Below are 57,671 nucleotides of genomic sequence, written 5' to 3' on the forward strand. Positions count from 1 at the left end.
CCTGCGACCGTGATCGGTCCCGCAGCGACAAGTTACTCGAAATTCATACGTGATAGTACTGGAACAGGTTACTGCGCACAGTGCTCGCGATCCTCCGCGGCGCTCACCCGAGCGCCGCGGGGACCGGCAGCCGACTACGGGTTCATCTCGAACGCGCCCGCATGACTCATCACTTCCTCGTGCAGGCGTGCGGTTCGCTCGCCGTCGATGATCGGCTTACGCAGCACACTGAGCGCCCAATCCTGCTGCGCCGTGGTCGAGGAGGCCTTCGAGAACACTCCGAGCGCGTAGGCGGAGAAGTCGCGCACGAATATCTCGAAGATCGAATCCACGATGTCCTCGGACGCTCCGGTGATCTCGGCTTGCTCCAGGATGAGCTGCCCGTAGGGCAGCAGCGTGAACAACTCCCCCACCGCGAGCTGGTAGTCCAGATCCTTGAGCTGGTCGGGGGTGGGCGGCGCCTCCACGGGGAACTGAGTGAACCGCTCGGCCTGCTCGAGGAACAACGCCACATTCGGCACATGCCGATAGCGCGCGTACGCGGGCCGCCAATCCGCGAATCGCACCGCGCCGAGACCCGCAGCGCCCGGTTGCCGGAACAGCGATTCGTCGTCGCCGGCATCCCGTCGCACCGGCACCGGCGGCAGTTCCGCCGGGTTGAACAGGAAGTTCGGCATGAACTTCAAGGTCAAGGCCATATTGACGTGCGCGGTGCCCTCGAGCCGCGGCATCGAATCGATCGTGCCGCGGGCCGTCGAGAAGTAGGAGTCCTTCTCGAACCCCTTGGCGGAGATGACATCCGAGAGTTCGCGGAACACGCGCTCGGCCTCGCGGGTGACCTTCATCTTGCCGATGGAGTTGAACATGACGAAGCGGCGATCCTCCGGCGTCGAGCAGCGCATGTAGTCGATCGCTCGTTCGTGGTAGAGCCGCATGGCGTTCATGCGCACGTAGCTGTCGCTCAGGATCTGCCGCACCTGCGGGAAGTCGGTGACGGGGTGTCCGAACAGGATCTTGGCGCTCGCCTGGTTGATCGTCTCGTAGAAGCAGTGCTGGACGATTCCCAGCGCGACCATTCCGATGTTGAACTTGCCGCAGTTGACCGCGGCGAGCGCGGAGTCGAATGCCTTGCGGCCCACGTGCAGTATGTCGTCGGCCGAGACGGGGTAGTCCACCAGATCGTAGGCGGAGACGAAGTTCTGGCCGTGGATGACGTTCTTGACCAGCCGGTAGTTCGGGTGCTGACTGTCGGCGATGAACCAGACGTACGCGTCGGCGCCTTCCAGGTCGGTGCGCCTGCCGATGGTGGGCACGATCCTCGCGACGTTGCCGTTGCCGATGTAGTACTTGCTGCCCGTAGCGGTGAACCCACCCGCTCCGTCGGGGGTCAGCAGCATGTCGGTGGCGTAGATGTCGGCGCCGTGGTCCTTCTCCGACAGTCCGAACGCGATGATCCCGCCGCGGTCGAGTTCCTCGGCGGCACGCAGATGCGCCTTGGCGTTGGCGCTCTGCCAGATGGTGGCGAGACCGAGCGTGGAAACACCCCACGCGTACCAGTACTGCGATCCGTAGAAGCCGGTGATCTCGTTGAACCGGGAAATGAAAGCGGTGTCCCAGCGCTTCTCCGGGTCCGCGCCCGAGATCGACCGGGGGGTGGCCATGTAGGCGATGATCCGGCTCTCGGCGAGGAACCGCATCCAGTCCTCGTACCACTCCCCCCGGTGCGCGTCACTGGTCAGCGCCTGCTTGCCCTTCCGCTCGAAGAAGTCGACCACCGACCGCAACCGAGCCCCGGTGAGGGGATCGAACTCTTCGAACGTCGCGGTTTTCGGGTTGAACAGGGCCATGACGACACCTTTCATACTGATGGCGGGTGCCATCACTTTAGAACTGACGGCACCTGCCGTCAATCCACCGACAGGGTTCGGCGACCGACGGTGAGCGTCTCGGCGATGTGGTCGGCGACCTGCTCGCGCGTCGCGCGCAACGTGCCGTTCGACCAGGCCGAGAACAGGCCCGCGCAGGCACCGGCCACGGTGACCGCGACCAGATCGCGCCGCACGGGATCCCGGATATCGGCGCAGAAACGATCGCGGATCAGGCGGGTGAACGAGGGCACGGCAGTGCGAGGACCCGCCCCGCAACGGTCCCGGAGTACGGCTCCATCAAGAACAATTTGGCCTTACGCGGATCCTCCAGCACCTTGTCGACCAGCAGCATCGTCAACCACTGCTCGGGTTGCGGCGATGCCGTCCCGGCGCGCGCCGCGTCCAGGAATTCGGCGCAGACCTGCCGATACAAGAGATCGAGTAGTTCCTCCCTGGTACCGAAGTTCTCGTAGAAGTACCGCGTGGTGAGCCCGGCCCGCCGGCAGACACCGCGCATGGTGACACCTGCCGCCCCGGACTCGCCGATCAAGTCGAGTGCCGCTTCCAGCAGGGCGGACCGACGCGCCCGCCGCCGCTGAGCCAACGTGGTTCCGGCCCAGATGCGTTGTCCCGCATGAAAATTACCGCCGTCGATCGGGGCCACACTGCCATTACCTGGCGAGCGCCACGACGCAGGCGCGGCTCGCGGCGCGAAACGCGGCCACCGTGGCGAGAAGCTCGTCGTGCATCTCGGCGAGGTCGTCCTCGGTTGCGCGCCCGGCCGCAGAGCCGGTGGAACGCGACCTGCTCACATACTCTGAATGCTCTGCCAGAACTTTTATTTCGCGTACATAGGAGTGCAATGCCGCGTCTTCGGGCGTCGACAAGGCCTCCGCGGTGAGCAAGGCGCAGCGGGCCACGATGTCCAGCAGTTCGGCCGTGCGCTCCGGGATCCGCCGCGCGGAGTGGATCGCCGCGAGTTGGGCTGCGGATTCCATATGGTCGGCGACATAGTCGAGCAAGCACGCGGCGCGGCACGCATCGGCGAGGCGATCGCCGCCGATGACCCCGCATTCACCGGCGGCCATCAGGTCGAGCACGACGCGGTCGGTGGCATCTTCGATGCGACCGATATCCGCCCGGATACGCGATCGCCGCGCACCCGGTTCGGCGAGTTCGCCGAGTCTCGCCGCCGCGTGCACGAGCGCGGTGGCGATGACTCGGAGGTAGATGAGGACCGCGCCATCGGCCACCCTCGCGACAGGCGGGTCGTCCACGGTCGTCGCCCGATCGAACCGGCCGCCTGTTCGCGCGAACAACGATCCTCCTCTCCGGCGGTCACCCCACCGCTGCGCTCGCCACTCTGATAAGAATTGATAGTAACATAATGCTTGAATGCGCAGCTAGATAGGTTTAATGTCCACAAACAGGGACAAACATAGATGCTCTGTGGCCGGACTCGACCAATCGGCATGCGAGGCACTACGCGCGGCCGCAACAGGTCGGCGCGGGAGCGGATCACCCTCAGCGGAGCCTCTTCGGAGCGGGCGGGCACCGGCCCGAATCCGCGGGTCGCGCGGGGGCCGGTGCCGAACGGACACTCAGGATGTCGTCGCCTCGATGAGGCGCTGCCGCAGCCAGATCAACGGCGTCACCGCATCGGGACCGATGGCGTACGAGGGATAACTCTGGTGAACGCCGGACTTCAGGAATTCATCGATCTGCCGCCTCCGCTGTTCGTACGCGGCGGTGTTGAGCTGATCGGACAGCAGGCCGAGGCCGCCCGCGGCCAGTGCGTCACCGATGATTTCGGCTGCCTGTCGCTGGTAGTCGTCCATGTTCGCGGGATCCGGATTCGACAGCTGCACGAAGAATCCCGCGATGCGCCCGGCGAAGTCGCCGTCCGGCATCGCGCAATACAGATCACCCGTGACACAGAAGGTGTATGTCCGCGCGGAGAGCCAGCCGAAACCACCCGGGCGAGGCCCGATCGCGCCCGCGCCGGGAACGGGCGGGCCGATCAGGATGTCGCCGGGTGAACGACGAGGATCGGAAATCAACCCGACCAGCACGACCCGGTGCGGCGGCACCACACCCAGGCCGGTGCCGATCTCCGCCGCGAGATCACCCGCGGCGTCGGCGCCTTGGCTGTAGCCCAGCAACGCGATCCGGGTGGCTCCGCACGCCTGCGCCACCGCCGACACCAGGTCACGCGCTTTGTCGATCGCCTCCTGTTTGGAGCGGCCGTACACCTCACCTTCCCAGGGGAAAGCCGTCGCCGCGTAGTGGACATAGTCGACCTCGACATCGCCGGGCAGATCATTCAAGCTCAGCGCGAGCATCCCTTTGCCAGGATCGGCGTTGGACGTCTCCCAGGTGCCGGGGATCGCGACGACGTACATCTCCGGGCAATGCGCCGGTACGCCATTGGCGACGGGTACGACACCGAACGGAATGGTCGTCACCGCCACCGCAATACACGCAGCGGCAAGGGTTTTCCATCGAGTGAACATCGGATACTCCAGGTACTCGGCACCGAGGCTGCGCGATCCGCGCGGTTTCGGCGACGGACGGGAACGAGGGCCGGGTCAGCGGAGCCGGTTCGGTACCGGCGGATCGGTCATGTCGTTCGGGCCGTACCGAGTTCGACTCCTCGGAGATCCGGTCACTTCCGTTCGTGACCGCGCAACGGGTTCCGATGCCGCGCGTCGCCTCAGTACATCCATGCCTGCACCACTCCTCATCGAGCCGAGCACCGATCGTGCGCGCGCAAGCGTCCGCACGATGCACAGACAGAATATCCATTAACTTAATGGTCGTCCAGCGTGCCTGGCGCGCCCTTCTGCATCCTGTCGCAGTCACCTACCTGCAAGAAGGGCACGATGTCATCCGCCGCCGGATCGAGTGCCGCGTGACACTCGGCTTCAGCACCGGGCCCGCCGCACCAGTGACGGTTCCGAACTGGATGGGCACCGACGGCATCATGCCGCGTCGGACATCGGATTCCCTCCCCCACGGTGCAACCTTGCGAAGCAAGAGCACCTGAATCATCGGTCACATATCGACACGATCGAAGGCATGATGGCGCAGGTTCGGCCGCGGTGGTCACCGGCGCCGCCGTACCCGAGCACCCATCGGAAACCTCCGCGAACCGCTGAACCCATGCGGCGATGGGGGGAACAGCGGGCGATCACCGATAGACGATGCTCTTGGCCCCCACCATGCGCACGAGACTGAAGATCGGCACCCCGATCACCAGATGTTCGACTCCGGTGGAGATGCCCACCCAGAGGTCACTGGACAGGGCCAGTGGAATGATCACCGCCGCGGCGGTGAGGATGCCGACGATCCAGCCGAAGAACAATTCCGGCGACGGAGTACCCAGGCGCAGCAGATACCACAGCACCCCGCCCAGCAGCGCGCAGATGAACGCCACCACGGCGAACCAGTAGGCGTCCTGGGCCATCGGGTTCCACACCCCGAGCTTGCCGCTCTCGCTCACGCGAGTGGAGATGATCTCGATGATCCACGCGCACAGCCAAGCGGCCAGCGCCGTCACCACCGCCGCCGCGATCACACCGCCGACGAACATGCCGATATTGACGTCCGGCTCCTGCCGCGAGCGCGGCTGCCTACCCGGACGTTCGGGGTGCTGATACGCGCCGTGCCCGGCATCCTGACCGTACTCGGAGGCCTGGTCGTATCCGTGTTCCTGGCCGTACGCCGGGGATTGGCCGTATCCGGGCTCCTGGCCGTACGCGGAGGGCTGGCCGTACGCGCGATCGGGACCGCGCCCCGAAGGCTGACCGTATCCACGATCCCGGTCGTATCCGCGATCCTGGCCGTACCCGGGATCACGGTAATCGCCCGGCTGATAACCGGGTTCGTAGCGTGCGGTGTGCTGGTCGCGCGGATCCATGGGATTCAACCGCCGATCACCTCCGTGGAAAGCATGCGTGTGCGTCGAGTGTAGGGCGGGACCGAAACGGCCGCTGGGTCCCTACCCAACTCGCGTCACCTGGTGACCGCGCATGACATCGCGACGCCGCACCCGCACATCCGCGCGTGGGTGGCGCGACGGCGAGAGCGTCGCCCTCCGCGCTGCGCGAAACTTCAAGCGACGACCGCTCGTTGCGGGACGCCGACGTAGGCGCTCAGCGGCCGGATCAACGCGTTCGACTCGCCTTGCTCGATGATGTGGGCGGTCCAGCCGGTGATGCGGCTCATCACGAAGATCGGGGTGAACGCCTCGATGTCGAACCCGAGCAGGTAATACGCGGGGCCGGTGGGAAAATCGAGATTCGGCGCGATGCCGGTGGCCTCGCGCATGGCGCGTTCGACGGCCTCGTACATCCGCACCCATTTCCGGCCGCCGGTCGCCGCGGCGATGTCCAGGAAGGCCTTCTTCATAGTGGGGACACGGGAGTCGCCGTTCTTGTAGACCCGGTGGCCGAAGCCCATCACCTTTTCTCCGCGGGCCAGCTTGGCACGCACCCAGTCCTCGGCCAGCGCGGGATCGTCGATCTCCAGCATGTCGCGCATGACGGCTTCGTTCGCTCCGCCGTGCAGAGGCCCTTTCAGCGCGCCGATGGCGGCGGTGACGGCGCTGTAGATGTCCGACAGCGTGGAGGTCACGACACGGGCGGCGAAGGTGGAGGCGTTGAAGCTGTGCTCGGCGTACAGGATCAACGATACTTCGAACGCCTCGACCAGCTCGCGTGCCGGGACGGCGCCGAAGCACATGTTCAGGAAGTTCTCCGCGTATCCCAGGTGGGAGTGCGGTGGGATCGGGTCGAGGCCATGGCGACGGCGGTGGTCGGCAGCGACGATGGTCGGCAGCACCGCGAACAGGCGCAGTGCCTTGGCACGGTTGGCTTTCGCGGAATTGTCGTCCTCGGCCGGGTCTTCGGCGCCCAGATAGCTGATGGCGGTGCGGACCACATCCATCGGGTGGCAGGTGTCGGGCAACTTGGCCACCAGCGACAGCAGTGACCGGTCGACTCGGCGGGACGCGCGTTCCCGCTGCTGGAACAGCGCCAGTTCCGCGTCCGATGGCAACTCGCCGTACCAGAGCAGATACGCCACTTGCTCGAACCCGCAGTGCGCGGCCAGGTCTTGCACGGCGTAGCCGCGGTAGGTCAGGGAGTTTGTTTCCGGCACCACTTTCGAGATGGCGGTGGTGTCGACGACGACCCCTGCCAGGCCTTTGCAGATGGTCGGCCTCGCGGTCTCCGGCATCACTGGTTCCTTCCCGGAGTGAAATCGAAAATCTCCGAATCGAATTCGCTGTATCGCTCGTACTGGAGCAATTCGTAGAGACGAGAACGGTGCTGCATGCGATCCAGCAAGCCCGCTTGCGTGCCCTGCTCGAAGATCTCCCGTAATCCGGCTTCGGCCGCGAACATCGCCAACCGCAGTGTGGACACCGGGTAGATCACCGCGTTGTAGCCGATCTTCTCCAGTGTCGAAGCGGAAATGAGTTCGGACTTCCCGAATTCGGTCATATTCGCCAGCAGCGGGATCGCCACCGCGGACCGGAATCTCTCGAAGTCCGCGACCGTGTGCAGCGCTTCGGTGAAGACCAGATCCGCGCCGGCCGCGACGTAGGCTTTCGCCCGATCGATCGCGGCGTCGACGCCTTCGATCCCGGCGGCATCGGTGCGCGCGCAGATCACGAAGTTCGGATCCCGCCGGGCGGACACCGCGGCCCGGAGTCTGCGCACCATCTCCCCGGTCGGCACCACGGCCTTGCCGTCGAGGTGACCGCACCGTTTCGGGTTCACCTGATCCTCGAGGTGGCAACCGGCGATGCCTGCGTCTTCCAGGATGGAGACGGTGCGCGCGGCGCTCATCGGCTCTCCGAAGCCGGTGTCGGCGTCGATGAGCACCGGCAGATCGGTTACTCGCGCGACCTGCAGGCCGCGCTCCGCCACCTCGGTCGAGGTGGTGAGACCGATGTCCGGCAACGCGAGATCGGCCGAGACCACCGCGCCGGAAACGTAGACGCCTTCGAAGCCGATCTCCTGGATCAGTCTGGCCACCAGCGGATTGAACGCACCCGGCAGACGCTGAAGACGGTCCGAGGCGAGCCCCGCGCGGAACGCGGCGCGTTTGTCGGCGGCCGAGGTGGCCGCGGCCAGCAGTCCCGTCATCAGAACAGTCCCTTCGGCAGCTTCGGTGCACGCGCCAGAACGTCCTCGGACACGGTGAGATTCAGCTGCGGCAGTTCGTCGGCGGACAACACACCCGTGCGCTGTGCGACGTCGAGGAAGCGGTCCTGTTCGGCCGGGTCGATTACGCCCTCGGCGAGGGTGCGGAACTTCGCGATGTACTGGTCCCGGGCGAAGGGCCGCGCGCCGAGCGGATGCGCGTCGGCCACCGCCAGTTCGTCGACGATGACTTCACCGCTGTCCAGCGTGACCTCCGCGCGAGCGCCGAAGGCTTTCTCGTTCGGGTCGGTCGAGTGATAACGCCGGGTCCACTCCGGGTCCTCCGCGGTGGAGATCTTGCGCCACAACTCGACGGTGTCGGGCCGCTGCGCGCGCTCGGGGGCGTAGGAGCGTTCGTGATGCCAGGCGCCGTCCTGCAAGGCGACGGCGAAGATGTACATGACGGAGTGATCGAGGGTTTCGCGCGACGCCTTCGGGTCGAACTTCTGCGGGTCGTTCGATCCGGTGCCGATCACCACGTGCGTGTGGTGGCTGGTGTGCAGCACGATCGACGCGATCCGATCCAGGTCGCCGATTCGCTCGCGCATCCGGCGGGCCAGGTCGATCGGCGCCTGGCTCTGATATTCGGCGGAATGCTCCTTGGTGTAGGTGTCCAGAATGCCGCGTTTGGGTTCACCCGGGCCGGGCAGCGGCACCGAATACTCCTTCTCGGGGCCGCCGAGCAGCCGGGCGATGACGCCGTCCTCGCCTTCCCAGATCGGCGCGGGCGCGCCTTCTCCGCGCAAGGCGCGATCGACCGCCTCCACCGCCATCTTTCCGGCGAAAGCCGGCGCGTATGCCTTCCAGCTGGAGATCTCACCCTTGCGCGACTGCCTGGTCGCGGTGGTGGTGTGCAGCGCTTGGCCGATGGCCTGGTAGATGGTCTCGGCGCCGAGCCCGAGCAGGGTGCCGATACCGGCGGCGGCGGAGGGGCCGAGGTGGGCGACGTGGTCGATCTTGTGCTCGTGCAGGCAGATCGCCCGCGCCAGATCCACCTGGATCTCGTATCCGGTCGCCAACCCTCGGATCAGATCGCGGCCGGTGCGTCCGGCGTGCTGGGCCACCGCCAGGATCGGCGGGATGTTGTCGCCGGGGTGGGAGTACTCCTCGGCCAGGAAGGTGTCGTGGAAGTCCAGCTCGCGCACGGCCACGCCGTTCGCCCACGCCGCCCACTCCGGTGCGTAGCGGCCGTCTGCGCCGAAGACGGTCGCGCCGGGCTGATACGGGTGCGCCAGTGCCTGGGCGCGGGCGTTGGCCACCGGACGGCGCGTCACCGACGCCGCCGCGACCGCCGCGTTGTCGATGATCCGGTTGACGATCATCTCCTCGGTCTCCGGCGCGACCGCCACCGGGTCCGCGGCGACCTCGGCGATCCGCCAGGCGAGATGCTCCTCGCGCGGGAAACGCTCAGCGGAGCGGTGGGTGCGGACGAGGTGATTTTTCACGAGGTGGGCCTCCAGACAACAATTTCCGTGTTCCTGAATTCGGACATTACCCACGCCGATACAGGCGGGAAATCCGTCGCAAATGCGGAGATTTGCGTTTTCGAATCAGCGAAGTTGTGGAGTTTGCGAAAATCCGTGGCGATACATGTCGCCCTGCGCCGAGCCAGGTATGTCCGGTACGGCGGCACTGGCCCGCCGGCCCGACGGTCCGGATAATCGGTATGGAGGGCAGCGCCTCTGCTGGGCCCGGCACGCGCCCCCGAGCGGTTACCGGCCGGATCGCCGCGATTAGCACAGAAGCTGGGGGATCCGGCGCTCCACGACTGTGCCGTGCAGCCGCAGCGGCCGCTGTGGCGGCCGTCGGTGTTCAACGAGATCGCCCAATTTCTTCGGGAGTGGCCATGGATCCGGTCGCGCAGTATCCGGGGTTCGTGATCGTCACCCACGCCCTGAACATTTTGTTCGTCACGTTGCTGATCCGTTCCGGCGTCGAGGTGCTGTCCTCGCTGCCCAAGTTGTATTGGAGCGACGGCTGTCCACCCGGTCGGGAGTGGCTGCGCTTGTCGCGCAAGAACTACGGCGCCGATTCCCGCAGGCCGTGGGTGTCGCTCGACGAGGAGGAGGCCTGGCACCCGGTGATCGCGCTACCCGGCCGTCGCAACCTCGGGCTGGGCCGGCACTGGCACTTTCTCACGGTGCAGTTCTGGATCCTGACCGGACTGGTGTACGTCGCGATGGTGTTCGCGACTGGGTACTGGCGCTACTTGATACCGACCCACTGGAGCATCGTTCCCGAGGCCGTCCGCGACATCGGCACCTATCTGCATTTCCAGCTCGCCCCCCAGTTGCCCGGTGAACCGTTCGACGCCGCGCAGAAGCTCACCTACTTCGCCGTCGTCTTCCTGCTCGCACCGCTGCAGATCGCGTCGGGAGCGGCCATGTCACCGGCGGTGCTGGCCCGCTTCCCCCGCTACGGACGCCTCTTCGGCGGCAAACAGGGCGCGCGCAGCATCCATTTCCTCGGACTGTGCGCGTTCTGCGCGTTCATCGTGGTGCACGTGTTCATGGTCGTCGTGCACGGCGTCCCCAGCGAATTCGGCAAGATCTTCCTCGGCTCCCTCGACGCAAGCCCGGTCCTGGCCACCGTCACCGGCAGCCTGGTGCTCATCGCCATCGTGGCGGTGCACATCGCCGCGACGATCTTCTCCCGCACCCACCCACGCCGCGCCCAGCGGCTGCTCGGCGTCCTGGTGCATCGCTTCGAATACGCCCTGTCGCTACTGGGGCAGTCGCGACAGCGGTACCGCCGCAGCGACATCTCCGAATACCACCGGGTCAACGGTTACCCGCCCGCCGACGACGATTACCGGCGGCTCGCGTCCGACGGATTCCGCGACTATCGCCTGCCCGTCGGCGGCCTGGTCGCGCACCCGGTGACCCTGTCGCTGCGCGAACTCGCCGACCTCGGATTCACCCGGCAGATCACCAACCACAACTGCATCCAAGGATGGAACGGCATCGCCGAATGGGGTGGCGTCCCGCTGTCGGCACTCATCGACCACGTCCGGCCATCCGCCGCCGTGACCCACATCGTCTTCTACGCCATGGACGACAAAGCACTCACCGAAGGCCACGGCCGCCACGGCTACTTCTACGAAGCCGTCCCCATGCCCATCGCTCGCGCGCCCCAGGCCCTGCTCGCGATGGAGATGAACGGCGCGCCACTGCCGATCGAGCACGGGGCGCCGCTGCGCCTGCGGCTGGAGAACCAGCTCGGATACAAGATGGTGAAATGGATCGAGGCCGTGGAATTCGTCGACGACATCGAGCACATCGGCATGGGCCACGGCGGATACCGCGAAGACCAGTTGTATTACGCGAACGCCCCCGGCATCTGATCGGCGAGGAACCACCATGAGCGGCCCCATCGAACGAGCTACCGATCCGACCCAACTCGCCGTCGCCCGAGTGCGCGCCCGGGTGCTCAGCGGGCGCGGCCCGCATCCCGACCCCGAGGAGCAGCGGCGCGCCCAGTACTTCCGCGACTCACTCGGCGCTCTGCCCGCCCCGATCGAACGTGAACTCGTCGCGCTGGCCGCCGAACTCATCCGCACGAGCCCCAGCGGACCCATCCTCGACCGGCTCCGCGCACGCTTCGAACAGCTCTACACGCACTGGGCGCCAGAAGGCGTCCGCGTGCCCAGTGCCCGGCTCACGCCCGCATGGACAGCACCCGACTCCGCCGCCGACTCTCGACGTTCGGCCACACCACCGGAAGAGCGCTGTTGACCGCCGAACCCGACCGGAGCCGCATGCCAGGCAGCTCCTGACCCGGCGTCCACCAGCGAGGCGGCGGTGGCACCCATCGCACTGCCGATGCGAACGCTCGTTATGAGCCCCGGCCGACGTGCAGTTCGTCGCGCATCCGTTCGCGCATGTGTGGGTAGTGGAGTTCGAAGGCCGGGCGTTCGGACCGGATACGGGGCAGTTCGTAGAAGTTGTGGCGGGGAGGCGGGCAGGTCGTGGCCCATTCGAGGGAGTTTCCCGCGCCCCAGGCGTCGTCCACGGTGACCACCTCGCCGTAGCGGTAGCTGCGGAACGCGTTCCACACGAACGTGATCATCGAGACGCCCAGGATGAACGACCCGACGGTCGAGACGGCGTTCAGCGCGGTGAACCCGTCGGTCGGTAGGTAGTCGGCGTACCGGCGGGGCATGCCCTCGGCGCCCAGCCAGTGCTGGACGAGAAAAGTCGTATGGAAGCCGACGAAGGTCGTCCAGAAATGCAGCCTGCCCAGGCGTTCGTCCATGTAGCGCCCGGTCATCTTCGGGAACCAGAAGTAGATCCCGGCGAAGGTGGCGAAAACGATCGTGCCGAACAGCACGTAATGGAAGTGTGCCACGACGAAATAGCTGTCGTGGATCTGCCAGTCCAGCGGCGGGCTCGCGAGGATGACACCGGACAGTCCACCGAACAAGAAGGTCACGATGAAGCCGACGGCGAACAGCATCGGTGTCTCGAAGGTCAGGTTCCCTTTCCACATGGTGCCGATCCAGTTGAAAAATTTCACCCCGGTCGGCACCGCGATCAGGAAGGTCATCATCGAGAAGAAGGGCATCAGCACCGCGCCCGTGGCGAACATGTGATGCGCCCATACCGCTGCCGACAGCAAGCCGATCGAGATGGTGGCGTACACCAGAGGTCCGTAGCCGAACAGGGGTTTGCGGCTGAAGACGGGAAGGATCTCGCTGATGATCCCGAAGAACGGCAGCGCCACGATGTAGACCTCGGGGTGTCCGAAGAACCAGAACAGATGCTGCCAGAGCACCACCCCACCGGTGGCGGGGTCGTAGATGTGCCCGCCGAGGTGCCGGTCGTAGGCCAGCGCCATCAGGGCGGCGGTGAGGATGGGGAACGCGAGCAGTACCAGGATGCTGGTCACCAGGATGTTCCACCCGAACATCGACATCCGGAACATCGTCATACCCGGCGCACGCAGGCACACGATGGTGGTGATCATGTTCACCGCGCCGAGAATGGTGCCGAGACCGGACACGGCCAAACCCATGATCCATAGATCGGCGCCTGCTCCCGGCGCATGGACGATATCGCTCAGCGGCGTATACGCCGTCCACCCGAAGTCAGCGGCTCCCCCCGGAGTGACGAATCCGGACACCACCATCGTCCCCCCGAACAGGAACAGCCAGAAGCTCAGCGCGTTCAACCGCGGAAACGGCACGTCGGGTGCGCCGAGTTGCAGGGGCAGGACCGCGTTGGCGAATCCGAAGACCGTCGGAGTCGCATACAGCAGGAGCATGACGGTGCCGTGGATGGTGAACAACTGGTTGTACTGCTCGGGCGACAGGAACTGCAGGCCCGGCCGCGCCAGTTCCGCGCGCATGAGCAGCGCCATGAGCCCGCCGAGCAAGAAGAAGGCGGTGGCGGCGACGAGATACATGATCCCGAGCACCTTGGGGTCCGTCGTGGTGACGACCCGCCACAGCACCGCGCCCTTCGGAGCGGTGCGCGCCGGATACGGCTTGGTCGGCGTGAGCTGCGGTGTGAGTGGATACGACACCTGAGTCATCGAAGCTCCTCATCTCCTGCCGGGGCTCGGAACCACCCTCCGATGCCGGACGCGAACCCCGCCCGCCGGTCGCGGAATCCCTGTGGTGGCCGCCGACCACGACCCGGCGAACGGATCGAGACGTTCACCCGCGGCGGCCGGGGACGAATTCCTGGAATTTGGTTTTCGCGCCTTGCGCCACGAGATGCCAGGCGTCCGGGTCGCCACGCAGAACCGCTTCGGCGGTCGATCTCATCTGCTCCCAGGTGGCGTGCGGGGGAATCGGCGGCACCTCCGGATCGCAGCGGACGTCGAGCACGGTCGGCCGCTCGGCCGACAGCGCCGCTTCCCAGGCGGCCGCGAGGTCGTCGGGATCGTCGACGGCGATGGCGCCCAGCCCGTAGGTGCGGGCGAGCTCGGCGTAGGACACCTCCGGCAGCGACTGTGATTCCTCGAATTTCGGCGCGCCGCCCATCGAACGCAGTTCCCACGTCACCTGGTTCAGGTCGTTGTTGTGGAACACGCACACGACCAGCCGCTGATCGCGCCACCGCTCACGGTAACGCCTGATGGTCAGCAACTCGCCCGCGCCGTTCATCTGCATCGCGCCGTCGCCGACGAGAGCGACCACCGGCCGGTCCGGGTGGGCGAATTTCGCGCCGATCGCGTACGGCACACCGGGCCCCATGGTGGCCAGTGTCCCCGACAACGAGCCCCGCATCCGTCCGCGGAACCGCAGGCAGCGCGCGTACCAGTTCGTGGACGACCCCGAGTCCGCGGTCACGATGGCGTCTTCGGGGATGCGCCGCGACAGCTCCCACACCACCCGCATGGGGTTGACCGGCTTCGCGTCCAGCATCGACTGGCGTTCGAGCGTCTCCCACCAGCGAGTCACGTTGGATTCGATCGTCTCCCGCCAGCTGCGATCGGTCTTGCGGCGCAGCAGCGGAAGCAGTTCGGCGAGCGTGCTCTTCGCGTCGCCGACGAGATTGACCTCGGTGGGGTATCGCATGCCGATCATCGCGCCGTCGATGTCGATCTGCACCGCCCGCGCCTGACCGAATTCCGGGAGGAACTGCGAATACGGGAAGTTCGATCCGATGATCAACAGGGTGTCGCAGTCGCGCATCAATTCATAGCTGGGCCTGGTGCCGAGCAACCCGATCGATCCGGTGACGTACGGCAGCTCGTCGGACAGCACGTCCTTGCCCAAGAGCGCCTTCGCCACCCCCGCTGCGGTGATCTCGGCCAGCTCCATCACCTGGTCGGCGGCATCACGAGCGCCTTGCCCGACGAGGATCGCCACCCGCGACCCGGCGTCGATGATCTCGGCCGCCCGCTCGATGCCCGCGCGGTCGGCGGTGACCGTGGCCCGCAGTGCCGCCGGAGGGCTGGAGGGGATCTGTTTGAACGCGTGCTCGGGCGGCTGATACGGCTCCTCCTGCAGATCGGAGGGGATGATCAACGCCGTGGGGGCACGCCGGGCCGCCGCGATGCGGAACGCGCGGTCCAGCGCGTTGGGCAATTGATCGGGAACGTTGACCTCGACCAGATAGTCCGAAGCGACATCCTTGAACAGGCTCTGCAGATCGACTTCCTGCTGATAGCTGCCGCCCATCGCGCTGCGCGCGGTCTGCCCGACGATCGCGACGACCGGCACGTGATCGAGCTTCGCGTCGTAGAGGCCGTTGAGCAGGTGGATCGCACCGGGACCCGACGTGGCGGTGCAGACGCCGACCTCGCCGCTGAACTTCGCGTAGCCCACCGCCTGGAAAGCGGCCATCTCCTCGTGGCGGGCCTGGATGAAGGCCGGTTCGTTGCCGGCCCGCCCGAACGCCGCAATCAAGCCGTTGATGCCGTCGCCCGGATAGCCGAACACCTGTTTCACGCCCCAGTCACGCAGCCGTCGCAAGACATAGTCGGCGACCTGGTCAGCCATGTCGTTCTCCTGTCCGCCTTCGAGGTGTCGTCTCCGCGGGCCGATTACCCCGGCGAACAGGCCTCAACCCGGCATACGCGGTCCGCGCGAGGGTATTCGCGCTGTGTTCTCGCCTGTTCCGATACTCGCCTGCCCTAGCCGAGAGGATTGCCCGAAATGGCGCGTTCACTTCAGTCGCCCGCCCATCGCCGCGCATCCGGTCGTTCCCAGTGGCCGCTGGAGGCATTGCGCGCGGAACTCACCGAGCGCGTCGACGGCGAAGTTCGATTCGACTCCGGCAGCCGCGCGACGTACTCGACGGACGCGTCCAACTACCGGGCCGTTCCTCTGGGGGTGGTCGTGCCGCGCACCCCGGAGGACGCGGCCACGGCGGTCGCGGTCTGTCATGCGCACGACGTGCCGGTGGTCTCGCGTGGTGGCGGCACCAGCTTGGCCGGTCAGTGTTGCAACGCGGCGGTCGTCATGGACTGGAGCAAGTACTGCACGCGGGTGGTGTCGGTGGATCGCGCCGCCGCCACCGCCGTGGTCGAGCCCGGCATCGCGCTCGACCGGCTCAACCGCGAGCTGGCGTCCACGGGCCTGATGGTCGGCCCCAAGCCGTCCACCCATGTCAGCTGCACGATCGGCGGCATGGTCGGCAACAACTCCTGCGGCTCCACCGCGCAGGCCTACGGCAAGACCGCCGACGCGGTGCGGCGGTTGGAGATCCTCACCTACGACGGGCTGCGCACATGGGTCGGCCCCGGCGGGATCGTGGAGACCGACGACGAGCGCGGACGTGAACTCGTCGAGCGGCTGCGCGCGATCCGGGACCGTTACGCCGATGACATCCGCGCGACCTTTCCCGACATTCCACGGCGGGTATCGGGCTACAACCTGGATGCTCTGCTGCCGGAGAACGATTTCGACATCGCCAAGCTACTGGTCGGCAGCGAGTCCACGTTGGTGACCGTGCTGCGGGTGGAGATCGGGCTGGTGCCCCGCCCGCGGGCCGTGGCGCTGGCGGTGCTCGGATTCGACGACATCTACACCGCCGCCGACGCCGTGCCGCTGATCCTGCCGCACCACCCCGCGGCGCTCGAGGGCATCGACCACCGGCTGGTCCAACTCGAGCACAGCAGGCATCTGGCCGAACGCGCGATCCAGCAGCTACCCGACGGAAGGGCCTGGCTGATGGTGCAGTTCGACTCCGACGACCAGCACGACGCCGACCGGAAGGCGCGGGTGATGTTCGAAGACGTGTGCGCGCGCACCGGCGCGAGCCACACCATGCTGGACGACCCGAAGCGAGAAGCCGAACTCTGGGCCGCCCGCGAAGCGGGACTCGGCGCCACTGCGTATCCCCCCGACGGACCCGAGACGCACGAAGGCTGGGAGGACGCCGCCGTCCCGCCCGACCGACTCGGTGATTATCTCCGCGACTTCGAGCGCCTGCTGACCCGTTTCGGCTACGAATCCAGCTCGCTGTACGGGCATTTCGGGCACGGCTGCGTGCACACGCGCATTCCGTTCGATTTGCGGACGGCCGAAGGGATCGCAAAATATCGCGCGTTCGCGCAGGACAGCGCCCGGCTAGTGGTCCGCTACGGCGGATCGCTGTCCGGTGAACACGGCGACGGCCAATCCCGAGGCGAGTTGCTGCCGATCATGTTCGGCGAGACGATAGTCGGCGCCTTCCGCGAGGTGAAATCGCTCTTCGACCCACGAAATCGCATGAATCCGGGCAAAGTGATCGATCCACGTCCGCTCGACCACGATTTACGGCAGGGCGCCTCCTACCGGCCGTGGGAGCCGGCGACGCACTTCGCCTTTCCGGACGACGACCATCGTTTCAGCGCGGCCGCCGCCCGCTGCGTCGGGGTCGGCAAGTGCCGCGGCGACAGCGGTGGCGTGATGTGTCCCAGTTACCGGGCGACGCGGGAAGAGGAACACTCGACCCGCGGCCGGGCGCGGGTGCTGTTCGAGATGCTCAACGGCGAGGTGATCACCGACAGATGGCGCTCGACGGAGGTCCGCGACGCCCTCGATCTGTGCCTGGCCTGCAAAGGGTGTCGCAGCGAGTGCCCGGTGGACGTGGACATGGCCACTTACAAGGCCGAATTCCTCTCCCACCACTACCGGCGGCGGCTGCGGCCGATGGCGCACTACTCGATGGGCTGGATACCCCTGTGGGCTCGGTTGGCGACGAGTGCCGCGCCCCTGGCCAACGCGGTGACGCACACGCCGGGACTGCGGAGGCTCGTCGCCCGCGCGGGTGGCGTCGATCCGCGCCGCGAGCTGCCCCGGTTCGCTTCCGCGCGGTTCACCGAGACCTTCACTTCCACCGCTGGACCCGACGACGACTCCCGCCCGAAGGTGCTGCTGTGGCCGGACACCTTCACCAACAATTTCGAACCCGCCATCGCGCACGCGGCCGTCACCGTGCTGGAAGCGGCGGGGTTGCGCGTCGAGGTGCCGCCGCGCACCGTGTGCTGCGGACTCACCTGGATCTCCACCGGGCAACTGCCCACCGCCGAGCGCGTGCTGCGCCGCACCCTGCGCACACTGGAGCCGCAGTTGCGTGCGGGAACGCCCGTCGTGGTGCTCGAACCGAGCTGCGCCGCCGTCTTCCGGGCGGATCTGCCCGAACTCCTGCACGGCGACGAGGACGCGCACCGGCTCGCCGGACAGACGCGCACGCTCGCCGAAGTGCTCGCCGAACGGGCGCCCGACTGGCGCCCGCCCACCGTCGACGGCAGCGCCTTGGTGCAGCCGCATTGCCACCACCACGCCATCCTGCGCTTCGACCGCGACCGTGAATTGCTGGGCGCCACCGGCGCCGACGTGGACGTGCTCGATGCCGGTTGTTGCGGCTTGGCAGGCAATTTCGGGTTCGAACGCGGGCATTACGACGTTTCGGTGGCGTGTGCCGAGGACGGTCTGCTGCCCGCCATCCGGCAGCGCGCCGCAGGCACCGAAGTCCTCGCCGACGGCTTCAGTTGCCGCACGCAGATCCGCCATCTCGCCCCGGACGCGCGGCCACGGCACTCGGCCGAGCTGCTCGCCGATGCCATCACCGGTCCGCGCGCATGATCGCAGGGCCCCCGCGCATCGACGAGCCGGTGCAGGTCGGCGTCTACCGTTTTCCCACCGCCGAGCCCGAGTCCGACGGTACCTTGACCTGGGATGCCACCACGGCGATCACGGTCGAGATCTCCGCGGGCGGCGAACGCGGCCTCGGCTGGACCTACAGCAGCCCAGCGACCGCCACAGTCGTCACCCACGATCTGGCGCCGATCCTGGACGGGCGCTCACCGTTCGACATCCCCGCCTGCCGCACAGCCCTGCACCGCACGTGCCGCAATATCGGCACCACTTCCGTGGTCGCTCACGCGCTCAGCGCGGTCGACATCGCGCTGTGGGATCTGAAAGCCAAGCTGCTGTCCGCGCCACTGGCGACGCTCTTCGGCGCCGCGCGGCCCGCGACCCCGGTGTACGGTTCCGGCGGCTTCACCAACCTCACCGACACCGCGCTCGCCGACCAGATCGCGGACTGGCTAACGGCGGGATGCCGGTTGGTGAAGATCAAGATCGGTCAGGACCGGGGCGCAGCGATAGACCGCGATCTCGAGCGGGTGGCGCAGGCCCTGGGCCTGCTCGGCGGTCTCGGTCGCCTCATGGTCGACGCCAACGGCGGATATCCGGCCGGGTCGGCCCGCCGGGTCGGCGCGGAGCTGGACCGGCTCGGCGTCGTCTGGTTCGAAGAGCCGGTCACCAGCGACGACGTTTGCGGGCTACAGGTGGTGCGCGATGCGCTGCGCGCCGATGTGGCCGCCGGTGAATACGTCTACAACCGCTACGACGCCGCGAAACTCGTCGGTGCCGTGGATTGCCTGCAACTGGACGTCACCCGCTGCGGCGGCTACAGCGGATTCCTCGAATGCGCCGCTCTCGCCGCCGCGCACGCCTTGGACGTCTCCGCGCACTGCGCTCCGGCACTGCACGCCCCGGTCACCGCGGCGGTGCCGAACCTGCGACATCTCGAATGGTTCATCGATCACGCCCGCCTGGAACCGCTTCTGGTCCACGGCGTGCCGCACGTCGTGGACGGTCACCTGCCGCCGTGCGCCACCCGGATCGGGCACGGTATGTCGCTGGCCGAATCCGCCGTGCCCTACCGGGTCTCAGTGCCTGCGTAGCCGGTCGGCGATCGACTCGGCGCGTTCGGCCAGCCAGGTCTGCGGACTGCGCCAGTGGGCGCGCTCATCGAACCGGCCGTGCGCGCCGAAATCGGCTCCGCCCGCACGGTCGACCGGATGCCACAGGTTGTCCGGCCGCTCGGTTTCCTCGGTGTCGGTCTGCTGCGAGGAGTAGCCGGTGCGGGCGAGATACCGGTCGAGCACGGCGGGCGCCATCCGCTGTGCCAGCACCGTACCGACCGTGCTCGCGCCGACCCAGTACTGCTTGCGCCGTGGATGGGCCGCGGCGAAGGCGATCGCGTCCGCGACCACTTCGGGCTGGTAGATCGGGGGCACCGGCTGCGGGCGCTTGGGCAGCCTCGATCGCACCCAGGAGAATTGCGGGGTGTTCACCGCGGGGGCTTGCACGATCGTGATGTGGACGTTGCTGCGCTCGTGCAGCAGCTCGACGCGCACCGCTTCGACGAACCCGTCGACTGCGTGCTTGGCCCCGCAGTAGGCGGACTGCAGCGGAATCGCCCGCTCCCCCAACGCCGAGCCCACCTGAACGATCGCGCCTCGATCCCGCGGGCGCATGCGGGCCAGCGCCGCCATCGTGCCGTGCACCGACCCTAGATACGTCACCTCGGTGACGCGGCGGAACTCCTGCGGCGCGATTCGGGTGAACGGAGCGAACACCGAGGTGAACGCCGAGTTCACCCAGACGTCTATGGGGCCGAATTCGGCCTCGGCGCGGTCTGCCGCAGCGTGCACCGCGTCGAAGTCGGCCACGTCCGTACTGATCGGCAACGCCCGTCCACCTGCGGCGCGCACGTCCTGCGCGGCGGCCGCCAATCCGGCGCGCCCGCGAGCGAGCAAGGCGATCGACGCGCCGTCGGCGGCGAAACGACGCGCGGCCGCCCGGCCGATCCCGCCGCTCGCTCCGGTGATCACCACAGTTTGCGAACCTGTCACCGACACTCCTTTCCCTGCGTCGCGAGCACCGGGCCCCCGCGATCGCATCCGTCCTCGATCGACGCCAGCCGAACCGCCGATTCCAACAACATCGCGTGCACGAACGCCTGCGGGAGGTTCCCGCGTAGCTGGCGTTGCCGCACATCGAATTCCTCGGCGAACAGTCCCGGCGTACCGCATGCCGCCCGGTTGCGCTCGAAGAACCGCAGCGCCGTCACCGGCCGCCGGAGTTGCGCCGCGGCCATGGCCATCGTGAACCCGCACAGCAGGAAGGCGCCCTCCGCCGTCTCCAGCGGCCGCTGATCGTGCCGGAAGCGGTAGACGTAGCAGTCGTCGCACAGCTCCTCTTCCACCGCACGGAACGTTGCCGCGTAGCGCGGATCGTCCGGTGGGACGGCGCCGCGCAGCATCGGCAACAACAACGCCGCGTCCACACCCGGATGCACCGGGCTTCGCTGCCACCGGCCGCAGGCGTGCAACCCGCTGCGCGAGGCCCGCGTGACCAGGAGGTCGGCCAACGCGGTACAGGTCGTGACGTCGGCCCCGGTGGCGGCGCAGGAAGCCACCGCGCGCAGCCCGGCGGCGCAGGTCAGCCGGGAATGGGTCCACAGCTGCTCGTCGAGTTCCCAGATCCCGGCGTCCGGCCAGTCATGGCGCTCCGCGATCGCCGCGACCGCCACCTCGACCGCGCGGCGGTGCTTCTCGGCCAGCCGATCGTGGCGGCCCGCCGCGGCGAACAGCAGCAACGCCTCACCGAAGACGTCCAGTTGGAATTGCGCGCGTACCCGGTTGCCCGTCAGCGGCGGAGCCCCGGGATATCCAGGGAGCTTCAGCTTCCGCGGCGTCGGCACCGCGCCTCCGTGCACGGTGTACGCGGGAGCCAGATCGGGCCCGTCGGCGTGCAGGCGTTCGGCGACGAAATTCACCGCGTCATCGAGCAGACGGTGGGGTCCAGCGGCGGCGACAGCCTGACCGGCCATGCACTGATCGCGGATCCACACGTACCGGTAGTCATAGTTCTCCCCCTTGTCGGCGCGTTCGGGCAGGCTCGTCGTCGCGGCGGCGACCATGCCGCCGGTGTCCGCGGTCAATCCGCGCAACACGGCGTAGGCGTGGCCCGCGTCGCGCGGGGCGACGGTGTGCGGCAGATCCGGTACCTGACGCCGCCACGCCGAGTGCGTATCCGCCCAGAGGATTTCCGCGTCCGGCGCGGCGCCGGGGAGGGCGGTATCGGACAGTTCCAGGACGAGGTCGTGGTGATTCCCGGCCCGAACCCGAACCCGTTCGGTCCAGCACAGCCCGTCCGCGTCGTCCGCGACCACGGCGGACCCGGCGCCGGTCCACCGCAACCGAACCGACCCGAGGCGCGCGTGCCAGATGCCACCGGCGTCGCGGTGCGGTGACCCGGCGCCGGGCCGCGCGGCTGGTCGCAGGACGACCTCGACCTCGGCGTCACCATGCACCGCGACGACACGGCGCAACAACACCGCCCGATGCGCCTGACCGGGAAAAGCCAGCGCCTCCCTGCACTCGATCACCGCCGATCCCGCGATCCACCGCGAGCGCCAGATCAGGGTGCCCGTCTCGTAATAGCCGCCCCACACGAACAGCCCGGTCGGCGTCACCGCGTAGACACCACGGCCACCCAGCAGCGACTGGAACAGCGCGGGTCCGTCCCAGCCGGGCACGCACATCCACGAGATATCGCCACGCGGCCCGACGAGCGCGCCACGCAGGCCATCGGCGAGCAACGCGTATTCCCGCAGCACATGGGGCAAGCCATCCCCGATCACACTCGCCGAATACCACCGGGAGTGCCCGATAATCGCCCACTCGCGCCGGGGTGGGTCACCGCGCTCGCTTTCGGCGATGGCTCCGGCCTGGCGCGCGAGTCTCGTCCAGCCTGCCGCGGGCGAGCAGGCGGCGGGGGCCGGATGCGTGCGCCCATGCAGTCGGCTCGATCCCGACCCGGTCGGCGCATGGAGTACCGAAAGCGTTGCGTCCGAGACTCTTTCATTCCATCCCGGGCAGGTCGGTCGCGGGCGAACTTCTTCGAAGTACGGGCTGAAGGTACGCCCCGCCGTTCGGGCTGTTCCGGCGGACACCGATACGGCCGGTCTCTCAGTCGCCTGGGGGTCGCGACCATCCGACCTGCCCACTGGGTTGATCGCTGGCCCCACCATCGCGCGCTGTCGGCCGGGACGCGCCCGGCCCGCCGCCCCAGTGTTGACGGGCGGGTCGGGGCGCCGACATTTGTCCAAGACCGGCCGCGTGCAGTCGTCGTATCGTCCCGCTCATGGGTGATTACGACGTCGAGCAGTCGCACGGAATGCACGTGGTCCACGACGGACCGCGGCACGCGGCGCCGCTGTTGCTCGTGCACGGATCGGGCGCATCCGGTGCCTTTTGGGGCCCGGTGGCCCGGGCACTCGCCGCCCACCACCACGTCATCCGGATGGACCTTCCCGGGTGCGGCCAGTCCCCGCCCGCGTCGTCCTACGACGTGCCCGCGCAGGCCGCCCGCTTGGCCGCGCTCCTCGACGACCTCGGGCTGCGGCGCGTCCCCGTGGCCGGACACTCCAGCGGCGGCTTCGTCGCCACCGCGCTCGCCGAACAACGCCCCGATCTGGTGGGGTCGATCGCGCTGCTCAGCACCGCGCCCGCTCTGGACGCGCTCCTTCCGCAGCCGATCGTCCTCCGCGCCTTGCTGGCCCCTCCGTTCGGACCGTTGCTGTGGCGGAGGCGATCGGACGGGATGATCCGCAAAGGGATCAGCGCGACGACCGCTCGCCCGGTGGACATTCCGGAGGACATGGTCGCCGACCTGAAGAACATGCCTTACTCCGCGTTCCGGGAAGTGTTGCGCCGCAACAGCGCGTACGTTACCGAGCGGAACGTGCCCGAACGTCTGGCCGCTCTCGATGTCCCCGTGCTGGTGATCTTCGGCGACGCCGACCCGCGCTACGAGCCGTCGTGCGCGCATCGGTACCAGGCGGTGGCGGGCGCTCGGGTCGAGATGCTGCCCGGCGTCGGTCATCTACCCATGCTCGAAGCGCCCGAGACGACCAGCGAACTCCTGCTGGGCTTCACGGCGGCCGATGCGGGCACTCCTCCGATGACGCCGACGGCATAGGCTGGTCCCGTGCTGTCGGTCAGGTCACCGCACGACTGGACGTGGGCGGACGTGGACGTCGCGGTACCGCGCCCGTCCCATCGGCTACCGGGTGTCAGCATGGCCGGGTTCCGCCAACGGCTGTCCACGCCCGTGGACATCGCCATGATCGCGCATCCCTCCGTCACCGTGATCGTCGACCTGAGCGAGGCGGGCGGCATCGTCTACGACGACCGCGGACACCGGCGGCGCGGCAGCTTCGTCGCCGGACTCCTCCCCGGTCCGCTGCGGACCGGCGGAGCGAGGGGCGAGTGCCTCCAGATCCGGTTGTCGCCGCCGGCCGCGGCCGCGGCCCTGGGCGGATCGGTCGATCTCACCGGGACCGTCGCATCTCTGGACGAGGTCTGGGGCCGCGACGCCGGGCAGGTCGAGGACCGGTTGCGCATCGCCACATCCTGGGACGAACGGTTCACCATCGCGGCCGATGCGCTCGGCCGACGGCTGGGCTCGCGTCCACCGATCGATCCGGAAGTCGCCCACGTCTGGCGGCGCACGGTCATCGGCCGTGGACGGGTGCGGGTCGACCGCATGGCGGACGAGGTCGGCTGGAGCCGCCAGCGCCTGTGGTCCCGGTTCCGTGCCCAGCTCGGACTCACACCGAAACGCGCCGCGCAGCTGGTGCGTTTCGACCACGCCGCCCATTTGCTCGCGGCGGGACACAGCGCCGCGAGCGCTGCCGTGCACAGCGGCTACGTCGACCAGTCCCACCTCCACCGCGAGGTCAAGGCGATCGCCGGTGTCACGCCCACGGCGGTGGCCACCGCGCCCTGGCTCGCGATAGACCACGTGGCGTGGCCTGCCCACACCGCGACCCTGACGCCACCGACGACGGTCCACGGCACTCGCACGTCACCGACTCGGCTACCGAAACGACTGCCGAGCCGGTGACCCTGCCCGCGTCTGGCAGCGGAGCGCTACCGCAGACGAGCAGGCGCCGTGGCCACACCGGCGAGCAGGCACGAAGCGCACAGCCCGGAGATCCAGCGTCTGATCCGTACGGCAACCGAAGTCGTTCCCTGGTCCACGCCCCGTCCCGAGCACGTCCGGCTCGGCGGAATGAAAGCCTGGCCGGACCGGCAAGCGACTTCGCCGCAGCGGTCGCGAGGCGGCGCGCGATAACTCCCATCCCGCGCAGGAGCGGGACCTTGGTCCTTCGCCGCTGCCTACCGGTTGCTCTACTGCCGCCTCGGTGCGGAGGTAGACACTCGTCCAGGTACGCCGCGACGACCTCGGCCCGCCCGACAACGGCCCCTGCACGTGAACCGGAGGAGCACCCATGTCCACCTCGAGCAAGGCTCCGATCCTGGTGGGTGTCGACGGCTCTCGCGTGGCGCTCGCAGCCGTGCGGTGGGCGGCCATCGATGCCGCCCACCGCGGCGCACCGCTGCACCTGGTCTATCTGACCGGCGGCCTGGGCGACTGCGGTTCCGTCGAAGACGGCGGACCGCCGGTTCCAGGCAGGTATCGGTGGGGCGGCCCGGACGTGCTGGAGATCGCGTACGCCACGGCCGTCGCCGAATCCGCTCGGATCAACCGGATCGATGTGACCGTGGAGCTGACGAACGCCGCCCCCGTTCCGGTTCTGCGCCGCCGATCCGAGCACGCGCGGCTGCTCGTCGTCGGCGCCCAAGGCCTCGGCGCGTTCAGCCGCGCGATGCGGGGCTCGCTGGGCACCGCGCTGGCTCGGCAGGCGGGATGCCCCGTCGCCGTCGTTCCCGACGACGCCGAGCACGGCGACGGGCCTGTCGTCGTCGGCGTCGACGCCTCCGCGAGCAGCGCCGCCGCCGTCGCCCTGGCTTTCGACGAGGCGGCTTTTCGCTGCGCCGATCTCGTCGTGCTGCACGCGTTCCGCGGCCTGCGCGGCCACGGTTCGCTCATCGAATCACGCGCGGACGGCGAGGAATTCCTCGACCGGAGCCTGACCGGATACAGCGAGGCGTATCCGGAGGTCACCGTGCGGCGCGTCGTGGTCGAGGACCGCCCCGCCAGGCGCTTGCTCGAGGTGGGTGAGAAAGCGCGGTCGATCGTAGTCGGCAGCCGCGGGCGCGACGAGTCCCCCGCGATGCCGCTCGGTTCGGTGAGCCGAGCCGTACTACACGGGGCACAGGTGCCGGTGATCATCACCAGGGGCGGCGGCCGCTGATCGGGTTGTGTCACGATCGCACACAACCGACCATGCGGCCGCCGCCTTGGAGGTGGCCCTGCTGCCGTCAGCCGCCCAGACGCGCCTGGATGGCTTCGATGACCCGCGGCCGCAGCTCGGCGGCGCGGATGACCGCGTCGACGGAGCCGACCTCGACGGCACGCTGGATGTTGTGGATGCGGTCGAACTCCGCGGCCACTTCACCGAGCTTCTCCGCGCGCACCGACGACCGCAGTTCATCCAGTTCCGCGATCAGGGCGGCGCGATCGGTCCCGGAGGCGTTGGCCACCCGCCCCTCCAGCTCCTGCACTCGCGGGTCGGCCGCGGTGCGGGTGGAGACATCACCGGAGAACACCGCCGCGGCGGCGGGCGCACCGCCGAGCACCGACGCGAACGAGCCCTCCAGCGCCAGCACGGTCATGTTCGGGTTCAACGCCTTCGAGAAGACGACGAACGCGCCACCGTGATAGCGAGAGATCACACAGAACACGATCGGGCCGTCGAAATTCACGATGGCCCTGCCGATCTCGGCGCCGTACTCCAACTGCAGCTTGCGCATCGACTCCGGCGACCCGTCGAAGCCCGACAGGTTCGCCAGCACCACCAGTGGCCGGTTGCCGCTCGCGGCGTTGATCGCCCGTGCGGCCTTCTTCGACGACCGCGGGAACAGTGTGCCCGCGGTGTAGGTGTCCGGGCCGTCGGTGGGCGGGAACCCGTGCCGCGGCACGCCGCGCGACTCGATACCGAGCAAGCACACCGGGATGCCGCCCAGATGCGCGTCCTGCACCACCGCGGTCTCGGCGTCGGCCATACCCGCCCAGCGCTCCAGCACGGGGTGGTCCTGGTCGGCGACCGCGCGCATCACCGTGCGGATGTCGAAGGGCTTCTTCCGGTCCGGATTCGCGGTGGCCGAGAAGATCTCGCCGACGGTGGCGAAGTCGCTGCCCGCCAGGACATGCGGGAAATCGTAGACGTCGCGATCGATGGGATCGCTGGTCTGCGCCCGCCGCGGCGCCAGCTCGCCGGGGGCGATGTAGGCGTGATCGTAGTGCGCCATGAGGATGTCGCGCGCCGCGGCCAGGTTCGGCGCCCAGTACTGCGCCTGCCCGTTCGGACCCATGACCCGGTCGTAACCGCCGATGCCGAAATTGTCCTCGGCCGACACGCCGCCGGAGAAGTCCAGCGCCTGCTTACCGGTGAGCACCATGGCCGAATCCGGCGTCATCACCAGGATGCCCTTGGTGTGCATGAGCATGGTCGCCTCGGCGTTCCAGTACGGCTGCGCGCCGACATTGATGCCCGCGACCACGATGTTGATCTCGCGGCCCGCCTGGGTGAACTCGACGATCCGCTTGAGCGCGGCCGCCACCCAGTCCATGTTCTCGGTGCCCGATTCCATCGAGATGCGAGCGCCCGCCGACAACGCGTACCACTCCAGCGGCACCTCCATGCGCTCGGCCAGATCCAGCGCGGCGATCACCCGCCTGCACTCCGGTTCCGACAGCGCGCCCAACGACTTCGTCGGGTCGCCGAGCAGCACCACCCGCGTGACGCCCTCCGGATGTTTCGGCGTGGCCGTGGTGATGACGCCGGCGACGATCGCGGCGGTGTTGCGCCCCTTCGGCCGGTCGACCGGGACCAGCGTGCGGTCGGTGTCCAGATCGTATTCGGTGAACTTGCCGAGCAGACCGGTCAATTCGTAGGGGTAGACGGCATTGCGGCCCGCGGCGCGCAGCACCTTCTGCCGATACGCGTCGAGCGGTTCGATCGGCTCGTCCGACGGCTCGCCGAAGGTCACCACGGTGCCGCCCGCGGCATCGAAGCTGATCCGGATGGCCACCTTCGCCAACTCGCCGGTGTTCGCGTCGCGCTCCCGCGCGATGAGCACGATCTCCTCGAGACCGGCGCCCGCGGTCGTCGGCAGCACATGGCCGCCGATGCGCTCGAGCTCGGCGCGGGTGACGTCCAGCGGCGGCCACACGTACATCACGATGCGATTGGTGTTGAGCCGCTTCGCCGACGGCCGCTGCGCCTGCGCCCGGCGGATCGAGTCGAGGCAGGTGGCGATGGTGCTCTCGGCGGTGGGCAGCGCGAGCAGCCGTCCGTCGTGCTCGCGCAGCGCGGTCAGGTCCCGCACCTGGGCGAACGCGATGAGCCGGTCGTCGGCCGGATTGTCCTTCGCGACGCACCGGAACAGGTAGATCTCCTCGTCGTCGGAGGACGGCAGGCGCGTGAGGTCGAACTTGCGCAGCCGCTCCATCTGCATCCGCTGCGCGATGTACGGATGCAGGCCGCGGATCAGCCGTTCCTCGGTCGGGCCGGTGGCCGACGGGCGGAAGGTGAAGTGGTGGTGCATGACCGCACCGTTGCTGCCCGCGACCGTCGCGGTGATCCGGTGCACCTGCTTGGGCAGCGGCTGCGCGCTCAGCACCGAGTGCAGCGCGGCGGCCATGGCGTCGAAGTCCGCGGGCTGCTTCTCCCAGCTGAGATAGATGTCGGCGTCGATCGACACCGCGTCGCCGGTCAGTTCGCCGAGCCCGCGCACCGCGGCGCCGAGCGCGTCGAAGCGCACCGCGGCCGAGACCAGGCTGCCGCCGTCGCGGTCGGCGATCAGGTAGCGGCAGCCGTCGACGTCGTGGGTGCGGACGCCGGTGAGCCCCTTGTTGCCGTAGTACCTGCGGGTCAGCACCTCCAGCATGGCGGTGTTGTCGTCGCTGCCGCGGACCAGCCGCTGGCCCAGCAGACGCACCAGCGGTTCGGTGCTGCGGACCATCTCGGAAATGCGCTCGGCGCGATCCGGCGCGTCCGGATGGGTGTCCAGATACCGCAGGGACCTGCGGACATTGGTGTACACGCGCGCGCGGTTACGCCGCAGCAACGGCTGGCCGTACCAGGCGAACACCAGACCGCGAGCGAGATCGGCGACGACGGGGAAGTGCACCTGGGTCGCGGCCACCAGCCGTTCCAGTGCCAGGCCGACCGGTTCGCGCAAGGCGCGATCCGGCATCCGCTCGCCCAGCCACTCCCGCAGCAGCGCCGTCACGACCGCGACGGTGTCGGTGCGCTGCTGGGCGAGGAAGATGCGGAAGACCGCGGCCTCGAGATCGGGAGAACGCTCCAGATCGGACACGCCGTAGTGCCCGAGCGCCCGCGCCAGCTTGAGCTTGAACGACTCCGGCAGTCCGGCCCGATCGACGTCCAGGCTCTGCAAGTAGGTGTGGAAGTACTCGCGCGCACTGTGGACATGGCCTTGGGCGTCCTCACCCGACGGCAGGTTGTGGCTCAGCTCGGCGAGATCGGTGAATACATCGATGAGCTCGAGTTCCTCCGCCAGCGGCCTGCGATCGTCGGCGACGGCGGCACGGCGCGCATCGAGGTAATCCGTCAGCACCCGGCGGTCGTCGTGCGGATCGACGTCGAAGCCGAGCAGCAGGCCGCGCAGGTCCTCCGACCGCCGGGTGATCCGCTCGTGCGGATGCGCCGTGGCATCTCCGGCAGGCAGATCCAACTCGACCGAGCCGACCGCCGCGGCCTCCTCGACCGCGTCGTCGACGAGGCGCTCCAGCCGCAGCAGCGGCGCCCCGGTCTCCACCTGGGTGCCGACCGAGACGGCGCATTCCTTCAGCCGGGCCTTGAACGGTGCGCGCAGCACCGTCTCCATCTTCATGCTCTCCAGCACCAGCACCGGCGCGTTGGCCTCCACCTCGTCGCCGACCTGCAGCGGCGTGGCGACCACGAGCGCGGGCGCCGGCGAGCGGACGACACCGCCCTCGTCCCGGCTCACCCGGTGGGTCACACCGTCCACGTCGACCACGTGGGTCGGTCCGTGCGTGCCCGCGGTGACGCGGAAGGCGGTGCCGTTGACCACGATCTGCCCGGAGTGCCGGTCGTAGCGCACCAGGTCGACGTCGGCGGTGCGGACCTCGTCGCCCGCCTCGATGCCGATGCGGAACCGATGCGCGCCGGTACGGGCCACCCGCACGCGGTAGCCGACTCCGCGCAATTTGAGGTCGAGCGGCCGGCCCGCGTGGTGCTGCACCAGGGGACGACCACCCGCGGCGGTGGACAGCAGACGGTTCCGCTCGGCGCGCTCCTCCTCCTCGTAGGCGTCGATCGCGGCGGCGGCGAGCGCGACGGCGGAGTTGCGATGCGAGACGAGACGACCCTGCCCGCGCACGCGGTCGATCCAGCCGGTGTCGGCGCTCGCGTCGATCACCTCGGGCTGATCCAGCAGTTCGAGGACGAAACTCTTGTTCGTGGCGCCGCCCTCGATGATCACCCGGGTCTGCGCGACCGCACGGCGCAACCGGCCCAGCGCCTCGGAGCGGTCGCGACCGTAGGCGATGATCTTTGCGATCATCGAATCGAAATCGGCGGGGATGGTGTCGCCTTCGCTGACGCCGGTGTCGACCCGGACACCGGGACCGGCGGGCAGGTCGAGGCGGGCGATCCGGCCCGGGGCGGGAGCGAAGTCGCGGTCGGGATCCTCGGCGTTGAGCCGCGCTTCGATGGCGTGCCCGCGCTCGGCGGGCGGCTCGCCGTCGAGACGCTCACCGGAGGCCACCGCGAGTTGCGCGCGAACCAGGTCGAAACCGGTGGTCAGCTCGGTGATCGGGTGCTCGACCTGCAGGCGGGTGTTGACCTCGAGGAAGGCGAACAGCTCCTCACCGGGGTGATAGAGGAATTCCACGGTCGCCGCGCCGCGGTAGCCGACCGCCACCGCCAGACGCTCGGCCGAGGCCTTGAGCTCGGCCACCTGGTCCGGACGCAGCACCGGCGACGACGACTCCTCGATGACCTTCTGGTTGCGCCGCTGCACCGAGCAGTCGCGCACACCCAGCGCCCAAGCGGTGCCCTGACCGTCCGCGATGACCTGCACCTCGACGTGGCGGGCGCCCGTGACGAGCCGCTCGAGGAACACCACACCACTGCCGAACGCGCGGGCGGCCTCCTGCCGGGTGCGTTCGTAGGCGTCGACCAGCTCGGCCTCGTTGTTGACCACGCGAATGCCGCGTCCGCCGCCACCCGCCGTGGCCTTCAGCATGAGCGGGTAGCCGATGGAGGCCGCCGAAGCCAGGGCGTCGTCGACGGTCTCGACCGGGCCGCGGCTCCACGGCGCGACCGGAACGCCGACCTCCTCGGCGATGAGCTTCGCGCCGATCTTGTCGCCGAGCTTGCGCATCGCCTCGGCATCGGGACCGATGAAGGTGACCCCTATCTGGTCGCACAACTCGGCGAACGCCGGATCCTCCGCGACGAAACCCCACCCGACCCACGCGGCGTCGGCGCGTGTCGTCACCAGCGCGCGTTCGAGCGCTTTAAGATCCAGATACGGTCGCGCGGCGGCGGGCCCGAGGTCGTAGGTGATGTCGGCCTCGCGGACGAACGTCGCGTTGCGATCGACATCGGTGTAGAAAGCGATGGTCTCGATCGGACGTGCCGTTTCCGCGGCCAGGTCTCGGACCGCGTGGATGAGGCGCATAGCGGCCTCTCCCCGGTTCACAATGGCGATGCGGCTGAACACTCGCCGGTTCCTTCCTCTCCGAAGTATTGGCCCGGTCGACGGGCAAAGGGTGAACACCCTTTCTCGCACAGCCGGTGGGTGCGAAGACACCTGTCCGGCGGTTACTCGGCCGTATCGTCGCGTGGACCGGGTGCGGACGCACCGGTTGGCTCGCTGCCGACTGCGACCGTCGGGGAAGCGTGGAGTGATCCGGCAGCCGTCGGTCGCAGAAATGGCGATACCCGCGACGGCCACCCCGACGCCGCATGGTAAGCATCGTTCACCACGCGAAGGTTAGAGGCAGGCCGGTGCCGCGTCAATCTTTTCGCCTCGTCTGCGCTCGCGTCGCCGCGTTGCAATATGGAATCAGAAACGCGAATTACTGGTCGGTATCGAAACGGCCTTATTACCGGGGGCGGCGGCGGTGAACTGCCGCCCGAGGCTGAGCCCGGCTTCGCCGTCGGGCACGGTGGTGAGGGTCCGGTGCAGCCGTCACCTACATCTGCTGACCGGCGGCAGAAATCGCCCGGTAGACGAACACTTCCAGTTCCTCGGCCGCCGCCAGCAGATCGAACCCGGGTTCGGTCAGCCATCGGCCGACCAGACCGTCGATCGCGCCGCTGACGACCACCGCGGTCGTCTCGACGTCGAACGCGCGGAACCGCCCATCCGCCTGCCCCGCGGCCAACAGGTTCGCCAGTACTCGCCAACGGGACGAGTCCGCGCGGAGCGTGCTGCGCCCGGCGGCTTCCGCGATCGCGATGACCTCGGTGAGCGCCCGGATATGGGACGGATGGGCGCTCAGGTGCCCGAGCATCGCCCGGATGTACGCACCGACCGCGTCGGCGGGCGTGCCAGCGGCGCGCACTGCCGCTTCCACTTGCTCGACCAGGCCGCCGAGCACGCGGTCGAGCACCTGGTCGAGCAGTTCCTCTTTGTTCTTGAAGTGGTACAGCACAGCCGCTTTCGAGACGCCCGCCTTCTCCGCGATCCGCGACAGCGAGGTACGAGCATGTCCTACCTCGGCGATCAGGGCGATCGCACTGTCGACGATCTGCCCGCGGCGCACGTCGGCCGATTCCGCAGTTTCTGCGGTCACGAAATTCTCCTTTCTCTCTGAGACCAGTGCGATCGGGCAACGGATTCACGACCGCGAAACGGACACCGCCGGGGAGTAGACGCCGGTCAGATCACGACTGAACCCGAGGACGGTGTCATCACCACGCCTTCGGACCGTCACCGGGCTGCCATCCGCCGACAAAGTGCCGGTGGATCCCGGAAGCGACAGTGCCTTCAGAGTGACCTCACGCCCCTTCGGGTAGCCGATCACCAGGACATGGACGGCAGTGCTGTCACACGTCAGCCGCACCGGCAGCCCCTCGGCCGTCTCCCCCTCCGCTTCGTTCCAAGGGCTGGTGCCGTAGATCGCCGAGCCGTTGCGCCGCAGCCAGTCGCCGAAAGTCGCGAGCCGATCGAGTTGCGCCGCGGGAATGACGCCAGCGCCACCGCTCGGGCCGACATCGAGCAGCAGATTGCCGTTCTTGGCGACCGTGTCGGCGAAAGCCGGGAAGAGATCGTCCTCGAATGACGCGTAGTCCGCGTCGGTCTCGTCGCGGTTGAAACCGAAGGAGTTGCCGATACCCCGGGTCGCCTCCCATGCGATCGGCTGGATCGTGTCGAATCGGGTGTACTCGCGAGTAATGAAATCCGCGTGCGGCACCGCCCACGGCGCCGCGTTGTGGAGGAGGTCCGGGCGCGCGGCGAGCAACTGCTTCATCAGCAGATCGAAACCAGCCCGGGCCGATTTCCAGCGCATCACCTTCCTGGCCCACGAGTCGATCTGCCAGCGATCGTTGACCACACCGTCGGGCACCACGTCGTAATAGTCGGCGAACAACGAGAGCAACTGTTTCCGCCCGGTCGGCCACGAGATGTCGTTCCACAAGATGTCCGGCCGATAGCGGGTCACGAGTTCACGCATCTGAGCGTCGGCGTAAGCGGGATAGTCGCGGCCGTGCGGTGAATAGATGTAGTCCCCGAGAGTCTTCATGACCTTCGGCTGGAAGGTCCAGTCGATTCCGCCGGAATAGTAGACACCGAATCTCATCCCGCGCCCGCGCACCGCGTCCGCGAGTTCGCCGACCAAGTCGCGCTCGGTGAACCATCCGGCTTTGCGCGAGTTGCGTACACCGGTCGGCCACAACGCGAAACCGTCGTGATGCTTGGTGACCATCACCACGTATCGGGCGCCTGCCTGCTGGAACGTCTCGGCCCACGCGTCCGGGCGCCAATCCTCCAACCCCTGCTCGAACATCGCCTTGAAACCGTCGTACGGCAGATCGCCGAAGTGCCGCCGGTGGAACGCGGCGGTGGGCGAGCCGGGATCCTTCATCGCGTTCGCGTATTGCTCGGCGTAGGGATTCCTGGTCATGGCGTGCCCGTAATCGTCGCGCAACACATCGGCATAACGCCCCCTCGGCGCGAATCCGGGCACCGAGAACAATCCCCAGTGAACGAAGATCCCGAACTTGGCCTCCGCGAACCAAGTCGGTTCCCGGCGCACCCGTGATCCCAGCGGAGGACCGTTCCTCCCACCCGCGAGCTGCCGCATCCTGCCCTCTTCTCTGTGTACGCGGACCAAGCGTAGCTGACCGATCGGTCAGCCGCATCTCAGCTACCCGACAGTCACGAATCCTCCACCGCGCCAAGCGGTTTGTATCGGCGGCAGAGTTCGCATCAACCCGCGCGTGCCGGAGTTTCCCGGATTATGATCGCGTGGTGGGGAGACGGCTCGCGTTGATTATCGGTTCGGAATGTGACGCGCTCCGCCGCCTCGGATTCCCGCAGCGCCTTTCCGCGGATCTCGCCGGCGCGCTGACCGAGTCCGGAGAATGGGCTCCGGCTTTGCCGGATGGTATGACCTCGCTGAATCCGACCGTGCGGAATCTGCACGCCACACTGCGCTCCGCGTTCGCTGCCGCGTCCCGGCAGCGGGCGACGCTGCTGCTGTGGTTCATCGGGCACGGCCTCAGCGTGCACGGCGACTACTACTTCTTGGCGCGCGACTCGCTCGATACGGATGCCGATGGCAAGCCGATCCTGGACTCGCAGTATGCCGTTCATCTGGCCCAGATGCTCAAAGAGCGCATCGCCGGATCTCCTGGCCTCGACGGGCTCGTTGTCGGGGTGGATACCTGTGAGGCCGCCGCGGCAGCCGAGGGCGGCGCGCACAAGTGGCCCGCACTTGTCCGGCAGGTGTCCGGACGCGTGGATCTCCTGGTCGCAAGCGACGACGGCGATGCCTACGACGGATGTTTCACCGAGACCGTCCTCGCCACCTTCCGAAGCGGAATCCCCACCGGCGGGGACAACCTGCTCGCCGCGGATCTGATCCAACCGGTCGCACGAGCCTGCCCGCGACAGCAGCCGCAGCACTTCTCGTTCGCCGCGGGCTCACCCACTTCGACCGCCGATCACGGACTCTGGTTGGTGCCCAACATCGCTCGCGCCAGAGACGCGGTGCGCGGCCGTCCCGACGCCGGAACCGTCGACGAACTCACTCGAGGCCTTCAGGTCACCAGAGCACTGCGCAGCCAGGTGAACACCGTGGCCGAGCACGGTCACGAACGGCTGCGGGCAATTCTGGGGCCGAGCGGCAGTGGCAAATCCACCGCCGTCGCCCTGCTGGTTCGTCCGGATCTGCTCGGTGTCGAAAGCGCGACCAGCGCCGCGCACATCGGCGCCGCCGTCTTCCTGACCGGCACCAGCACGCTCGCGAGCGTGACCGACGAGCTCGCCACTCAACTGGATCGCCGGGTGGCTGTCCTGGTTTCGGCGGGTGAGATCGAGCCGGTCGCGAAGCGTCCGCAGGCCGGCGACGAATACCACAAGGTGGCCCCGCGGCTGGCGCGACCGCTCGCGGCGCTGGCCGAGGCGGGCCGCACCGCCACGCTCCTCGTCGACGGGCTCGATCTGCCCACCGGAGAGGGCCACCGCGCCGACCTCTGGGCGGCGATAGGCACACTCACCGGCCACGCCGACTTCGCGCACGTCCGCGTGATCATCACCGCCCGCAGCGACGACGGCGCTGCGGCACCACCGCCGGCGCTGCGCATGTGGCGTCTGGAACTTCGGATGCCCAGCGTGGACGACATCGGAAGGTACCTGTTGCGGCACGCCCGCGACGAAAACGGCTCCCCCTGGCCGGAATCGCGGATCACCGCCACGCTGGCGGCCCTCGATCCCGGTGTGCGCTCCGGCAGTCCCTGGCCGACGCGTCCCTGGGAAGCCGTGGGCGGCTGGCTGACCGCGCGATTGATCTTGCAGGTCGACAGCCGCCTCACCGACTCCGACATCACCCGCGGCCTCACGATTTCCGCCCTGGTCCGACACCGGCTCGGACTTGCGCAATGGTCGCTGACCGGCGAGCGGGCCGAGTCGCTCGGTCTACTGATCGCCGTGGTGGTCGCCGCGGAGCCGGGCCCGGTTCTGCCGATCGAGGTCGTCCGGCTGGCGCTGCACGATCTCGGCGCCCGCACCATCGAGGAAACGCACGTCCGCGATCTGGCGGTCGGCCTCGGCGCGCTGATCGCCCGGCGTGGCCCGGGCTCCGCCGGTGAACACCTCGGCGTCGCGCACACGTCGCTGCGCGGGCCATTGCGGGCGGCGAACCCGCGTAGAGAGGTCTCCGGAGTCCGGGCCCACCGAGCGGTCCTCGCCGCCCTGGCCCGGAGCGGTACCGCCACAGCCGCCGCCTATCGGGAAGTCGCCGCGATCCGGCATTACCTCGGCGCGGACGACCCGGTCGGCGCGCTCGAAGCGCTCAGCGCGCTGCACGCCGCGTCGCTGCCGGAGCGCATCGAGTTGTGGCAGGCCTGGCTACCGGACTTCGTGGCGCGTCTCGGCGAGGAGCACCCCCTGACCCAGCAGGTACGCGACACCATCGCGGACTGGCGCACGCAGGTCGACCAGCCCCGGCGCACCGGCCGCCGGCGACGTCCGCTCGCCGTGCTCGGCGCCACGACCGTCGCCATCGTAGTCGGCCTGTGGGTCTCCTGCTCCGGAGCGCCGCCCCCGCCCACCCAGATCGCCACCACCACCGGGCGATCCGAACCGGCGATCATCGACACCGAACAGGTGCCGACGGATACGGAGGGAGGCCCGACCGTCGTCGAGCGGCCACCGACGACCGTCCCGCCCACCAAACCGCCGTCCAGCGCAGTTCCCAGAATCGAGACCAGTGAACCGCCCACCATCACCCAGAAACTCATCGAGAGCTCCACGGTGACGACGACCCCGAAGAAGCCGCCGTGTATTCCCTACAGCTCCCACGTCGACTTCGATCCCACCGAGGTCGGGAAATGGACCAAGAAGTACATACCTTTCCCGTATATGGAGTGCGACAACCTCACCGTGGTGAAACTCGACGACGGTATGCAGGGAAAAGCCTTTTCGATCCTCGACGGCGAATGCCCACCGCCGCAAGGGCAGACCAAATGTTATCTGCGGGTTCTGTTCCACCCGCCTGATGCCGGATCCTTCGACGGCACCATAGAGATCAAACAGAAGAACGGCGATCCGCGCCTGAAGATCACGCTGCACGGCGTCGGCACGTGACGATGCTGTCACACGGCAGCCCGGCCCGGCCACTGCCTCGAAGCCCAGCGGCATCGAGACCGTGCCGCCGATGCTTGCCGTCAACTGCGCAGTGACGTGGCGAGGTTCACCGGATCACGGACTTTGCCGTCGAGAACGGTGCGCAATCCACCCGTGAATCTCCGGTCCCGGTCACCGGTCATCACCGCCAGGATGTCCTCGGCGCCCTCCGGCCCGGCATGCTCACCGGTCGAGATCCGCGCCACCAGGGGTTCCCACTCCCCCGTGTTGCGCAGTTCCAGGTATGCCTGTTCTTCGATGACGAAACCCGTTATGTAGGAACGCAATACCAGAACGATCTCCCCGACGCGGAACTGCGGCAGGACCACACCGTGCAGCAGCGTCATCAGCGTGCCGGAAACCCTGATCGTCTCCGGCGAAGGCGAGTACGAGCCGGCGACGACGCGTCCGCCCTCGCGAAAGCGCAGCATCGCCGCACGAATGCGCCGGCAGCAGATTATGGTCTGATCGACATCGGGATGTCCGAGGTCGATATCCGACAGGTCGACGGCCCGGAAGACAGTGTCGGCCATCGCGCGCTGGAGATCCTTGCGGTCCCGTACGTGTTTGTACAACGCACCAGGGGTCACCTCGGCCGCCGCCGCCAATCGTCGCATCGTGAGCGCGTCCAGGCCGTGCTCGGCGACGTACTCATGAGCGATATCGGCCAGACGCTCCCGCGTCAATCCGCGCTTGGTCATCGAGGTCGCGCGGCTCCCGCGCCGGCACATCCTTGCCACCGAGTCACCCGACCGCGGAAGCCTTCTCGGACTCGACAACACGGGATGGAAGCACGGACCGTCGGGTGATCAGTGTTCACTTTTGTGAGGCTAGGACAACTCGGTCCCGGCCGTCAACGCTCTACCTACGTGATGAGGTGCGAGCGCAGCGATATCCAAATAAATGGTTAGATGCGCATATCTAAGTATGAACATGGATATCAATTCCCGCGCCGGTTCCGCATGCGCCGCCTCGCCCCACCATCGCGATCGTCGGCGGTGTCCCTCCGGTTACGATCAGTCGCGATGCACGCTGAGTTGATGCTCGATTCGCTGGATGGACTGTCCGTGGGAGACGCGCTGGGCGCGGAATTTCCAGTCATGGGCAGGTCCATTCCCGATCTTCTGGCAGGGGATCTTCCTGCCCGCCAGTTCGGGTGGACCGACGATACGGAAATGGCCTGCACCATAGTCGCCGAACTCTTCGAGCACGGTGCGATCGACCAGGATCGGCTCGCCGCCGCCTTCGCGCGACGGTTCGACCCCCGCCGGGAGTACGGCTTCCTGGCGACCGACACATTGCGCCGCATCCGCAAGGGCGTGCACTGGCGGGAGGCGGCCGGAGCCGCCTTCGATCATCAAGGGTCCTGCGGCAACGGCGCGGCCATGCGGGTCGCCCCGCTGGGCGCATTCTTTGCCGGCGATCCGGACCGGATCGCCGCCGAGGCGACGCGGTCGGCGCAGGTGACGCATCTGCATCCGGAAGGAGTCGTCGGCGCGGTCGCGGTGGCGCTGGCGGCGGGTCAGGCCGCTCATGCCCGCCTGATCGGAAGACGGCCCACACCAAGGGAATTCGTCACCGGCATCCTCGACCGCCTGGATGACGGTGAAACGACCCGACTGATCGCCCGTGCTCGCAGCCTACTCGAAGCCTCCGTGAAAGAGGCCGCGGACGAACTCGGCAACGGCTCCTTGGTCACCGCGCAGAACACGGTCCCGTTCACGGTGTGGGTCGCGGCGCGGCATCTCGACGACTACCCGGCCGCCATCACCACATGCATTGCCGCGGACGGAGATATCGACACCACCAGCGCCATCGTCGGCGGAATCGTCGCCGCCCACACCGGCACCGGCCCTCGCCACGGCCCACACGCAGGAGTGCCGCGACCGTGGCTCGCCGCGCGAGAACCGCTGCCCGCCTGGCTCGACACGACGCGCCCACCACGACGGCGCACGAGATTCGCGTCCGGCCACGTTCGCAGATGGTTGTCCGGCGCGTCGTGAGACCAACGACCTGACGCCGACGCACGCGCCGCGAGCCGGTCCCCCTCCCCCCGCCGGAGTACGCCCTCGACGGGACACGCGTTACCGGCGCTGTGCCGGTTCGATGCGGTCCAGACGCGCCCGCCCGGTCGATCACCACACGTAGCCCGACCGTTTGTTGTCGCCGGTGTGCCCGTCGGAGCCGCCGAACCGGAAGCTGCCGGACTGCTCGTCCCTCCCATCCGCCTGCGCTCGAGTCCGCGACAAGGCCCGAACCTGGGGAAGGCGGGGACGAACACCATCGAGTGCGCCCCGAGCTGGGCGGGCGTCACGGTCCTGGTTTTAATCTGGAGATCGACGCGGCGCCTACTGCCGCGTCCCGGCCGGAGGACGCATCATGCGGGACGTGCTCACGGATCTGATGGCGATCTGGAACGCCGGGGGCACCGCCGGGGTCGCGACGGTCGTGCGGACCTTCCATTCGGCGCCGCGGCCGCCGGGCGCGGCCATGGTCGTGGCCCCGGACAGGACGGTCGGCGGCGGGGTCTCCGGCGGCTGCGTCGAAGGCGCGGTCTACGAGCTCGCCACCGAGGTCATGCGGACCGGTCGTCCGGTCTTGCAGCGGTACGGGTTCTCCGACGACGACGCCTTCGCCGTCGGCCTCACCTGCGGCGGCATCATCGACATCTTCGTCGAGGCGATCTCCCGGGACACGTTCCCGGAACTCGGCGCGGTCGCCGCGGACATCGCCGACCACCGGCCGGTCGCCGTCGCGACCGTCGTCGAGCATCCGGACCCGGCTCGGATCGGGCGACGGCTGCTGCTCCGGGCGGGCGACGCGCACGGCACGCTCGGGTCGGCACGCACCGACGACGCGGTGATCGATGACGCCGCCGGGCTGCTCGCGGCGGGCCACAGCGAGGTGCTGTCGTATGGTCCCGACGGGCAGCGCCGCGGCGAAGGCATGGCGGTTTTCGTCGCCGCTCACGCACCCCGCCCGCGCATGCTGGTGTTCGGTGCCATCGACTTCGCGGCCGCCGTGGCGCGGCAGGGATCGTTCCTCGGGTACCGGGTCACGGTGTGCGACGCGCGGCCGATCTTCGCGACCTCGGCCCGGTTCCCCACCGCGGACGAGGTCGTCGTCGACTGGCCGCACCGCTATCTCGCCGCGCAGATCGCGGCCGGCGCGGTCGACGAGCGGACCGCCGTCTGCGTGCTGACCCACGATCCCAAGTTCGACGTCCCGCTGCTCGAGGTGGCCCTGCGCGCGCCGCGGATCGGCTATGTCGGCGCCATGGGATCGCGTCGTACGCACGATCAGCGGATGACCCGGCTGCGCAGAGCCGGCCTCACCGACGCGCAACTCGACCGGCTCGCCAGCCCCATCGGCTTGGATCTGGGCGGCCGGACGCCGGAAGAGACGGCGGTGTCCATCGCGGCCGAGATCATCGCGCGGCGGTGGGGTGGCGACGGTCGCGCACTGAGCCGAACCGCCGGCCCTGTGCACCACACAGCGCCGACAGCGGATGAAGCGACTCCTTCCCCGTAACGCCGCCGCGCCCCTCGGGCAGGCAAGGCCCATGCCGGCGTCGAAGGCGCGCCGTGAGATCCATTCCGCCGCACGCCGATACGAAGCGTCGCCGGAGAAACAATTGAATTCGATCATGAAATTCGATCCGGAGTGAAGATCAAATTGTGTTACCTCGGCACAATATATCGTTAGCCAATTATTAACGGTGATAATTCACACAAGAAGAGAAGTGGCTTCGCGGATTTCTTTTTCTTAACGTTGCTGAGGTGCGCCGTGATGGCGTCGTTATCCAACTGTGAAAGGAAGCTCCGTACATGATCTCGCGCATGACCCTCGCCGCAGCCTGCACCGTCTCCGCCGCCGCCCTGCTCCTCGGCCCCGCCGCGGTGGCCTCCGCCGCCCCCGCCGCCACGGGCTCCGCCGCCACCGGCTCCGCCGGCCTGGCCTCGGGTTCGGCCGACGGTGGTTCCTCCACGGGTTCGGCCGGCTCGTCCTCCGGTTCGGCCATGCTCGACTCCGGCAGTTCGGCCCTCGACGGTGGCACCTCCGCCATCGTCAACATCATCGATGCGATCACCGGCATCAGGGACCTGAGCCAGCCCAAGCCCGCCGCCTGATCCCGACCCGGTCGATCACCGCTTCGCCGGTGTCGTCCGGAGGCGGAACTTCTTTGCGCAGCTGACGCTTCTCGGCAGTGTGCGCGCACCATTGCAGTGAATTTGCCAGAATCGAACTGTTCATTCGCCGCGCCGAAGAAGCCGCGGCGAGTGAGCACTGGCGACAATACGACTTACCGAGCCCGCTACTCGGGCCGAAGACTCAGAACGCGTAGCGCACCCGCAGCCAAGGCGCCCGCAGGGCGATGAGATCGGTCAGCGTCTCGACCCCCGCCGCCTTGACGTCGTTGCGGTAGCGCACGTTCCACATACCCGACTGCGAGCGCTTGGCCTGCTGCATCGGCGGCCGCCACAACAGATCCTCGGCCTTCGGGTGCCAGCCGAGGTTGAGTTCGTGCAGCTGCTCGTTGTGGGTGAGCATCATGATCTCCGCCGCGGCCTGGGCCTTGAAGGCGGAGCCGGTGCCATCCGACAGCTGATCGAGCAGCTGCGCCCAGTCCTCCGCCCAGCCGGGCCGGACGACGACGGGGGAAAAGTTGACGTGCACCTCGTAACCCGCTGCCACGAAGTCGTCGATCGCGGCGATGCGTTGCCGGATCGGCGTGGTCCGCAAATCGAGCAGCTGGGAATCGGCCTCCGGCATGAGCGAGAACCGGATCCGCGTCCGCCCGCGGGGGTCGAGGTCGAGCAGAGCGCGGTTGACGTACTTGGTGGCGAAGGACGCCTTCGCGGTCGGCCAGGCGCTGAACGCGCTGATCAGGTCGGCGACGTTGTCGCTGACCAGTGCGTCGACCGAGCAGTCGCTGTTCTCGCCGAGGTCGTAGACCCAGGCATGGGGGTCGCACTGGTTCGGCGCGGGCTTCGGCCCCTGCCTGTGCACGTGACGTCCGAGGTAACCGATGATCTTGTCGATGTTGGTGAACACCGTGATCGGGTTGGCGTAGCCCTTGCGGCGGGGAACGTAACAGTAGGCGCACGCCATCGCGCAGCCGTTGGACGTCGACGGCGCGATCCAGTCGGACGAGCGACCGTTCGCGCGGGCCGTCAGCGACTTCTTGACCCCGAGCACCAGGTCCTCGGTCTTGACCCGGATCCAGCGGTCGACGTTGCCCGCGTTGCCGTGCAACTGGTCGATCTTCCAGTGGGAGGCGACGGTGATGATCTCGGCGTCGGGGAAACGCGCGCGCACCTGCTGCCCGCGCGGGCTCGCCAGCGCGTCCGGCTCGGCCCACAGGCGACGCACGTCCAGCAGACGCGGACCCGAAGTCGGCCGGAAGGGGTCCGGAACTGCGGTTGATCGACTCATAGCCTCTGCCTACTCCGCCCCACCGACATCCGGGCGCGCGCGAGCGACCCGGTGTGGGCAGCGCCACCGGAAAAGGCGCGGACGGGAGCCGGTGCGCCGGTTCAGCGCACCTCCGTGCCAGGTGACCGGTCCCGGGAGGCGGGATCGACGGATTCGGGTGGGCGTGCGGCGATGCCTTCGGTGAGCAGCGTGAGAAACCTGTCGGTGGACGCCTCGGGCCGCGGGGTTCGCTCGGCGGCCCAGGCCATCGCGGCCGCGGTGGCGAACAGCTCGTCCGCGGTCAGGTCCGGTCGTATCCGGCCGGAGCGCTGGGCCCGTGCCAACAGCCCGGCTCCGGCGTTTCGCAGGCGCTGGCAGGACGCGTGCAGCGCCGACTCCGGATCGTGCAAGGCATCGATGACCGCCACCGCCAACCCCTCGGAACGGGCCGATCCGAGGGCCAGTTCGCGGACCCATTCGGACAGCGCGGCGGCGGGGTCCTCCGCCGCGAGCAGGGTTTCGCCTTGTGCGCTCAGGTTGTCCAATCCCCGCCCGAACAACGCCTCCAGCAGTGCCTCCCGAGTGGGGAAGTGCCGGTACAAGGTGCCGATCCCGACACCGGCACGCCGGGCCACGTCCCGCAGTGACGCCTGCGTCCCCTGTTCGGCGAACGCCGCCTGCGCCGCCACCAACAGCTGGTCGTAGTTGTGTCGTGCGTCCGCGCGGATCACCGGAGCATGACCTTTCGCTGCGCCACCACCACTCGCCTCCTGTCGCGCCGTTGCTAATCGGAGCACTGCTCCATATAATCGGAGCGTCGCTCCACTTCGACTCGACCCTACTCCCGTCTCCCTAGAAGGCTTGCGCGATGTCCACAGAACTCGACGACTGGCACGCCCGGCACGGCTATGTGTCCCGCCCCCGGCTCGACGACTACGCCCAGAAGTACGCCGACTACTTCGTGATGACCCGCCGTGACGGAATTCTGCAACTGCGGATGCACACCGACGGCGGGCCCGCGCGGTTCGACTTCGCGACCCACAACGCGTGGGCGCAGGCGTGGCAGGAGATCGGCAACGACCCCGAGAACGAGGTCCTGATCCTCACCGGCACGGGCGAGGAGTGGCTGGCCCCCGACCCCGACCCGGCCGCAGGGGCGACAACCCTGATCCAGCAGACCCGGCTCGCCGATTTCCGCTACGAGCACACCTACTACGACGCGATCAAATTGCTGGAGAACTTCGTTTTCGGCATCGACATCCCCACCATCGCCGCGCTCAACGGACCGAGCACCTCCCACACCGAGTTCGCGTTGCTGTGCGACATCACCCTGGCCGCGCCCACCGCGACCATCGTCGACCCCCACTTACTGGCCGGAGTCGCCCCCGGCGACGGGCAGCAACTGACCCTGCAACACCTCGTCGGCACCAAACGCGCCGCCTACCACCTGTACACGGGCGCACCGATCACCGCTCCGGAAGCGCTCGAACTAGGCCTCGTCAACGAGGTGGTGCCTGCCGACGAATTGCTCTCGCGCGCTTGGGAAATCGCGGAGAGCATCATGGCGCGTCCCCGGGCGGCCCGCCGACTGACCCACGCCATCACCCAGCGCCCGTGGAAGCGAGCGCTCGTGCACGATCTCGGATTCGGCGTCGCCCACGAGATGTTCGGCATCTCCGCCGACCGACTCTTCTGACCCGGTCTCACCGGTGGGCAGCCGGACCCCGCCGCACGGAGGTCGGGCCGGCGCCGACCTGGTCCACTGGGAACGCAGGTGGCACCGGCCCGGCAATACCCCAGGGCGACCCGACTAGGGCTTGTTGGGGTCGAGAGCGTCTTTGACCTTGCCGACCAGTCCCGCTTCGGTTCCGAAGGCCGCCGAACGCGGCTTGCCCTGGGAGCCGTCGTAGGTGGCGTACAACTGCGGGTCCGGAGGCGGCGCCGAGGCCTTGTCACCCAGCGGTTGCGGGTCGGCGAGGAAACCGTTCTGATGCACGCCGTCCGGAGCGACACCGGTCGCCCACCGGCCCGCGCCCGCGTCGGGGCCGTCGGACAGATGCCACAGGCTCGTCGCGTGCTCGGAGTGCTCCTCGTCGAACAACGCGTTCGGCGTGACGGTGCCTTCCAGTCCGTCCTCCTTCAGCTGCTCGATCGCGGCGAGCCAGAGGTTCTGGTGGTAGGTGTCCCTGGCGAGGTTGAACTTCAGCATTTCCTTGACCCCTGGGTCGTCGGTCATGTTGTACAGGCGCGCGGTTTGGATGCGGCCGTGCGCCTCGGCGGCCACGTTGGCGCGGAAGTCGGCCAGCAGGTTGCCGCTGGCCACGATGTACCGCCCGTTCCACGGCACCCCGTTGCTGTCCGACAGCGACGCACCGCCGCCGGAGACGATCGCCTGCTGCGGATCCATCCCGCCCAGCACCGCCGCCACCACCGGATCAGCCGCCGCTTCCTGGGTGGCGCGCGTCGCGGGGGCTCCTTCCAGCAGCCGCGCGATCATCGTGGCGATCATCTCGACGTGCCCGATCTCCTCGGTCGCCACGTCCATGATCATGTCCTTGTACTTGCCCGGCATCCGGCAATTCCACCCTTGGAACAGGTACTGCATGGTGACGGTCATCTCCCCGAACGCGCCACCGATCAGCTCCTGGAGCTTGCGCGCGTACACCGGATCGGGCTTCTCGGGCTTCACATCGAACTGCAAGTAATCGGTATGACGAAACATGCACTCTCCTCCGACGAACGATCAAGGTCCCTCCCCGTCGTGCGGGTACCGCCGCCCACCCGGCGCAAACCAGGAAATCCGCATGAACTCGACCGCACTTCCATTGTGCGACAACCGAATTCGCGCATGAAGACGGAACGTCTTGTCCGAAGACGAGTACCTGAGTGCGTCGACCGCACCCGCCCGTCCGTCCTGTGCGATGCCTGCGAGTCGAGGGCGCCGCATCGGCGCACCTTTCATCCTGGATCGCGCACGTGCTACCCCACTCCCCCGGCATGAGCTCTCAGGGCCGACGGTTCAGATGCGATGGCGAAGTCGGGTCCCGATGATCGAGGCCCGCAACGTACTTCGCGCGACTGCCACGAAATCAGGCGCTGCGGGGCAGCGTCCGTGCCGCCGGGTCCAGAATCAGGCCCGCCTCCCACGCACGCTCGATGACCTGCGCGATATCGATGCGCCGCACCTCGCGGATTTCGCGGCTCGACAGCAGCTCCCCGACATAGGCGACGACATGCTCGGCAACCAGGGAAGGTACGTCGGCGAGCCGGTCGAGCAGCCGAGCAGGCCCATCGACCGGCCGAACCTTGATGTCCAGGCGCTCGCGGCTCACCTCTTCGGTGCGGACGAACACCACGCAGGGATCCTCCAGGCCCAGCGCGACCCGCAAGCGCACCCGCACAGCGGCGACGAATCGCCCGGTGACCCCGGCGAGATCCACCCGCAACCGAAGCCTGATCGGCAACTCCAGCGCAACGTCCCACTCCTCCCCGTCACAGGCCGCCGCCCGAACCTTTCCCGGCCGACCGGTAGCGGTGACGGAAGCCAGTCCCCCTGGACCGGCGTGCACCGGCCCGACTTCGACACGGTCACCGACGATTTCCGCGATCACCTCCGCGATGCGCTCCGGCCGAGCGGCCGAGCGCAACACCTGCCGCGCGAAACGCGCGTTCGCCGAGTCCTTCGCGGACCACTCTCGGCCGTCGCGGCTATCGATTGTCAGCATCAGCAACCTCCGTTCACCCACCCGGCGGGTACCCCGAGATCGGTGACAATCACGCCGAACGGGTCCGGGTTTCCGCCGTCGACCGCGGATCGCTCAGCTTCGGCTGAGAAGGTTGTGCTTACGCACCTCGGGCAGGGACAGCGTCTTGTAACCGACCTCGTCGAACAGCACTGTGAGGCGGTCGGCTTCGGTGGACATCACGATGCCCCCGCCCCAATCCCGATGCCGGACAGAACTGTCCACCGGGAACTCGGCGGCGCCCGGTACCCGTTCGGTGGCGGTTCCGGCATCGCACGTGTCGCAGTTGCCGCACGGGTCGAGGAGTTGCTCCCCGAAGTAGCCGAGCAGGTGCTGTCGCCGACAGCCGGTGGTCTCGGCGTAGCCACGCATCATTTCGATGCGCGAGGCGGTCAGTTCTTCGTAGGCCTGCGCGGCCTCGGCTGCCTGTTCGACCGCACGGTCGGGTGCGCGTCCTCGATCGGCCCGGATCCGGCCGGTCTCGGTGGTCGTGATCGCGCCGACCTGCTCGAGCAGGTTGATCGCCCGCGTGCGGCGAGCGGGGGCGGCGTCGACTTCCAGCTGGGACGGCCGGACCGGATGGTCGTACCGATACAGGGCATGGGCGACTTCGGCGATGGTGTCCTCGGGGACTCTGCTCGCGGTGAGGAACTTCTGCAGGCTCAGATCCTCGGGGCGATAGCACAGGATGACCTCGGCGGACTCGCCGTCCCGCCCGGCTCGGCCGATCTGCTGGTAGTAGGAGTCCAGCGAATCCGGAGCCGACGCGTGGACGACGAAGCGGACGTCGGGCTTATCGATACCCATGCCGAAGGCCGAGGTGGCCACGACCACATCGGTGTCCCCGGCGAGGAAGTCCTGATGCACCTCGTCGCGGATCGTGGCCTTCATCCCCGCGTGGTAGGCCGCCGCCCGGATGCCCGACCGCGCCAATTCCCCGGCGTAGAACTCGCTGTCCTTGCGGCTTGCCACATAGACGAGTCCGTTCCCAGCCGCTCCGTCGGCAGCCAGTGTTCGGACGCGAGCGATGACGGCACCGCGCTTGTCGGTGTCACTGGTGAAGCGGTCGACAGCCAGGTGCAGGTTCGGTCGATCGAAACTGGCGACGACTTCACGGTGGTCGCGCATGCCGAGCCGAGTCACGATGTCGCGCCGGACCGGTGGTGCGGCGGTCGCCGTCAACGCGACCACCGTGGGATGCCGGAGCCGCTCGACCACCGGAGCCAGTCGCAGGTAGTCCGGCCGGAAGTCGTGCCCCCATCCCGAAACGCAGTGCGCCTCGTCCACCACGAACAGCGAAACGCGCAGCGCGGCAAGCTCATCGACCAGATCGTCGTTGGCCAGCTGCTCCGGCGAGAGGAAGATGTACTCGGCGTCGCCGCGGCGTAGCGCGTCCCATGCCGCTCGGCGCTCGCCGGTGCGCTGGGTGGAGTTCAGCGCGACCGCATCCGCCGCGCGGCTGCCCTCGATGCCATCGATCTGATCGTTCTGCAACGCGATGAGCGGAGAAACCACCACGGTCGGACCGTCCAGCAGCAAGGCGGGCACCTGATAGATCGCCGACTTACCCGCGCCGGTCGGCAGCACCACCAGCACGTCCCTTCCTGCCATCACCTGCTCCATGGCCCGCAGTTGCTCGTCGTGCAGGTGCGCCAGGCCGAACTTCTCCGCGGCCACGCCCCGCAGGCGGCTCTCGTAATCGGACGAGCTTGTCACCGGCTGGGCATACCACCACCGGTCCGGCGGAAACGCCGACCGGCTCGCGGTGAACCGCGGTGCGGGCGCTGCACCGTCACACCGGGGCAGTCCTCGTCGGCCATCGGACGGCACATCTTCGATAGCGGCATCGAGCCGGGCAGCGATATCGCGCCTCCGTGTGGGATCCACCTGCTCGGGTACGCAGGCCACATGAGTGAAGCCGAACGCGGAGCTGCCGAGAACCACCGCTCGCTGAGCGGATACCTCGCCACGATGGTGATGTTCGGGCTTACCGTGGCCGCGGCCGCTGTGCTCGGCAGACTGACCCGCCGGCAACTGCCGCGGGCGATGAGCGTGCAAGATCTCGTAGTCACGGCGTTGGCGGCGCACAAACTGTCCCGGACCGTGACCAAGGACGCGATCACCGCCCCGATCCGAGCCCCGTTCACGCGGCCGACCGGCGACGGCGGCCCCGGCGAGGTCATGGAACAACCAGCGGCCGACGACGGTCTGGCACACAGCATCGGAGAGTTGCTCACCTGCCCGTTCTGCCTCGATGTCTGGGTGATCACCGGATTCACCCTCGGGCAGGTGTTCGTGCCGCGCACCACCCGCGTGGTCGCCGACGCTCTGGCCGCGTTGACCGGTGCGGATTTTCTCCACCTCGCCTACGCCAGCGCCCAGCGGATCGCGCAGAAATAGCGTGGCTACACCGGCCGGCCGAACCAGCGCGGCAGGTGTTCGAGCAGGTCCTGTTGCTCGTCGCCGACCCAGGCGACGTGGCCGTCGGGGCGCAGCAGGACGGCGGGCGCGTCGAGTTCCGCGCTGGTGTCGACGACGTGGTCGATTCGATCCGCCCACCCGGCTACCGACAGCAGGCCGGTCTGATCGAGGAGCAGGCCGCGGCCCTCGTGCATCAGTTCGTAGAGGCGGCGGCCGTGTCGCAATCGCACGTCGCGCAGCCGACGGCCGAGCAGCTCGTGGCCCGCGCCGAAGTCGTAGCGGATGCCGATCGCGATGATCTTCTCGATCAGATAGCGATTCACCTCCTCGAAATCCATCAGTTCCGACAGCAACCGGCGCACCGCCTGCGCACCCGGTTCGGTGGACATCAGCTCGGCCTGCGCGCGGGTGTTGTCGAGGACGTCGGCGGCCACCGGCCGTCGTTCGCTCTCATAACTGTCCAGCAACCCCTCCGGCGCCCAGCCGCCGATTTCGGCGGCCAGTTTCCAGCCGAGATTGAACGCGTCCTGCACGCCCAGGTTGAGCCCCTGCCCGCCCATCGGCGGGTGAACGTGCGCCGCGTCGCCCGCCAGCAGCACCCGCCCGACGCGATAGCGCTCGGCCAAGCGGGTGGCGTCGCCGAAGCGGGACAGCCACCGCGGCGAGTGCACGCCGAAGTCGGTGCCCGCGAACACCCGGAGCTGCCGCGCGAACTCCTCGAGCGTCGGCGTGACCGCACGGTCTTCGACCACCTCGGCGGCGGGTACGACGACGCGATACACCCCGTCGCCGAGCGGGCCGAGCCCGAATCGCAGCTCGGTCTTGCGGATCTCGGCGACGGTGGCCGCGATCGTATCCGGATCCTCGGTCGCCTCCATTTCGCCCAGCAGGGTGTCGCGCCGGGACGGCTCGCCGGGGAAATCGATGCCGAGCAGTTTGCGCACCGTGCTGCGGCCGCCGTCGCAGCCGACGAGGTACCGCGCGCGCAACCGTGTCCCGTCGGCCAGTGCGACGGTGACCCCGTCCTCGTCCTGACTCAGCCCGGTCACCTCGCCGCCGCGCCGGATGTCAGCGCCGAGTTCGGCGGCGTGCTCGGCGAGCAGGCGATCGGTGCTGGTCTGCGGAATACCGAGAACGTAGGCGTGCGCGCTGTCCAGCCGTTCGGACGGCGGCTTGGCGATGCCGGCGAAGAAGCCCCCGAGCGGGTGCTTCCGGCCGAGCGCGAGAAACCGCTCCAGCAGACCGCGCTGATCCATCACCTCGATGCTGCGCACATGCAGGCCCAGGGAGCGAACATACTTGGGCGGCTCCGCCTCCTTTTCCAGGACCACCACACGCACACCGTGCAGGCGCAACTCGCCGGCCAGCATCAAGCCGGTCGGACCCGCGCCGGCAACGATCACATCGAACATGAGCCACCCATCTGCCGAGAAATTCGCGTTTCGCCAGTCGCTCATGTGGTCCGCGCATACCGCGCGAACCACACATTTTCGCAGGTCCTGGCCTTCGGCCGAATATTCTGCGCCATGCACCCGGCCTTGCCGCAAGTCCCCCGGTGCGATATATGTTGAAAGGGAAGGGATCCCTCCCGGGCCGGGTTTATCTCGCCCGGCTCGGCCGCCATCCGACCTCCAGCCCGCCGCGAATTCTCTGGAGTTCCGCTTCGGCGCCACCGAAATACCGGGCCCTCGCCGCGCTGCCACAAGGCTTTACCGTCGTGTGCTCGGGCGCGGATCTCGGAAAGTTCGGTGGCGTAGCCACATTCGCTGTGCGCCCGAGACATCCATGGCGGACGGTTGCGCCGGTCGTCCGGCGGGTCGGGCCTGGCAGGAGCTGGCACCCACAGCCGCCTACCAGGCCCAACATTCCCAGTCTGGGCAAAACGCGCGTTCCGGCGGCCAGTGTTTGCGCACCTTTGCGCCCATCTGGGGTTACCACCGGATGATCGGTCCGGCACGGTCAAGGTGTCGGACCGGGACCTTGCTTCCCCCGAGAAGTCCGGTCACTCATAAGGTTCGACGCCCAAGACGTACTCGAGGTATCCCACCCGATCGGCTACCTCGGGTTCGGCGGCGATGACGACGCGGTCGGCGCCACAGAGCCGGACGACCTCGGCGTCGCTGTCGGCCAGCCAGTCGAAGAACTGCTCCCGGCCCCCGCGCGGCGTCACCCCGTCGTCGAGGAGGAGCGGATCGAGACGGACCAGATAGGTACGCGGCGCAGCCATGACCTCCTCCTTTCCGGTACCTCGGCGCGTTCGGCGATCGGCGCCGGAGCGACGCGCCCTCCAGGATCGTCGCGTTGTCCAGCCGATACCCGACCATCTGGCCTATACACCCGGCGCGCCGCACTTTCTTGCTTGTGGAACCCCGCCGTGCCCCGTTCGTCATGAGGTACGCGATCAGGCGCGCTGGAACTGCCATCGCTGGGTACTGCTCGCAGGCGCGTACCGCGTCAGTCCGATCTGCTCGGCGTGCGAACCACTGTCGTCGCGTCCGGACAGCCCGAGAACGAAGTCGCAGGGAGGCCAGACCGCGATGCGATAGCGGTCGGCGTCGGCTTCGTCGGTGACGATCTGCCACCCCATCGGCGTCCCGCTGCACTCGACATGGGTTCCCTCGCTCACCAACCCGTCGCCGAGTCCCAGCCGGGTGCCGGTGCGACCATTGGTGATGTACCAGATCTCTTCGCCGAACTCCGGCGCGCTCGACAGCAGCCAATGCTGCCAGCCGTCCTCGACGCTCCGCTCCCCCACGACTCTGACCTGGTCAGCGCTTTCGAGTGCCAGCACGCACCCGGTGCCTGCGTTGACGATCCGATAGACACCCTCGCCCAGCTCAGTCATGATCTGTCGTCCTCACCGTCCGCGGAAGTCCGACGCCCGGGGCCTGCGCGGAGACCAGGCGCGGGCGTCTCGCCATCGCCGAAGTACCCACCCGCCGACCGGTCAATCCGTCCTCGCCCCGTACCGTAAATAGGTATACGTCGGTGAAATCACCGATGCGGGGCCCGTACCTATCCGACGATGCTGAATGCGTGCCTCAGGCACAGGCCCGGACGGCGATGCTGTCATCCAGGCCCCGCCCTCGACAACGACGTCGGTAGGCCGACAAGGAGGTCGGCCGCGCAGGCGGATTCCGCGCCCCTACCAGCGAGAATGTCGTTCACATGCGCCAAAACCCACCCAGTATGTTCGGCGTGGTCGCCGCGCTCGACGGCCGCAACATCCGAGCTCACCGCGCGGGCACGATCGAGGACTGCGCGCTCTGCACCACCGTGTCCATCCCGTCCGGCAGCTGCCCCGCCGGCCGCGCCGCCGCGCTCACGCACGCCGCGGCGCGTCCGTTGACCGCCGTCGAGATCCTCGAGCAACTCCATGCGTCGGGCTCCATGGCAGCCTGGTAGCTAGGGCAAAGGCAGCCGAAGTTCGGTGACGGCGATGCGGGCGGTCTCGGCGATAGCGGCGTCCACGGCGGGGAGATGCGGGTCCGCGCGGGCCGCGCGGGTGAATACGGCGACCGCGACGGGGTGTTCGCCAGGAAATTCGACCACCGCCACCTCGTTGCGAATGACCCCGATGGTTCCGGTTTTGCCCGCGATCGACACGTTGCGGTGGGGAAATCCTGCCGCGACGCGATGCGGCCACACCTGCAGGCGCATCACGGCGCGGACGAAGCCGGTCTGCTCCGCGGACAGCACCGTGCCGTTCCACAGCGCGCGCAGCAGCCGGGTCATCTCCTCCGGCGTCGTCGCGCTGGTGTAGGACGGGTCGTACGCGGACACCGACCATGCGTCGTCGTTGCGCGCGAGCACCGCGAACGCCTCCGCGGTGCTGTGGGTGTCGGTGTCGCGGACGAGGCTGCGATGCAGGTCGGCGGTGCCGCCCACGATGCGGGTCCGCTCGAGGCCGAGATCGTCCAGCAGGCTCTCGACGGCCCCGAGTCCGGTCGCGCCCAGCAGGACATCCGCCGCGGCGTTGTCGGAGACGGTCATCATGGACGTCGCCAGGTCGCGCAGGCTCATGGTCACCGGATCGCGCAGGACGGCGATGCCGGTCGGCCCGGGGGTGCAGTCGGACGGGACCACCGTCAGCCGCGTAGCGGGATCGATGCGCCCGGCGTCGACATGGCGGCAGAACGCGACGAACAGCGGCAACTTGTACACCGACGCCAGCACGACCCGCTCGTCGCCGCCCACGGAGATCTCCGTCGCGGAGCCGTCGCACCGGCGGGCGTGCAGCCACCCGCTGCATCCGGCGTCGGCGAACACGGCGCGGATCCGGTCCTCGGCGGTGCTCACCGCAGACGCTCCCGGTAGAGCACCCGGTCGACCGCGTCGGCATGGGCATCGGCGCCGGGGCGGTGGACGACGCGGACACGAAGGGCGACCGCCTGCGGCGCGATGCGCAGCCACGTCACGCCGGGCGTGGGCGACGGAGCCGTGGCGGTGAGACCGAAACTCGTCCCGGCCGCCACCGCCGCGAACACGGTGCGGTCGTCGGGGGCGGGCACGGTCGGTACGTCCAGCCCGCGCTCGCGCAGCAGGTCCACGGCGGTGTCGAAGGCGGGCGGGTTGGCCGCGCGCGGCGGACAAGCGAAGTTCAACCCCGCGAGCATGGGAAAGGTGGGGCGTTCGGCCACCGCGCTGCGGTGATCCGACGGCACCACGAGCCAGCGCGGCACCTTGACGACCGGGCGCACCTCGACCCCGTCGACCAGAGCGGGATGCTCGATGACCGCGACATCGAACATTCCGGCGCGCACATCGGCGACCAGATCGACGCTCGTGCCCACCCTCGTCGACACCGCGGCGCCCGGCGCCACCACGGAGCGCAAGGCGCCGACGCATGCCGTGACCACCGGATCGGGCAGTGCCGCGATAGCCCCCCAGTGCACGGCGCCGTGCGCGTTCGCGATCCGGTGGGACTCGGCGAGCAGACGCTCGGCGTCGTCCACGAGTAGCCGGGCGCGCGGGAGCAGCTGCACACCGGCCGGGGTGAGCACGGCTCCTTGCCGGGTGCGGCGGATGAGGTCCACGCCGAGATGCCGTTCGAGCCGTCTGAGTCCCTGCGACAGCGGAGGCTGGGTCATGTCCAGCGCGGCCGCTGCCCTGCCGAAGTGTCCTTCCTCCGCGACGGAAACGAAGAAACGAAGGTGGCGGATCAGGTCCATGCGGTCATTGAACCAGCGGGTTGCCCGGCATCGGTCCGGCCGTGCACCCGTGTGGTCGGCACCGGGGCGGAAACAGCGAGCAAACCTGCGGCGATATCCAACTCGACTCGCCCACGCCGCGATCGGATATTGGTGTCGGTGACCGTGTCGATGGTGTGGTGCGTCGGTGATCATTTCCACTTCCCGTCACCGTCACCGTCACCGTCACCCGCTCGGTCACCGTCGAGTTCTCGCCGCTGTGGCGGTCTCAGCGCTGTCCCTCGTCACCCAAGCGTGCGGGTCGGACGCCGACGTGCCTGCCGCTTCGCAGACCACATCGGCGGCCGCGGCCACGTCGTTCACCGAGCTCGAATCCGAGCACGCTGCCCGGCTCGGTGTGTACGCGATCGACACCGGCTCCGGCCGCACTGTTGCCCATCGAGACGCGGAGCGGTTCCCGATGGCATCCACCTTCAAAGGTCTCGCCTGCGGTGCGCTGCTTCGCGACCATCCACTGTCCACGGGCTACTTCGATCAGGTGATCCGCTATTCCCGCTCCGAGCTGGTCGCGAATTCGCCGGTGACCGAGAAGCACGCCGACACCGGCATGACCGTTGCCGAGCTGTGCGACGCGGCGATCACCGTGTCCGACAACACTGCGGGCAACCAGGTGCTGAAACTTCTCGGCGGGCCGGAGGGTTTCACCGCGTTCCTGCGGTCCATCGGCGACACCACATCGCGCCTGGACCGCTGGGAGACCGAGCTCAACAGCGCCGTTCCCGGCGACGAGCGCGACACGACCACACCGGCCGCACTGGCCGCCGACTACCGCGGTCTCGTCGTCGGCGACATTCTCGCCGAACCCGAACGGGCGCAATTGAAATCGTGGCTCATCGCCAGCAAGACCGGCGCCGACCGGATTCGCGCCGCGCTGCCCGCCGGGTGGGCCGTGGGCAACAAGACCGGCAGCCCCGCCTACGGCGGCGCCCTCGATGTCGCTGTCGTCTGGCCACCGGGGCGCGATCCCTTCGTCATCGCGGTGCTGTCCACGAAAGCCGAGCAGAACGCCGAAGCGGACGGTCCTCTTGTCGCCGGGGCCGCTCGGGCCGCCGTCGCGGCGCTGGGGTGACTCGGGCGCGCACCGCCCTCGGGCGGGGGTGCGATCAGTACGCCCCGCCCGCCGCGTTGAGATGCTGTCCGGTGATCCAGGCGCCGTCCGCCGAAACCAGGAACGCCACCACCGCGGCTATGTCGGCGGGTTCACCGATGCGGCCCAGCGGCGCCGTGACCGGCATCCGCGCCACCGCGTCGGCGCCGAGCTGCTCGATCAGCGCGTCCGTGCGGGTGGCGCCGGGCCGGACGCTGTTGACGGTGATCCCGCGCGCGCCGAGCTCACCGGCGGCGACCCGCACCAGATGTTCGGCGGCCATTTTGCCGACTCCGTAGGCGCCGGTGCCCGGCCGGGCAGTGACGGTGACTCCACTGGAGACGACCACGATCCGGCCGTTGTCGCGCAGCCGGCGAGCCGCCTCGCGCAACGCGAGAAAGGTGCCGCGGCATTGACGGCGAATTGGGACCGGTTCGGATGGAAACAAGCAGTGACCCCACCGGTGGTCGCTTCACCGAGCGGCGGTTCGCCAGTTCTAGTGGTACCGCTACCAGGCCGCCTGGCGGGAAGGTCCGGGGCGCCAGTCTTGCCAGCGTGGCAGCCACCAGCAGGTTCCCTGATCGAGCGCGGAAGCGACACGTTCCGCCGCGATCCATACCACGTCGGCCTCGGCCGGGGTCAGTCGGCCGTCGACGACCTGTTGCGCGACATCCTCCCCGTCCTTCCATCGCCAGCTGCCGTCTTCGATGACGATATCCAGTCCGTGATCGACTGTGTCGAAGCATGTTTCGCCGCGACGGTAGGGCGCCTGGAAGTTGATGTACCAGTGATCGCATCGCCCATCGCGGAAGAAGGCCCAGACCGCATAGGCGTCGTGCGACCGGTGTAGTTGCAGCACACTGCTTCCGGCCCACCGGTCCTGATGCGACCACGGATGCGGACCGTACGGATGTGACGGGAAGGTGAGTTCAGTACCGTTTTCGAGCCACACAGCGAGGACATCGTCGTCGGCGACGACCTGCACCGGCATCGCCGCCCATACCTGGCCGTGCAGCACTTCCCGCCGCCATACCGTAGACCCCGTCGCGAACCTCGCCACGTCGCGTGCCTCCCTTGTCCGCCGATGACAACCGTCCATCCGCTCCGAACCACCACTCGGGCCGGCCGATGAGCCGAGAAGCAGGTTCAGCGCGCCGGGATCGGATACAGCCAGGTCAGTGCCGCAAGGCTTTTGTCGAGATATCCGCGCAACCCGTTCTCGATCCCGTAGGCCAGATCCTCCAACACGCCGCACCGGGCATAGAAGGCAGCGCGCTCCCGGATCGGGCGCAAGTCTTCGGCGCTGGCGCGGTAAGCACGCAACGCCGAGTCCAGCGCTGATGGGCCGAGGTCACGGTAGATGAGACCGAAGTCGTAGGCCGGGTCGGCAATCGCGGCATCGCTCCAATCGATGACGCCGGTGACCGTTCCCGAAACAGGTTCCACCAGAACATGTTCGATCCCCAGATCGTTGTGGGAGAACACCAGGCCATAGCGATCCGCCGCGGGCCGCGCGTCGAGGAAGACCTCCACGGCCGGACGATGCGCCTCGGGCACCATGTCGGCGATCGTCTCGTAGATCCGTGCCGCCTCATCGAGCCACACGGCTTTCGGCTGGTCGTCGGTGTCCACGAAGTCGGCCATCCGGTCGACCGGAACGGCATGCACAGCCGCGAGAAACCGGCCGAGCACCGTGGCGATCGACCGCGAACGGGCCGATCGTTGCGACGCGGGCAAATCGATCAGCGGGCGGCCGGGAAGTTTGAAATACGCCAGGCAGCCCTGCTCGACGACGCTGAAACACGGCTCGGGAACCGGGAGCGGTGACACACCCGCGACCGCGACCAGAAGACCGGCTTCATTGATCACCCGCGCGGCTCGGCTCTCGGGATCGGATTCCTTGGTGAAGCGCACGATCAACTCGCCGTTGACCTCATAGGCAACGTTGTCCTCCCCCTCCCCGAGCAGCGCTATCGAGTCGATCCGATAGTCGGGCAGTTGCGCGGCCACGACATCCCGGACACCGTCGACAGGATTGCCGTCCCGAATTGCCATGCCACGACTCTAGAACCCTGAATCCGCCTGCCCCACCGCTGTTGGCGAAGGTGTCGGCCTGCGGGCGCTGTGTTCCCCCGGATACCTGCGATGAATGCTGAGCGACAGGGCGACTGATGATACGTTCAGTGGTGTAGCCGCCGGTGCGTCCGTGTTCAGCAGCCAGCACAGCATCGTTGGTCGGCGGCCCGCCGTGCGCGGCGTCGCGTCCGATACGGGTGGGGCAGAACGAGGATGAGCATGACGGAGACGGCGGCATCTGTCCGCACCGCGTCGGAGCAGGCTGTCACGGCCGCGGACCAGGTCGAGTTGCGCCAGTTGCTGGCCGGGTTGACGGCCGTGCGCGACGGTGATTTCGGCACTCGGCTACCGACCGACGCCGACGGGCTGCTCGGCGAGATCGCGACGGTGTTCAACGGCATGGTGGACCAGCTGTCGCTGTTCACCTCGGAAGTCACCCGCGTCGCGCGCGAGGTCGGCACGGACGGGCGGCTGGGTGGTCAAGCCGAAGTGCCCGGCGTGTCCGGCACGTGGAAGGACCTCACCGACTCGGTGAACGCGATGGCGGGGAATCTGACCAGCCAGGTGCGTGACATCGCCCAGGTCGC

46 protein-coding genes (1 of these 46 running past the window's edge) are annotated in these 57,671 nt (G+C 68.4%); 16 read left to right on the forward strand and 30 right to left on the reverse strand.

Annotated elements, in window-relative coordinates:
* Window positions 1-134: 134 nt before the first annotated feature.
* The 9 genes from NB3_RS20205 to prpD all read right to left on the reverse strand — a co-directional run bounded on the left by NB3_RS20205 (window position 135) and on the right by prpD (window position 9,522).
* A complete protein-coding gene (locus NB3_RS20205; RefSeq protein ID WP_067805780.1) occupies window positions 135-1,847 on the reverse strand; it encodes an acyl-CoA dehydrogenase family protein in 1,713 nt (570 codons plus the stop codon).
* 59 nt (window positions 1,848-1,906) lie between these two features.
* On the reverse strand, window positions 1,907-2,119 hold the full coding sequence (locus tag NB3_RS36305) for a hypothetical protein (protein ID WP_244891993.1): 213 nt from the start codon (window positions 2,117-2,119) through the stop codon (window positions 1,907-1,909).
* Window positions 2,098-2,532, reverse strand: a complete 435-nt coding sequence (locus NB3_RS20210) for a TetR/AcrR family transcriptional regulator (protein ID WP_244891994.1) — start codon at window positions 2,530-2,532, stop codon at window positions 2,098-2,100. Before NB3_RS20210 ends, NB3_RS36305 begins: the two co-directional genes overlap by 22 nt.
* A gap of 7 nt (window positions 2,533-2,539) precedes the next feature.
* Complete coding sequence (locus tag NB3_RS20215) at window positions 2,540-3,187, reverse strand: hypothetical protein (protein ID WP_157111905.1); 648 nt, start codon at window positions 3,185-3,187, stop codon at window positions 2,540-2,542.
* 282 nt (window positions 3,188-3,469) lie between these two features.
* Window positions 3,470-4,381 (reverse strand): cutinase family protein, encoded by a 912-nt coding sequence (locus NB3_RS20220; RefSeq protein WP_067805663.1) that lies wholly within the window; start codon window positions 4,379-4,381, stop codon window positions 3,470-3,472.
* Between the two features lie 677 nt (window positions 4,382-5,058).
* A complete protein-coding gene (locus NB3_RS20230; protein WP_084823507.1) occupies window positions 5,059-5,787 on the reverse strand; it encodes a DUF6069 family protein in 729 nt (242 codons plus the stop codon).
* 194 nt (window positions 5,788-5,981) lie between these two features.
* Complete coding sequence (locus NB3_RS20235) at window positions 5,982-7,106, reverse strand: bifunctional 2-methylcitrate synthase/citrate synthase (RefSeq protein WP_067805674.1); 1,125 nt, start codon at window positions 7,104-7,106, stop codon at window positions 5,982-5,984.
* Entirely contained in the window at window positions 7,106-8,020 is a 915-nt protein-coding gene (gene prpB, locus NB3_RS20240) for a methylisocitrate lyase (protein ID WP_067805676.1), read from the reverse strand. Before prpB ends, NB3_RS20235 begins: the two co-directional genes overlap by 1 nt.
* A complete protein-coding gene (prpD, locus tag NB3_RS20245; RefSeq protein ID WP_067805679.1) occupies window positions 8,020-9,522 on the reverse strand; it encodes a 2-methylcitrate dehydratase PrpD in 1,503 nt (500 codons plus the stop codon). The genes prpB and prpD overlap by 1 nt, the downstream gene beginning before the upstream one ends.
* Window positions 9,523-9,923: 401 nt before the next feature.
* On the opposite strand from prpD, the gene NB3_RS20250 reads away from it, so the two are divergent.
* Window positions 9,924-11,420, forward strand: coding sequence for a molybdopterin-dependent oxidoreductase (locus tag NB3_RS20250; protein WP_067805681.1), 1,497 nt, complete (start codon window positions 9,924-9,926; stop codon window positions 11,418-11,420).
* A 16-nt stretch (window positions 11,421-11,436) separates the two neighbouring features.
* Window positions 11,437-11,811 carry a hypothetical protein gene (locus NB3_RS20255; RefSeq protein ID WP_067805683.1) on the forward strand — a complete coding sequence of 125 codons (375 nt, stop codon included), beginning with the start codon at window positions 11,437-11,439 and terminating at the stop codon, window positions 11,809-11,811.
* 100 nt (window positions 11,812-11,911) lie between these two features.
* On the opposite strand, the gene ctaD is transcribed toward NB3_RS20255, so the two are convergent.
* Window positions 11,912-13,609: an aa3-type cytochrome oxidase subunit I gene (gene ctaD / locus NB3_RS20260; protein WP_067805686.1), complete on the reverse strand. Its 1,698-nt coding sequence runs from the start codon at window positions 13,607-13,609 to the stop codon at window positions 11,912-11,914.
* A gap of 124 nt (window positions 13,610-13,733) precedes the next feature.
* The gene (locus NB3_RS20265; protein ID WP_067805688.1) at window positions 13,734-15,527 is read right to left on the reverse strand and encodes a thiamine pyrophosphate-requiring protein; all 1,794 of its coding nucleotides are present in this window, start codon (window positions 15,525-15,527) and stop codon (window positions 13,734-13,736) included.
* Between the two features lie 156 nt (window positions 15,528-15,683).
* Between NB3_RS20265 and NB3_RS20270 the strand changes: the two genes are divergently transcribed.
* Together NB3_RS20270 and NB3_RS20275 are read left to right on the forward strand one after the other, a co-directional pair.
* Window positions 15,684-18,599 carry an FAD-binding and (Fe-S)-binding domain-containing protein gene (locus tag NB3_RS20270; protein WP_067805693.1) on the forward strand — a complete coding sequence of 972 codons (2,916 nt, stop codon included), beginning with the start codon at window positions 15,684-15,686 and terminating at the stop codon, window positions 18,597-18,599.
* The gene (locus NB3_RS20275) at window positions 18,596-19,705 is read left to right on the forward strand and encodes an enolase C-terminal domain-like protein (protein WP_067805696.1); all 1,110 of its coding nucleotides are present in this window, start codon (window positions 18,596-18,598) and stop codon (window positions 19,703-19,705) included. The genes NB3_RS20270 and NB3_RS20275 overlap by 4 nt, the downstream gene beginning before the upstream one ends.
* Here NB3_RS20275 and NB3_RS20280 read toward each other — a convergent pair.
* Entirely contained in the window at window positions 19,691-20,659 is a 969-nt protein-coding gene (locus NB3_RS20280; RefSeq protein ID WP_371855923.1) for an SDR family oxidoreductase, read from the reverse strand. The two genes, NB3_RS20275 and NB3_RS20280, sit on opposite strands and share 15 nt — an antisense overlap.
* The gene (locus NB3_RS20285) at window positions 20,656-22,452 is read right to left on the reverse strand and encodes a glycoside hydrolase family 15 protein (protein ID WP_067805702.1); all 1,797 of its coding nucleotides are present in this window, start codon (window positions 22,450-22,452) and stop codon (window positions 20,656-20,658) included. The genes NB3_RS20280 and NB3_RS20285 overlap by 4 nt, the downstream gene beginning before the upstream one ends.
* A gap of 503 nt (window positions 22,453-22,955) precedes the next feature.
* On the opposite strand from NB3_RS20285, the gene NB3_RS20290 reads away from it, so the two are divergent.
* From NB3_RS20290 to NB3_RS20300, 3 genes are all read left to right on the forward strand, one after another.
* Entirely contained in the window at window positions 22,956-23,792 is an 837-nt protein-coding gene (locus tag NB3_RS20290) for an alpha/beta fold hydrolase (protein ID WP_067805705.1), read from the forward strand.
* A gap of 9 nt (window positions 23,793-23,801) precedes the next feature.
* Complete coding sequence (locus NB3_RS20295) at window positions 23,802-24,719, forward strand: helix-turn-helix domain-containing protein (protein ID WP_244891996.1); 918 nt, start codon at window positions 23,802-23,804, stop codon at window positions 24,717-24,719.
* 388 nt (window positions 24,720-25,107) lie between these two features.
* On the forward strand, window positions 25,108-25,974 hold the full coding sequence (locus NB3_RS20300; RefSeq protein ID WP_067805712.1) for a universal stress protein: 867 nt from the start codon (window positions 25,108-25,110) through the stop codon (window positions 25,972-25,974).
* 67 nt (window positions 25,975-26,041) lie between these two features.
* Here the strand turns inward: NB3_RS20300 and NB3_RS20305 are convergent, their stop codons facing one another.
* The 3 genes from NB3_RS20305 to NB3_RS20315 form a co-directional block, all read right to left on the reverse strand.
* Window positions 26,042-31,498: an ATP-binding protein gene (locus NB3_RS20305; RefSeq protein ID WP_067805715.1), complete on the reverse strand. Its 5,457-nt coding sequence runs from the start codon at window positions 31,496-31,498 to the stop codon at window positions 26,042-26,044.
* A gap of 475 nt (window positions 31,499-31,973) precedes the next feature.
* Entirely contained in the window at window positions 31,974-32,576 is a 603-nt protein-coding gene (locus NB3_RS20310; RefSeq protein ID WP_067805718.1) for a TetR/AcrR family transcriptional regulator, read from the reverse strand.
* Window positions 32,577-32,621: 45 nt separating this feature from the next.
* The gene (locus tag NB3_RS20315; RefSeq protein WP_067805721.1) at window positions 32,622-34,040 is read right to left on the reverse strand and encodes an alpha-L-fucosidase; all 1,419 of its coding nucleotides are present in this window, start codon (window positions 34,038-34,040) and stop codon (window positions 32,622-32,624) included.
* 215 nt (window positions 34,041-34,255) lie between these two features.
* On the opposite strand from NB3_RS20315, the gene NB3_RS20320 reads away from it, so the two are divergent.
* Window positions 34,256-37,093 (forward strand): P-loop NTPase family protein, encoded by a 2,838-nt coding sequence (locus NB3_RS20320; protein ID WP_157111906.1) that lies wholly within the window; start codon window positions 34,256-34,258, stop codon window positions 37,091-37,093.
* An 80-nt stretch (window positions 37,094-37,173) separates the two neighbouring features.
* Here NB3_RS20320 and NB3_RS20325 read toward each other — a convergent pair whose 3' ends face one another.
* A complete protein-coding gene (locus NB3_RS20325) occupies window positions 37,174-37,833 on the reverse strand; it encodes a TetR/AcrR family transcriptional regulator (RefSeq protein WP_067805726.1) in 660 nt (219 codons plus the stop codon).
* Between the two features lie 324 nt (window positions 37,834-38,157).
* On the opposite strand from NB3_RS20325, the gene NB3_RS20330 reads away from it, so the two are divergent.
* The 3 genes from NB3_RS20330 (at window position 38,158) to NB3_RS20340 (ending at window position 41,262) form a co-directional block, all read left to right on the forward strand.
* A complete protein-coding gene (locus NB3_RS20330) occupies window positions 38,158-39,135 on the forward strand; it encodes an ADP-ribosylglycohydrolase family protein (RefSeq protein WP_244891997.1) in 978 nt (325 codons plus the stop codon).
* A 376-nt stretch (window positions 39,136-39,511) separates the two neighbouring features.
* Complete coding sequence (locus NB3_RS20335; protein WP_067805729.1) at window positions 39,512-40,663, forward strand: XdhC family protein; 1,152 nt, start codon at window positions 39,512-39,514, stop codon at window positions 40,661-40,663.
* A 308-nt stretch (window positions 40,664-40,971) separates the two neighbouring features.
* Complete coding sequence (locus tag NB3_RS20340) at window positions 40,972-41,262, forward strand: hypothetical protein (protein WP_157111907.1); 291 nt, start codon at window positions 40,972-40,974, stop codon at window positions 41,260-41,262.
* A 202-nt stretch (window positions 41,263-41,464) separates the two neighbouring features.
* Here the strand turns inward: NB3_RS20340 and NB3_RS20345 are convergent, their stop codons facing one another.
* A complete protein-coding gene (locus NB3_RS20345; RefSeq protein WP_067805735.1) occupies window positions 41,465-42,568 on the reverse strand; it encodes a spore photoproduct lyase family protein in 1,104 nt (367 codons plus the stop codon).
* Window positions 42,569-42,669: 101 nt separating this feature from the next.
* Complete coding sequence (locus tag NB3_RS20350; RefSeq protein WP_218020609.1) at window positions 42,670-43,278, reverse strand: TetR/AcrR family transcriptional regulator; 609 nt, start codon at window positions 43,276-43,278, stop codon at window positions 42,670-42,672.
* A gap of 137 nt (window positions 43,279-43,415) precedes the next feature.
* On the opposite strand from NB3_RS20350, the gene NB3_RS20355 reads away from it, so the two are divergent.
* Complete coding sequence (locus NB3_RS20355; protein WP_067805738.1) at window positions 43,416-44,243, forward strand: enoyl-CoA hydratase/isomerase family protein; 828 nt, start codon at window positions 43,416-43,418, stop codon at window positions 44,241-44,243.
* A 114-nt stretch (window positions 44,244-44,357) separates the two neighbouring features.
* Here NB3_RS20355 and NB3_RS20360 read toward each other — a convergent pair whose 3' ends face one another.
* The 3 genes from NB3_RS20360 to NB3_RS20370 all read right to left on the reverse strand — a co-directional run bounded on the left by NB3_RS20360 (window position 44,358) and on the right by NB3_RS20370 (window position 48,006).
* Window positions 44,358-45,269: a manganese catalase gene (locus NB3_RS20360; protein WP_067805741.1), complete on the reverse strand. Its 912-nt coding sequence runs from the start codon at window positions 45,267-45,269 to the stop codon at window positions 44,358-44,360.
* A gap of 367 nt (window positions 45,270-45,636) precedes the next feature.
* On the reverse strand, window positions 45,637-46,272 hold the full coding sequence (locus NB3_RS20365) for a hypothetical protein (protein WP_157111908.1): 636 nt from the start codon (window positions 46,270-46,272) through the stop codon (window positions 45,637-45,639).
* A 93-nt stretch (window positions 46,273-46,365) separates the two neighbouring features.
* Window positions 46,366-48,006, reverse strand: a complete 1,641-nt coding sequence (locus NB3_RS20370; protein WP_067805746.1) for a RecQ family ATP-dependent DNA helicase — start codon at window positions 48,004-48,006, stop codon at window positions 46,366-46,368.
* Between the two features lie 192 nt (window positions 48,007-48,198).
* On the opposite strand from NB3_RS20370, the gene NB3_RS20375 reads away from it, so the two are divergent.
* Window positions 48,199-48,690 (forward strand): DUF1360 domain-containing protein, encoded by a 492-nt coding sequence (locus NB3_RS20375; RefSeq protein ID WP_067805748.1) that lies wholly within the window; start codon window positions 48,199-48,201, stop codon window positions 48,688-48,690.
* A 5-nt stretch (window positions 48,691-48,695) separates the two neighbouring features.
* Here NB3_RS20375 and rox read toward each other — a convergent pair whose 3' ends face one another.
* The 3 genes from rox to NB3_RS20390 form a co-directional block, all read right to left on the reverse strand.
* Window positions 48,696-50,123, reverse strand: coding sequence for a rifampin monooxygenase (rox, locus tag NB3_RS20380; RefSeq protein ID WP_067805751.1), 1,428 nt, complete (start codon window positions 50,121-50,123; stop codon window positions 48,696-48,698).
* 590 nt (window positions 50,124-50,713) lie between these two features.
* Window positions 50,714-50,938, reverse strand: a complete 225-nt coding sequence (locus tag NB3_RS20385; protein ID WP_067805753.1) for a hypothetical protein — start codon at window positions 50,936-50,938, stop codon at window positions 50,714-50,716.
* A gap of 174 nt (window positions 50,939-51,112) precedes the next feature.
* On the reverse strand, window positions 51,113-51,556 hold the full coding sequence (locus NB3_RS20390; RefSeq protein ID WP_067805756.1) for an RICIN domain-containing protein: 444 nt from the start codon (window positions 51,554-51,556) through the stop codon (window positions 51,113-51,115).
* A 323-nt stretch (window positions 51,557-51,879) separates the two neighbouring features.
* Between NB3_RS20390 and NB3_RS20395 the strand changes: the two genes are divergently transcribed.
* Complete coding sequence (locus NB3_RS20395) at window positions 51,880-52,116, forward strand: hypothetical protein (RefSeq protein ID WP_157111909.1); 237 nt, start codon at window positions 51,880-51,882, stop codon at window positions 52,114-52,116.
* Here NB3_RS20395 and NB3_RS20400 read toward each other — a convergent pair whose 3' ends face one another.
* Entirely contained in the window at window positions 52,117-53,010 is an 894-nt protein-coding gene (locus NB3_RS20400) for a serine hydrolase (RefSeq protein WP_067805762.1), read from the reverse strand.
* Window positions 53,007-53,882 (reverse strand): LysR family transcriptional regulator, encoded by an 876-nt coding sequence (locus NB3_RS20405; protein WP_067805766.1) that lies wholly within the window; start codon window positions 53,880-53,882, stop codon window positions 53,007-53,009. Before NB3_RS20405 ends, NB3_RS20400 begins: the two co-directional genes overlap by 4 nt.
* A gap of 172 nt (window positions 53,883-54,054) precedes the next feature.
* Here NB3_RS20405 and bla point away from each other — a divergent pair, with 172 nt between their 5' ends.
* Window positions 54,055-54,990 carry a class A beta-lactamase gene (bla, locus tag NB3_RS20410; RefSeq protein ID WP_084823516.1) on the forward strand — a complete coding sequence of 312 codons (936 nt, stop codon included), beginning with the start codon at window positions 54,055-54,057 and terminating at the stop codon, window positions 54,988-54,990.
* 34 nt (window positions 54,991-55,024) lie between these two features.
* Here bla and NB3_RS20415 read toward each other — a convergent pair whose 3' ends face one another.
* From NB3_RS20415 to NB3_RS20425, 3 genes are all read right to left on the reverse strand, one after another.
* The gene (locus tag NB3_RS20415) at window positions 55,025-55,456 is read right to left on the reverse strand and encodes an SDR family oxidoreductase (RefSeq protein ID WP_084823513.1); all 432 of its coding nucleotides are present in this window, start codon (window positions 55,454-55,456) and stop codon (window positions 55,025-55,027) included.
* Between the two features lie 60 nt (window positions 55,457-55,516).
* Complete coding sequence (locus tag NB3_RS20420; protein WP_169810720.1) at window positions 55,517-56,026, reverse strand: ribonuclease FAU-1 family protein; 510 nt, start codon at window positions 56,024-56,026, stop codon at window positions 55,517-55,519.
* A 128-nt stretch (window positions 56,027-56,154) separates the two neighbouring features.
* Window positions 56,155-57,063: a phosphotransferase family protein gene (locus NB3_RS20425; protein ID WP_067805777.1), complete on the reverse strand. Its 909-nt coding sequence runs from the start codon at window positions 57,061-57,063 to the stop codon at window positions 56,155-56,157.
* A 240-nt stretch (window positions 57,064-57,303) separates the two neighbouring features.
* Here NB3_RS20425 and NB3_RS20430 point away from each other — a divergent pair.
* Window positions 57,304-57,671 carry part of the coding region annotated (locus NB3_RS20430; RefSeq protein WP_157111911.1) for a HAMP domain-containing protein on the forward strand (this coding region is incomplete at its 3' end). The annotated region continues 35 nt past the right edge of the window, so 368 of the 403 annotated nt are shown.

This window comes from Nocardia beijingensis NBRC 16342 (assembly GCF_001612785.1).
GTDB classification, from domain to species: Bacteria; Actinomycetota; Actinomycetes; order Mycobacteriales; family Mycobacteriaceae; genus Nocardia; species Nocardia beijingensis.

Bases quoted from the DNA above. Each gene is read 5' to 3' on its own strand.
- prpB (WP_067805676.1), bottom strand. From the start codon at position 8,020: ATGACGGGACTGCTGGCCGCGGCCACCTCGGCCGCCGACAAACGCGCC.
- NB3_RS20270 (WP_067805693.1), top strand. From the start codon at position 15,684: ATGGCGCGTTCACTTCAGTCGCCCGCCCATCGCCGCGCATCCGGTCGT.
- NB3_RS20335 (WP_067805729.1), top strand. From the start codon at position 39,512: ATGCGGGACGTGCTCACGGATCTGATGGCGATCTGGAACGCCGGGGGC.
- NB3_RS20405 (WP_067805766.1), bottom strand. From the start codon at position 53,882: ATGGACCTGATCCGCCACCTTCGTTTCTTCGTTTCCGTCGCGGAGGAA.
- NB3_RS20235 (WP_067805674.1), bottom strand. From the start codon at position 7,106: ATGCCGGAGACCGCGAGGCCGACCATCTGCAAAGGCCTGGCAGGGGTC.
- NB3_RS20345 (WP_067805735.1), bottom strand. From the start codon at position 42,568: ATGAGTCGATCAACCGCAGTTCCGGACCCCTTCCGGCCGACTTCGGGT.
- NB3_RS20255 (WP_067805683.1), top strand. From the start codon at position 11,437: ATGAGCGGCCCCATCGAACGAGCTACCGATCCGACCCAACTCGCCGTC.
- NB3_RS20250 (WP_067805681.1), top strand. From the start codon at position 9,924: ATGGATCCGGTCGCGCAGTATCCGGGGTTCGTGATCGTCACCCACGCC.
- NB3_RS20385 (WP_067805753.1), bottom strand. From the start codon at position 50,938: ATGGCTGCGCCGCGTACCTATCTGGTCCGTCTCGATCCGCTCCTCCTC.
- NB3_RS20355 (WP_067805738.1), top strand. From the start codon at position 43,416: ATGTCCACAGAACTCGACGACTGGCACGCCCGGCACGGCTATGTGTCC.
- NB3_RS20300 (WP_067805712.1), top strand. From the start codon at position 25,108: ATGTCCACCTCGAGCAAGGCTCCGATCCTGGTGGGTGTCGACGGCTCT.
- NB3_RS20340 (WP_157111907.1), top strand. From the start codon at position 40,972: ATGACCCTCGCCGCAGCCTGCACCGTCTCCGCCGCCGCCCTGCTCCTC.
- NB3_RS20375 (WP_067805748.1), top strand. From the start codon at position 48,199: ATGAGTGAAGCCGAACGCGGAGCTGCCGAGAACCACCGCTCGCTGAGC.
- NB3_RS20390 (WP_067805756.1), bottom strand. From the start codon at position 51,556: ATGACTGAGCTGGGCGAGGGTGTCTATCGGATCGTCAACGCAGGCACC.
- NB3_RS20395 (WP_157111909.1), top strand. From the start codon at position 51,880: ATGCGCCAAAACCCACCCAGTATGTTCGGCGTGGTCGCCGCGCTCGAC.
- NB3_RS20425 (WP_067805777.1), bottom strand. From the start codon at position 57,063: ATGGCAATTCGGGACGGCAATCCTGTCGACGGTGTCCGGGATGTCGTG.
- NB3_RS20205 (WP_067805780.1), bottom strand. From the start codon at position 1,847: ATGGCCCTGTTCAACCCGAAAACCGCGACGTTCGAAGAGTTCGATCCC.
- NB3_RS20360 (WP_067805741.1), bottom strand. From the start codon at position 45,269: ATGTTTCGTCATACCGATTACTTGCAGTTCGATGTGAAGCCCGAGAAG.
- NB3_RS20220 (WP_067805663.1), bottom strand. From the start codon at position 4,381: ATGTTCACTCGATGGAAAACCCTTGCCGCTGCGTGTATTGCGGTGGCG.
- NB3_RS20290 (WP_067805705.1), top strand. From the start codon at position 22,956: ATGGGTGATTACGACGTCGAGCAGTCGCACGGAATGCACGTGGTCCAC.
- ctaD (WP_067805686.1), bottom strand. From the start codon at position 13,609: ATGACTCAGGTGTCGTATCCACTCACACCGCAGCTCACGCCGACCAAG.
- NB3_RS20330 (WP_244891997.1), top strand. From the start codon at position 38,158: ATGCACGCTGAGTTGATGCTCGATTCGCTGGATGGACTGTCCGTGGGA.
- NB3_RS20230 (WP_084823507.1), bottom strand. From the start codon at position 5,787: ATGGATCCGCGCGACCAGCACACCGCACGCTACGAACCCGGTTATCAG.
- NB3_RS20325 (WP_067805726.1), bottom strand. From the start codon at position 37,833: ATGACCAAGCGCGGATTGACGCGGGAGCGTCTGGCCGATATCGCTCAT.
- rox (WP_067805751.1), bottom strand. From the start codon at position 50,123: ATGTTCGATGTGATCGTTGCCGGCGCGGGTCCGACCGGCTTGATGCTG.
- NB3_RS20365 (WP_157111908.1), bottom strand. From the start codon at position 46,272: ATGCTGACAATCGATAGCCGCGACGGCCGAGAGTGGTCCGCGAAGGAC.
- NB3_RS20275 (WP_067805696.1), top strand. From the start codon at position 18,596: ATGATCGCAGGGCCCCCGCGCATCGACGAGCCGGTGCAGGTCGGCGTC.
- NB3_RS20265 (WP_067805688.1), bottom strand. From the start codon at position 15,527: ATGGCTGACCAGGTCGCCGACTATGTCTTGCGACGGCTGCGTGACTGG.